Source organism: Serratia silvae, assembly GCF_023282985.1.
In the GTDB taxonomy this organism is placed as follows: Bacteria; Pseudomonadota; Gammaproteobacteria; order Enterobacterales; family Enterobacteriaceae; genus Chania; species Chania silvae.
The window spans coordinates 287757-343347 of sequence record NZ_JAGQDC010000003.1 but is presented as its reverse complement, the minus strand read 5'-3'; the positions used below and the strand labels follow the sequence as shown (position 1 = coordinate 343347).

The window sequence follows — 55591 nt, the reverse complement described above, 5'->3', positions numbered from 1 at the left end:
GCTTCACTGTTGGGTTGTTCCTGGTTAACCAACGGGAAGTATTTATCCGCCAGTAATTGACGCCCGCAGATCACCACCAGTTCGGGATCTTCCTGATACCATTCGGCTAGCAGACAGGTGGCGTCCATCACCAGTGCATCCAGATTGATGTAATCCCCTCCGGCACCGACGCGGATTTTATCGGAAATAATGTCACCACCCTTGCCCGTCACCTTATTCATCACGCGGGCCGGTGAGTTTTCACGGTACTTTTGCAACCAGCCCACGGCGATATCCTGCAACATCGGATTTTTAAAACGGTTAGAGGTCTTGGCGCGGTGGGTGCCGTTAAATCCTATGGTGATACGATCCAGTGCCTGACGCTTGATGATGGCATCACGTAAACGGGCTTGGAAATCCTGATAACGCGCCCACAGGTCGAGGGTGTTATAGCGGATGTGAAAATCGTAGTTCACCTGCTGACAGAAATAGCCATCGGTATCCAGGGAGGCAAAATCAGCGGTTTCACGCTCGTCACCGCCTGCGGTATCGGTGGTGCTGGCAATGGTGCCATTGACCCCTAGGCCCACCTTGTCCGCCTTCATTTCGGCGACGGGTACAATGTTGATCCGGCTCAGGAACGCCGAGGACTCTTGTACGCGGGTCATGATGGTTTGCGTCACGGAGGGTTCAACGCTGAATTTCTTGTTCAGGTCGCCGGTATCGACGCCGTTAAGCTCCGCAACACGGCTTAGAAAGGCATTAAATTTAAAACGAGTCTGCTTACGCATGGTTCTTCCTGTTGTTATTCACGCTGTTCGGGGGTATTAGCAGTCGGTCAAGACGTCTTGTGCACCGCTGCCGCCGGTCGCTGCCGGGCGCGCCGCTTGGCTAAAACTCTCGGTGGCGGAAAGTTGCTGTTTCAGGGCGGTAAATGCCGTTGCGCTGGTGTCCACCTGTTGTTTGAGATCGGCGATCTGTTGGGTCAGCGTGGTTTCAAGCTGGTTAAAGCTCTGCTTGGTGCCCTGTACCTGCTCGGCAACAGTCATCACCGCGCCTTCCATTTCGCTAAATCGAGCATCATCAGTGACCTGCTTGCGGCTAAACATGGCCTTCACACGGGCGGCAAAGGTCTGCTCCGGATCGGCGACCTCTTCAAACTCAATCAGCGCTTCAATGGCAGCGGTGAAAACATTGGCCGGGTCGGCCTTGCGGGCAGCCAGCGGGTTATGTTGCGCGGTACGGCTGAAGGCCAGCATTTCAGTGCCCAGGCTGGCCGGGTCGTCGGTCACCGCCAGGCCGATCAGGTAGCTGCTGCCGGTCTTGGCAAAGTTGCGGCCGATTTCCATTGATGTGTAAACCTTCTGGCTCTTGCCAATCATCGCCACCAGTTCAGCCGTCGGTGACAACTTGGCATACAGCGCCCATTTGCCGTGCAAACGCGGTTCGTCCGGATCGTCAATCTGTTCGGCCTTCAGCTCGATCACGTCGCCATAACGGCGGAAATCACTGTCCGGCAAAATCCCCTTGATGTGCTCCAGGTTGATACGGGCCCCGTACACCTTCGGGTTATAGCTGCTGCCCATCTGCTGAATATCGTTGGCGTCAATTTCGCGACCGTCGCAGGTGTCACCCTCCATGCCGATGCGAAACCACTTTGAAACTTTCTTTGCCATGTGAGCGGCTCTCCGATTGTTAAGTTCGGGGCCAGTGTGCGGATAACAGCGAGCAGGCTCAACGCGTTGCAGTTGGAAGATCGTAGACACAACAGGGACTTAAGGCGGGCTGCAACGGGCTTACGTAGCCTTGGCGGCATGAATACAACACCGACAGCAACTATCATCAGCGATCCACGCCGCCAAGCGGCCTTGCTTTATTGGCAGGGCTTCTCCGTGCGCCAGATTGCGGAAACGCTACACGCCAAGGCACCGACCGTGCAGAGCTGGAAGCTACGCGACAAGTGGGACGCCATCGCGCCCATTTCCCGCGTTGAGCAAAGCATGGAAGCACGGTTGATACAGCTCATCATGAAGACCCACAAGGAGGGGATCGACTTTAAAGAGATTGACCTGTTGGGCCGCCAGATTGAACGGTTAGCACGGGTGAACCGCTACGCCCACAGCGGCAATGAGGCGGATTTAAACCCTAACGTTGCCAACCGCAACAAGGGGGAGCGCAAGCCGGTAGAGCGGAACCTGTTCAGCGAATCGGCCATTGAGAAACTCAGCAGCATCTTTATGGAGACCACCTTCGATTATCAGATGGGGTGGTATCGCGCCGGGCTGCAACACCGTATCCGTAACATCCTCAAGTCACGCCAAATCGGGGCGACGTTCTTCTTTGCCCGTGAAGCGCTGCTGGATGCGTTGACGACAGGGCGTAATCAAATCTTTCTCTCCGCCAGTAAGGCCCAGGCGCATGTCTTCCGCAATTACATCATTGATTTTGCGCGCCTGGTCGAAGTTGACCTGAAGGGTGATCCGATGGTGTTACCGAACGGTGCGCGTCTGATGTTCCTCGGCACCAACGTGCGCACCGCGCAGAGTTACACCGGTAACCTGTACCTGGATGAATACTTTTGGATCCCCAAGTTCCAGGAACTGCGCAAGGTCGCCAGCGGCATGTCGCTGCACAAGAAATGGCGCACCACCTACTTTTCTACGCCGTCCAGTCTGGCGCACTCCGCTTATCCGTTCTGGTCGGGGGAACTGTTCAACAAAGGCCGCCGTAGCAAGAACGATCACATTCAGCTCAACCTTAGCCATAGCCACCTATCGAAAGGCGTGCTGTGTGAGGATGGACAGTGGCGGCAGATTGTTACGGTCGAAGATGCACTGACCGGGGGTTGTAACCTGTTCGACCTCAATCAGCTCACGCTCGAATACAGCCCGTCCGAGTATCAGAACCTGTTGATGTGCGAATTCGTGGACGATAGCGCCTCGGTGTTCCCGTTCGTCGAGTTGCAGAGCTGCATGGTGGATACGCTGGAAGAGTGGGAAGACGTCAACCCGTATGCCGTGCGTCCCTTTGGTTATCGTCCAGTGTGGATTGGTTACGACCCGTCGGAAGCCAATGGCGGCGACAGTGCCGGGTGTGCGGTCATCGCCCCGCCGATGGTGGCCGGGGGCAAGTTCCGCGTATTGGAGCGCCACCAATGGCAGGGCATGAACTTTGCCGACCAGGCGCAGAAGATCAAAAACCTCACCGACAAATACTGCGTGGAATATATCGGTATCGATGCGACCACCGTCGGGCAAGGGGTGTTCCAGTTGGTGCGAGAGTTCTTCCCCGCCGCCCGTGAAATCAAATACACCCCGGAAATCAAGACCGCCATGGTGCTGAAGGCCAAAGACACCATCGGGCGCGGGTGCCTGGAGTACGACACCAGCCACACGGATATCACCGCCTCATTCATGGCGATCCGCAAAACCATGACCGCCAGCGGAGCGCGTTCGACCTACACCGCCAGCCGCAGTGAAGAAGCCAGCCATGCCGATCTGGCCTGGGCAATCATGCACGCCCTGTTAAACGAACCGCTGACCGCCGGTAGCGGCCACAGCAGCCCGAACATTTTGGAGTTTTACTGATGAGCAAGCGCAAAAGCCGTAAGGCAATGACTACCACCACGCAACCCACCGCCCCGCAGAACGTGGAGGCGTTTACCTTTGGGGAGCCGTCGCCGGTGATGGATAAACGGGAAATCCTGGATCACCTGGAATGCTGCGGTAACGGCAAATGGTACGAGCCGCCGATCAGCTTTGACGGACTGGCGCGCAGTATGCGGGCCGCCGTGCATCACAGTTCGCCGATGTTTGTAAAACGCAATATTCTGGCCTCTACCTTTATCCCGCACCCGCTGTTAAGTCAGCAGGAGTTTAGCCGCTATGCGCTGGATTACCTGGTGTTTGGTAATGCGTTCCTGGAACTGCGCAAGAACCAACTCGGTGAACCGCTGCGCCTACAATGTTCACCGGCCAAATACACCCGCCGGGGCGTGGAGCAGGAAACCTACTGGTTTGTGCAGGACTGGAAGGAGGCGCACCAGTTCGCACCGGGCAGCGTGTTTCACCTGATTGAACCGGATGTGAATCAGGAATTGTATGGCCTGCCGGAATACTTGAGCGCGCTCAACTCCGCATGGCTCAACGAAGCAGCCACCCTATTCCGCCGCAAGTATTACCAGAACGGCGCGCACGCCGGTTACATCCTGTATATGACCGATGCAGCACAAAGCACCAGTGACGTAGACCGGATGCGTCAGGCAATGCGCGATACCAAAGGGCTAGGTAACTTCCGTAATCTGTTCATGTACGCTCCGAACGGAAAGCCGGATGGCATCAAGATTTTGCCGTTGAGTGAGGTCGCCACCAAGGATGATTTTTTCAATATCAAGAACTCCAGCCGGGATGACCTGTTGAGTGCACACCGCGTACCGCCGCAGATGATGGGGATTATCCCGAACAATACCGGGGGGTTTGGGGATGTAGAGAAGGCGGCTCAGGTATTTGTTAGGAATGAGCTGATGCCGTTGCAGGAGCGACTCAAGGAAATCAATAACATTATGGGAAGCCATATTATTAAGTTCCAAAAATATGCTTTATGAATTTATTTTTCGCCGCGTCAATGCGGCGAAAAATCAATTATCATGATATGCTTTTTTACTATACAAACTTAAGAGCGTATTCTCAGACACTCCAACCCTTATCAAGTTTTCCAATCCAATTTCCTGCAAAAGAGAATAGCGCTCTATATATTTACAAAAAGACGCTCCCTTTTCCGTAATACAATTAAGCATTAAAATATCAGTTTCCAAAGATGATATTTGAGCTCTCACAATTTTTGCATACTTTATCTTTTCAGATTGCTTTATAGAGAACGACTCATCTATATGTTTATATATTAAATAAAGATTTCTATAATAATGACCGAGACCACTTTTATTTTTTATCTCATTAAAAAAGTCCTCACATGCATGTACCAATCGTTCATTTTCCGACCGTGTATCATCTGTCAATAATTTATACCTAAAACTAATCTCATCTAAATATTCAAGGAAACATTCTCTTCCAACTTTCTTTTCATCTTCATATCGAACTTCTAATGAGAAGAGATTCTCTCTGTGTAATCGAATAAGCTCAAATAAAATAGATTCAAACGTTTGTCGCGCTCCTAATCTAAATGATGCATTCAATGTTACGCATAAAAGTACTATTGAGAAGAAACTTAAAATAGGATTAAGTAGACCGCCGATATAATCCCCAAATTGCCCCCAGGCTTCTGTAGACGAGCTTAATCCATAGAGATTAAAATTATCCCAATATTTCCAGAAGACATATAAACCGGAAGAGAATGAAACAAAAATCACAACAATTAATATTATATTGAAAAAATTAAAGTTCTTCACACTTCTTTTAATTAAATCGACCATCCCTCGTCCTCTTAAACTTTAAAATCCATATGCTTATCATCTAATGATATAGTATATATCCCTGTTTTTGCCTCACAGATAACTTCATTTTTGAACTCTCGGATATTATCTAACTCCCACATAAAGTAGTTATCCTTCCATCGTTTACTTTGTTTGGTTTCATAATTTTGACACTCAAAATCATCTAATGTCCATTTTTTATAACCGACTATATCAACAATGGCAAGGGCTTTTCCAAAAGGATCTACATCATTACCTTTAATAAAATTATAGTTTTCGACTAAAATGACATTCACTAATGGTATTTGTGGCGGTAACCAGGACCTTATTTCAACCTTTTTCAACTTTAGAATTATATTCCTTACAGATGGGAATACAATTGATAACGCCTTATAAGACCTAACCATCCTCTCCTCCTTTAAAAACTCTTGCAATCTTATAATTATAACACTATGTTTTACATACCTACAGCAATAAGGATATTTATCATGCGGATTTTTATTGGCGGTATTCATGCAGTTGGTAAAAGCCACCTCTGCTCTATTTTTTGCTTAAATAACAATTGGTTACACAAAAGCTCAAGTGAATTAATTCGTGACTATAAAGCTCAGACGTGGGCAAATGATAAGCAAGTTACAGATATTTCAGATAATCAAGAGGTTCTAATTACAGCCGTAAACGAAATCAGCAATGATTTACTTCTCGATGGACACTTTGTCTTAATAAACAATAAAGGCACCTTCTCTAGAATAGAAGATGAAGTTTTTCATAGAATGAATATTGACGGGATAATATTAATAGAAAATACAGCAGAGATCATAAAAAAAAGATTTGAGAATAGATCAAAATCAAAGCTTGACGTTAACATTGATGACTTTTTGAAAATTGAAAATGAACATGCAAAACAAGTTTCTTTAAAATACAACATTCCTCTGATCATTCTTCACTCACCAAATGATGAGGACTTTAAAAAAGCGATTGAAATGATAAAATAGCAGGCCACAATAACTTGCAGCCCATTTCAGTCAAAAGTATCTAAATGATTGAGGTGGGATTGCACCCGGTAACAAATCATTTAAATTTATAGGGTTTGCATATCGCTTTGGATTCTCAACGCCGATAGCGAAACCAATGTCTCTCTCCGCAAAATACTCATCAAAAAAATCTCTGGAGATACCCGCATATTTCTGAGTACTTTTCCAGAGTTCATGCGGTTTTGATGAAATTATTTCGCCAATCTTAAACTCACCGATTACTTTCCCGACAGGCATTGTTGCGTAAATCACAACGGTGTCAACATTTTTGTTTTTAAAAATGTTTTTCCTAAACTCAAATTTCTTTTCACCATCAAGAATACGCTCTGCGAATTCTGGTTTAATCGATAATAAGATCTTCATTCACTTCTCCAGCCTGAAGTATCGCTTTATAGTGAGCATCACTTAGGGGCACAAATCCCCAATAAATACTATCATCATACCCAGTGATATTCATCAATTTATCTCTAATGACACGTTTTACCAATGGGAAATTGTAGGTGAACTTTATGATTATAGGATAATTTTTCTTTTTGTACATAAGTTCCAACTCATAATCTTCAAAAACACTATGAGGTGCGCAGTACGCCTTAAAATCACCCAAAGATGAAAATTCTCTAATATTTCTGACTTCTTCGACTACACACGCGGAAGTGGCAACAGACCTGTATCTCGCAGGCCCCTGACCATCACTTGTACGGTAAATAAGCAGATTATCCCCCTCTCTTAAACTCTCAGTCCCTCTCATACTAGTCAAATAAACTTTATGAATGCTGTTTGTATGTGGGACATCTTGAATTTTAGAAGCATCTTCATTATTCAAAATAGACTCAGGGAACAATCGTGTATGCCATGACGGATATATACTCAGTAAAAAATTCCTGCCGTTGAGTTTTATCATCGGATAATTTTTCAAGCTCATATTCAATTTCTCCATACAAACGGTTTAAAGTATACACCTTCTTGACCATTCGCTGTATCTAAATTTTTGTATGCTTTCTTTTCAAAGCCATATCTTTCTAGCAGCGAAATCAATCCTTTATGCTTATCAAATATGGTGACATAAATTAGTTTGACTCGCTCTTTAGATGCGAAATCAAAGACAAGGCGCAAGAACCTTTCACCTAATTTTGTACCATGCGCATCTATTTTAAATGTACCTAATTTTACTCTTCTTTGCTGAGAAAAGGAAGGAGTCATGTTATCTAAAGCCTCATCCTCTACTTTTAAATATAAGAAACCATCAATATTTCCGTCCTCATTAGTCGAAACGTAAGCTAACGCTTCCTTTTTACTTTCAAACCACAATTCAAATTCAGGATAGTCTTGCTTCAAAGTATCAAAAAATGGATCTGATAAATTCACTGAGCTAAATTTCTTATAAACCAGAGGCATAATCTTCCCTTTTTTTATCACTAAAACAAAGTCAAACTGTAGTTACACACTTCAATGTGAAGATAACTTTATCACTTTAAAACAAGAATGTATTGACATCTTAGCGCGCAATGCTATCCCCGCCTCGCCTGCCCGCTTCATGTGTCGCTTTTCATGCAGTTGCGTGATCCGGCGCGATCCGCGCCAGAGCTGACGCTGCGGGGGTAAGAATCGCACCGGATCATCATGCAAATTCATGCACTCAGTGCATGCATAGCCAATTTAGGGAGCCATAAGGTAAAGATTCTGCTGACAACGCCCCTCCTCAATCACCCTGAAGCGGTGCCCAGACCAGTGCAAAATGTAGTAGTTCGCCTCTGCCGGTGTCATATGGATACCGAGCTGTGCGGCCGCATGGATGAAATCCACCGTTTTAACCCGACGACCTTTGTCGGTAAATTTCAGCGCTTCATGCAGTGCCGAAGCCAGGTTCATCTCTCTTTTCATGCTGCTACCTGCTATGGATTACTAAACTGTTGCGAGCTGCTTGATCACTGCCGCTTTCTCCGGGCTGATGCTGCTTTTCATCTCATCCGCCAATTCTGAAATCCATATCAGTGCTATCTCTTTATCTCTTGCCTGGCTCTCATAACAAACCCCAAGGCGGGCGATGAGCTCAATACGTTCCAAAATGACCACGTCTTCCACTGCTGGTAAATGCACCCTACTTTCCTCCGATGCTTACAATTAACTGTATGCATATACAGTATTAACTATTGATTCTCATTGCGCAACTGATTATTCGAAGCTTGCCCAATCCTTAACCGGCTCATATTGCATTGATATATCACCAAATTTGACTTTAGTACCACGCGCTAGCACTTCCAGTTCCCAGCGTTCGGCCTGGATACCCTGTTGCACCAATTCTGAGTTAATCCGAGGGATGCGGGCACGCTCATCAGGGGTTAATCGGGCCGATGGGGCTACCGTTCGCCCTCGATACGCGTTGTTGCTGCGCTGTGCTCTGTTTACCTGTGGTGCATTAGCCCTAATTCGCGCCATAACAGGCCGTGTAACGGTCGTATCATTCCAGTCAATTGGGGTTTCCGGTGGGTGCTCCAGCACCGCCACAGTCTCCACAGGCTCATTATCCTGCTGATCTGTCACCGTACTACTACCGACCAACCCACAGTTATTGACAGGACTCCGAGGCGCGCCAGAGGCGCTTTTTAAGGTCAACCCCTCAAGGTCAACAGCCTTGGCGACGATGCGCCATTGGGTGGTGCGGGTCTCATGAATGCGTGAACTCCCCAGGTGCGGCGCAAAAATGCCGATCACCTTCTGCACTTCTTCATCGTAAGCATTGAGCTCGTCAGCGACACGACGAGCAACTCGCACGGTCTGTTCCTTGCGGGGAACGTTGGCCCCGCCCTGCGCCAGAATGTAAGCGGCAAAATCTCCAGCATCCGCAGCAGCGCGAACAGCCTCAACGCTGGCGTCAAAGTCATCTGCCAGGCTGATAGAGCGGATACGGCGGCATTCGCGGTAAGCGCCCATGGACGGCAAGCCGATGGAGTGGAATTGAGGAATACGCCAGGTTGACGCCCAGGCGGTAACGGCGGCAGCGGTCTCGGTCAGCAGCTCACCGGTTTCATGATCGCGCTCACCGTCCAGGGCATAGCCATCGATATTTTTTGCGATGTACTTCGCAATATAGCCCGCAGCGCCGCCCTTATTCAGGTGCTTGCAGTCAAAACGGTTCTTCGCTGCGCCGCGTTCGTCGCCATCTTCGGCCATGGCATAACGTCGCATGATATCGATCACCCGTTGGCGCTGTTCTTTGGTGGTGAACAGCATCATGTGCCAGTGCGGGGTGGCATCGTGATGGGGCTCAACGACCCGCACACCATAAACCTGCAGATCATTATCTTTAAAAGCGGTACGGATCTTACTCCACAGCTTGACCAGATAACGCTGGCCGTCTTTGGGTGTGTAAGCTTCGTCATCCCAATTGTGGTTAAACTGCACCTTGGGATTGGTTTTGCCGAGGGTGCGCGTCGGATGGTATTTGGATGGCGTGGTGATGGTGATAAACAAGCCCTTATGACCATACTCGGCAGCCGCTTTTTCGACACCGGCAATCATCGCCATTAACTCCATCCGACGGATCTCCGGGTTGGAGATACTCGCCATCACCTTGTCGATAAGACTGATACGTTCGCCGGTGTCGGCGTTCTCCAGTTCACGGCTGTTCAGATAATCCAGATTGGACTGGCGGCGAGCTTTCACTTCGCGGATCGCCTGCTTACTGGCATAGGCGGAAACTCCCCGGTTCACATTACCCACCGCAATCAGCAAGGCTTCACGCCAGCGGGTGCGCTGGGCTTTCAGTTGGCGTTCCCACCACTCGGCATTTACCAACCGTGACAGACTGGCAACCGCTGACGGAGTATCCAGTTTGCCTTTACGGTATTTACGCCAGTGCATCGGGGTAACATTGAAAGCACGGGCCATCCCCGCAACCTGAAAATAAAACGTTGCCTGGATACCATCATCTAACAGGCCTGTATTATCGCCGCCGTTCTCAGCCAGAAACGCTTCGCAATAACGCTCATAGTTCTGCATCAACTGCCCGGCGATCCGGTCAGCAAAACGCTTCAACGCCTTATCATCCATCCCCGGCAAGCTGGCGTAGTTATCCAGTTCCGACATAAAACAGGGTGATGCATGGAGATCCATCGCATTTTTATCGTTAACGGTTTGGATGCGGGGCCAGATACGGCGATCAAATTGCAGCACTAGCCACTTGTTGGCATCGTGCAGCCCTTTGCTTTTCAGCAGGTAGTCATGGCGAGACAAAAAGCCCGCACTGAGAAACTGCGGCAGGGAATGGATATTGCGCAAAACAGCTTGCCCCTGAGCGTGTTCCTCACGGGTAAGCGGTCTTACTGGCCCGGCAATCGCCGGGCGCGGTAGGTTCCAGGAGTAAGCCCACGGATTGCCTTCAGTCATAAGGTTGCACTTCAGGTCTGCGAGCGTATTCCGCATCACTTAAATCAGCGGCGCAAAAAAAGCCCACAGCAATAAGCAGCAGGCCGAAAACGATAAGGAAGCTGGTCATGCCTGCACCGCATAATGGCGGCGTTTGGCTTCACGCAGGTGCTGACAGGTTACGCAGGTTTCTACGCCCAACAGGGCAATGCGACGAGCTTCGGGGATCGGTGCATCGCAGTCTTCACATTTAAAAGCCGAGGGCATAACCGAGGACTTACGGGCATTGGCGATCTGTGCGTCCAGGATCAGCGCTTGACGCTCTTGTGCGATATCCATGAGGTCAGCCATCAGTGCAGCTCCTGCGCTTTGTGTCCGATGGTTTCAGCCTCTTGGCGCAGTAACTCCACGGCCTCGATGGCGTTCAAGCCGTTTTGTGCAATATGCGACGCCAGACGAACCAGGCGAGCGGCGGCCACTTCCGCCTGATTTTTACGTTCATCAAGGCGAGCGGTATTGAGCAGCACGATCACCCTGTCGTGATCCGACTCATTGCCTTTATCAATGCCGATAATGTGTTTATTCATGGAGTTAATTCCTTAATTCAAGCAAAGCGATGCCCGGCGGGTTTACGCCAGAATGTCACCAGGGGGGTTAATTACTGTTTAATTCGCAATCATCATCACTGATGAAACGCGGTAAGGTTTTTGATAAATCAATCAGGTCATTCAGCGCCCAGATGATTTTCTGGCGCTCGGTGTAGCTCATTTCGGCAAACGTCATTAATACATGGCGGGCTTTCAGCTCGGCATGGAAGCAGATTGTCTTGCGGATATGCGGTGGCGATTTATCAAAAGCCTCTTGTGCCACGTTTTTCCTGTAGGCAAACAGTTCCCGCTTAATCTGGGAAATGCGCTTAATGCCGATAGCTTTTTGTGTGTCTGTTGCCAATAACATGTCGATCCCTATCAACGGCCGAAAATGCGACTTAGCAGTGGGTTACCTTTCTTCGCGGACAAGCCACGCAACAAAGAAGACTGATTGTGCGTTGGTCGCCAGCGTTGACCACCCGGCAGTTCAATAAAACCATGCTCAAAATGGCGTGATGGGCTTTGGCGTTTTAGCAATGGAGCAATCGAGATAGGCATAGCTATAACCTCAACTTAAACCGGCAACGGCACCCAGGCCACTAATCACATCAACGGTAGAGGCTAGTGCTGGGGTTGATTGGATGCGGTTTTGAACGGTCAGACCGATCAGTGACAAATGGCGGATCGCGGTGTTGACGCTTTCCAGCAACGCAGACTTGCGGACAGGCGTTTTATGGTCGCCTTGTACCGCAGCGGCAGCGATAGAGCCCATCGCGGCGGTGGCATGAAGGGCATAGGCTGGAATGTTGCCAGCACTAGCCTCATTGACAGGTACTGAAGGCATACAGTTAATCTGTGCCAGCATGGCATCAAGCAGGCTGGAGTCTTCTGTAGCATCGGTGATCGCCAGCAACTCAGCGCAGGTAAGTTGATGCGGTTGCCCTGGACTCAACTTGTTGCGCAGCGTTTGTGCATTCATACCAACCTGTTGCGCTAACTGCGTTACATTATGGCGCGCCGGGAACTGGCGACAGGCTTCTTCGAAGTGCGGATGTTTAGAAACGGCATAATCAAACATGTTTCACCCTCAAAAACTCACATAAAGTGAATTACGCACCAACAATGATCTGAAAACGGGAATGTCCTAGCGCCAGTTTCATCTGTTGCTCTTTCCATTTGGCGTAAAGGATGCGAACACGGCCACCGGCGCGCTTCTTGCCCTTGCTGATGGAACGCGGGACGATTGGTAAACATGGAGAATCGCCGGTAGTCCAGCGATAAACGGTGCGAACAGAAACGCCTTCCATCGCTGCGAACTCCTCCGCAAACACGATTTCACGCGGGATTTTGACGATTGTAATTTCGTTAGCCATATTGCATCATTCCCAGTTAGTCAATAAACGCCACTGATTGCCTAGGATTGCCATCATTTGCCATTAGTGGATTAGATAAATCGCATCATAATGCCCAATTAAGCATTACGTCAATACGTAGGTACGTATTTTATGACTCTTGAAATCAAATCATCTAATGAAGAAGTACTGGATCGCATCTGTCAGATATACGGATATGGTCAAAAGGTTCAACTAGCAAGGCACTTCGGCATCGCAGCAAGCTCACTCCAGAACAGATATACGCGCGGTGCAATTTCCTATGATTTCGCAGCGCATTGCGCACTAGAAACCGGGGCTAATCTACAGTGGATTCTCATGGGCACAGGAGAACGCTTCATCGGAGAAGGTGTAGCTAGCAATGACAGCATCAGTACGGGCCTACTTAAACTATTCACTTTAAGTGAAGGATCATTGGAGGAAGATGGTGTTTTGAGTATTGACCTTAAATTATTTTCAAAAATACCCATCAATGCACAATGCATTCGCTTCGAGGGCAAAACGTATTTTGTAGAGCTCCACACTTCGTTGTCTGACGGGCTTTGGCTAGTAGATATTGAAGGCGCTATCAGCATTCGCGAGCTGACCGTCTTACCCGCGAAAAGACTCCACGTTGCAGGGGGCAAGGTTCCTTTCGAATGCACCGTTGGCGAAATCACCACATTGGGTCGCGTCATTGGGACGTACAGCGAGGCCAGCTAATGGCCGTCCGTAAAAACACTGCCGGTGGCTGGATTTGCGAGCTGTACCCCAACGGAGCGAGCGGTAAGCGTATACGCAAAAAGTTTGCCACCAAAGGCGAGGCACTGGCGTTCGAACAATACGCAATCCAAACCCCATGGACAGAAGAAAAAGAAGACCGTCGGACACTAAAAGAGCTGATTGATTTTTGGTTTACCGCTCACGGCGTAACACTAAGAAATGGCGTGAAGCATCAAAGAACCATGCACCACGCTTATGAATGGATGGGGGAACCGCTGGCGCGTGACTTTGATGCTCAGATGTTTTCGCGTTACCGAGAGAAGCGCCTCAGCGGTGAATATTCACACTCTAACCGGTCAAAAATCGTTTCGCACCGCACGCTAAACATAGAGATGTCATACTTTCGCGCGGTGTTTAACGAACTAAATCGCCTGGGTGAATGGAAGGGAGAGAACCCGCTCAAGAACGTGAGACCGTTTAGAACCGAAGAAATAGAGATGGCATTTCTTACCCAGGAGCAAATCACCCTCCTCCTGGATGAATGCAGCGGCAACGATGATTTGCTCGGCATTGTGAAAGTCTGCCTCTCAACCGGCGCTAGGTGGTCAGAGGCGGAGGAACTGCAGCAAAGACAAGTGACACCCGGCAAGATTACATTCACCAAAACAAAGGGCCGCAAAAACCGAACAGTCCCCATCAGCCAGGAACTATTCGAGTCATTGCCAACAAGCAAGGGCCGTCTTTTTGGTGACTGCTATTGGGCTTTCCGTGCCGCACTAATGCGCACAGAAATCGAGTTGCCAGCAGGTCAGCTTACCCACGTTCTGAGACACACTTTTGCATCTTATTTTATGATGAACGGCGGGAACATCCTGGTGTTACAGCGCATCCTGGGCCATACCGACATCAAAATGACAATGCGTTACGCCCACTTTGCCCCCGACCACCTGGAGCAAGCGGTCATGCTTAATCCATTGGCGATGAGTGGCGATAAAGTGGCGACGGAGATTGCATATTAAGGAAAAACGCGGCAATGGGTGGCAATGTATGTCACTGATAGCTAACGTAAACCATTGTTTTACTTAGACCTATATAGCTATTTAATAGCACCTGTGTTAGCGTGAGGTTTCACCTGACACAGGTACGCGCCATGTCTGAATCCGCCAGCGTTAAAGGTTACAATAACCGCACCACTCAAATTGCCTGCCCAAAGTGTGCTTATGTCACAGATCAGCAATGTTCAAAAATGCGTAAACTCAGCACCCTGATTTGCCCCAACTGCGGTACACAATTCACGCCAAAGCAGGGTTAAGACGCTATTTGAATATCACATGGTTGAGGCCCTTGCCGCTGACCATGTTAAACGATTCGACGCAGTTGCGGCCCTGAGACTTGGCGCGATAAAGTGCAATATCCGCCATATTCATCAGCTGTTCCAGCGACTTATCCTCATTCATTGCCAAACTTGCCACGCCCACACTAATCGTGATCCGCAATGGCGCCTTACCGTTGGGGTTCAATTCGGCGCTTTCTATCCGCCTACGCAGATGTTCCCCCAAGGCCACCGCCTGCGTCCCCAGCGCCCGGGGTAGCATAATGGCAAACTCTTCCCCCCCCAAACGACCAAATAACTGATCGTGGCGCAGTTCTCGCCGCAGAATATGAGCGAATGCCGCCAGAACGTGATCACCGATGGCATGCCCATGGGTATCATTGATCAGTTTAAAGTGATCGATATCGATCAACAGCAGCGACACCGCCTCCTTCAAATGCTGCTTCTGTTCCAGCATTTCCTTGCCTTTGCGTGTTAAAGCACTACGCGCCAGCGTCCCGGTAAGGAAATCGTGGTTAGCACTGTGCTCCAACCGGCGCAGCAGTTTACGGCTAACGGCAATCGAGCTGCATAAAATCAGCGGCCCCATCACCAACATGGCAATACCCAAACGGGCTGACATCAGGCTGTCCATGACCGCCCCTCGCGCTACCGGTGTTTCATACAGCATCAGATTGGCAGCAATGCTGACAATCTCCGCCACGCCGGTGAGAAACGTCAGCAAGGTGACGGTAAATAAATGATAACGCACGGCGCACCATAGCAGAGCGGGGATAGGGAAGGCTATCGCGCCCGGTCCTCCGATGTACACGCTAAGCGTTAACGAAAGCAATAACGCCAGCAAAGGCAGGCTGGCACGCGATTGCCAACCAAACTGCAGGCTCAGCAATTGCTTTAAGCGTGGCGCTGCCAGCACGACCGGCAGGATTAGCAAGTTAGTGGAGAACTGTTCGCTAAACCAGGACATCCAGGCAATGATCAGCGTATTGTTGTATTGACTGTCAGTGCGTAACACCGACAACGTTGCCGACAGCGCGGCCCCAAGCAGGCTGGCGGTAAACATATATAAAATCGCCTGAGGCTTGCCCATACGCCGTTGAGACTTGGGCAACATCGACATCACGGCATAGCCGGTGGCAATCAGCGCCATATTGCAGGCATTTAGCCAAAGTGCCAGTGGCCAGTTTTCGCCGGTGCTCAGATCGGCGGCGATCATGCCAAGGTAAGTTCCCCCCCATCCCAACATCGTCGCATAGCCAGGTTTACGCAACATCAAGCCAAGCAAAATAGCATTCACCGGCCAAAACAGGGAGAGCGCCCCTAACGGGCGGGTAAAAATGCCAAACAAGGAAAGCAGGTATGCCAGTAAAAATACATTGACCAGCAGAACCGTCGCTGGCAAACGCTGTTTTGCCTGTATTTCTTTGCTCATGAAATAACCCGCAAGGCAATAATAACAACACTGACTATAAGCATAATTTTTTTCCCAAAAAAAGTAAAAACGAACCACTACGCCTATCAAAATAGTCAATTAAATCAATCAAAAACCGTATCGCGTCTTATTAGTTTAATTCACTGCTAAAAATTTAAAGCCATGTTCGCTGGACTGATCCCTTTAGCGAAAACGGTTGTTAAAAGAATAGTCTAAATTGTTAATGCCGCCGAAATAGCAAACCATTATAAATTATAAGGGCATAAGATAAGATCATTCTTATTTATGGGCTATTTTCATGCAACGTCAGCAGAAGCGCAATGAAAAAACCCGCAAAGAGCTGCGGGCTGACTGGAGATCGACGGCTAAATGGACAGTTACGTCTCAGGCCCACAGGCCAGAGACCTTAGGCGTAAAAAAGCCCGGCTAGGAACCGGGCATAAGGTTACGAAATACAGTGTCAACCCAAACGGGCTAATAACCGGCTTATCATAATCCTCAATTGTGCAGAAAAAGTGGATCACACCAAGTCCCCTCCCCTTTAACCGGCAAGTCGCCACGGCGTCTAACCGCTGCCAGACGAGCTAACCCATTGAGCCTGTCTGGCACAAAAAAATCCCGCACAAGGCGGGATAAAGTCAAAGGGATGGTAATACACTACAGGAATAACACAACATCATCGGGCTGGAGTTACCTTACCAGCACGAGTGTATAGAATTGTCATACTTGGGTAAGGATGATACGACAGATGTAACGCCTGATAGAATGCACTGACAAACCTGCGATTTTCACTCTGGCAGAACATTAATTGTAACCAATGGCAACCTGGTTTTTTTGTGGAGTGTGTAGTACGCCGAGCGCCGCTTACCTGGTAGATTACTGGCAAAACATTATAAACCGCCTGGCCGCACCATAGCGCCGAGGTTTGTTAATGAGCTATAACTGCAACAATAAAAGTTAATCTGTAACAATAAGATTGTTCTGTGGTCGCTATCTCATGCCTTATTCTGCAGGACAGTGCTATATTTTTTAGGCACAAACCAACTTCATTATGGAAAGTATATGAGAAAAAATCGTTTTAGCGTTGCCGCAGCCATATTGGCTACGGGTATGTTGTTGGCGGGATGTTCCTCCAAGGTCGCAGAAACTACGCAGTATTCTGGGTTCCTGCAGGACTATAGCAAACTGCAACAAACTGAAACCGCCAGCGGGCATCAGGTTTTGCGCTGGATCTCTCCAGACTTTAAAGAGTCTAACTATCGTGGCGTCTATATTACACCATTGGTGTTCTACCCATCGGCAAAACCGAATGCGCGTGTAAGCCAGCAAACGCTGGATCAGATCAGAGAGTACGCCAGCACTTCACTAAGAAATGCCGTTGCGAAGCGTACAACGCTGTTGCCTAGCCCATCAGGCTCACGCGTACTGGTCGCCAAAGTTGCCATTACTGCGGTAACCGCTGAAAACGAAGATGTGCAATTCTATGAAGTTCTTCCTGTTACCGCTGTCATTGCCACCACTATGGCTGCCAGCGGGCACAGAACACAAGACACCACGTTATTCATGGAAATCAAACTGATCGATCAAGATACCGGTAAAACGGTGCTGGCCGTAGTACGTAAAGGCTTAGGTAAAACGGTCAGCAATGAGGATGCCCCAATCACCTTGGCCGAAGTGAAGAAAGCCATCGATGATCTGGTGACGGATATTGTGAACTTCCCAAAACAATAAGTTGTGCTGCAAAAGATGGGCGAACTCGTTTCCCCATCTTTTCCCCTCCCCCTATTTCGTCGTTTAATATGTAAGCGCCATCACATCACCACCTTGCAGATAAACAAGCTGGCGAAGACAGTCTCTATTCATTGCACCAGCGCGTCTGCCATGCGCTGTGGCAAAGCTACCAACACCAGGGAGCCAAAAATGAAGGAGAAATTACCATTAATAAACAACGACTCGGCGAACAGTTTGCCGTGGCCCCACGTGGTATTAACCGCATCCTGTTTGAACTACGCGAGCAGCAAATTAGCTGGTGCAGTCGATCTGCCGCCATGGTGCTGGTGACGCGCAAATACGTCGAGAACTGGCCAGGGGGTTTATGCCATGTCGTTGGAGTATATTTTACTTACGGTGATTGCGCTGATAGGTTCGTTTGCCTGGATCAACAGTGTGCGCCAGAATGGCTCAAAGCCGTTGGAACCAGAGACAGCACTCAAGGCAATGCCTTGAAAATGGCGAGTATCCCCCCCATGTAACCTGTGTTGTCTGCCATATCGGTAGGTCTAGCGAAAGGAAATGAATATGTTAGAGAATTATTTTGGCTCTGGGATCGCTCCAACTGAAGAGCAAAAGCGCAGATTACTGGCAGTGCAGGCAGCACTGGAACTGTTAAAGGCAACGCTGTCTGACACCAACGACGGCAACGGTGTCGAATACCAGTTGAAAACGGCAGAAAAGCACGTCAGCTCTCTGGCAGATGCCATTCAGGCAGCCGTAGAGAAGAAGTGACCCCATTGGTCTGCCGAAACCCTTGCTCAATCCACGTTGTGCAGGGGTTTTTATTTTTTACGATTGCTCTACCCTCTCCCTACGCCCACTTTCCATCTTGGCATAAGGTTGCGCACCACGTTGACCCGCCAGATACCAAAGCACACCAGCACCAACGCCAAGGCATAACGCCACTCCATGATGCTTTCCTGCAAGAAAATGGCCGATAGCACCGCGCCGGAAACCGGGATCAGGAAGTTAAACGGCGCGATCATGCCCACACGATTATATTTCAGCAGCAGACTCCAGAGCGCGAAAGCGACCGATGATAGCAGCGCCAGGTAACTCAGGATCGCCACCGAGGCCCAGCCGTGAAACTCCAAGCGCCCCCCAGCCAGGTAGCCACCCACCGTCAGCATTACGCCGCCGATGGCCAGTTGCCAGCCGGTCATGATGGTCGGATCGACCGTCTGCGAAATACGTTTGCCATACAGCGTGGCGGCGGACAGGATAAACGCGGCGATCACCACAAAACCATCTCCCAACCAGCTAAAACTAAAGCCCATCAGTTGGCTGTTAAAGTTCACCACCATCACCCCACAGAATCCCAGCATGCAGCCGACGATCTTGTTAATGCTCAGGCGGTCATTGTGATAAATGAAATGCGCCAGCAGAACGCTGAAAAATGTGCCAGTCGCATTCATGATCGACCCTTTGACCCCAGTGGTGTAGGCCAGACCAATATAGAAAAACACGTATTGCAGCGCGGTTTGCGTCCCACCTAATACAACCAGCTGTGAATATTGCCGCCGCGTCAATCGACCGATGGCTTTCCCCTGCCACATAGCGAACAACAGCAGTAGCACCCCAGCGATCACGAAACGGTAGCCAGCAAAGACGATCTTGCCGGGGAGATCGTCGGTGGCGATCTGAAAGATTTCATAGCCATTTTTAATGGCCGGATAAGCACTGCCCCATAGCAAACAACAGAAAGCCGCACATAGCCAGACGAACTTTGGCTGGGTAAACAACGACATGTTAGTTTTCACGCCCCTTTCCTTTCTGAAAATTAAAACCACGTTTCACAATTGCGTATTATCCGTTAAAACAAAAAAATAACCCGCTGTTTAATCAAAAATTTGACTGGGCCATTCGTTGTCACAACGCGTTATGATAGGGGCAGGAAAATCAAAACTCAGGAGAACATGGCGTGTCTACCGCAACCTTTAGCCGTTTAACTTCCCTTCTTGACCAACAGCAGGCGCGCTATCGCGTAGTTGAGCATCCTACGGCAGGGAAATCCGAAGAAGTCGCCAAAATACGCGGCACCCAGTTAGGGCAAGGGGCGAAAGCGTTGGTATGTCACGTTAAGGGCAACGGCATCAAGCAGCACGTGCTGGCCATCCTGCCCGCAGACCAACAGGCCGATCTCGGCGCGTTGGCACAGGGGATTGGTGGTACTCGCGCCTCGCTGGCCAGCCCTGCCGAAGTCGACCAACTGACTGACTGCGTATTTGGCGCGATCCCGCCGTTCAGTTTCCATCCGGATTTGCTGCTGGTGGCCGACCCGCTGCTGTTTGAGCGCTTTGACGAGTTGGCCTTTAATGCTGGCACACTGGAGCGTTCGCTGATCCTCAACGCTGGGGATTATCAGCGAATTGCTCAGCCCAGGCTGTTGACGTTTATCCGCGTGGAGTGATTTATTGCTGATGTAACAGCAGCTTGGCCATATTGACAGCCTCAATCAGCTGTGGCCGGTTCACTCGTGGTGACTGGCTGTCCAACAGGCGTTGCCATAAGGTTATCGCCTTGGCATATTCTGTATGCATAAAGGCATCAGCAGCCAGCAACATCAGCGCAGAGACCTCATCCTTATCCAGCGTCAGGGCCTGTTCTATATTGCTCTCCACCTGCGGGGTGATACGCTGCCCCGCCTGGTAATAAAGTACCGTCGCCAGCGCCGAGTACAGTTCGGCATTCGCCCCCCGCAGAGCCAACGCCCGCTGATAGGCCACCTGCGCATCGGCAAAATTATCGTTAAACAGATAATATTCCCCCAGCTGCGCCCACAACACGCTGTCTTGCGGTGACTGCTCGATCTTTTGCTGTAACTGCTGAAACTCGCCTTCTGCCTGTTGTTGAGGCGTAAGCGGTGGTACAGATAGGCTGCGCTTATGTTGTTCGGCCAACACGCTGGCCGGGCGGCCACTAGCCAAGTACCAACCTGCGGTGAGGCTAAACACCACCCCGCTCAAGAGCAGGTAATAAATACGCCGCATCATTCAGCCCTCCGCCGCCATAACACTAGCCCAATCGCCCCTAGCATCAAAGGAGGCAATCCCCAGAGTAGCAACGTCGAGACTTCGAGAGCGGGTTGGTAGCGAACAAAGTTTCCGTAGCGTGCCGTCATGAAATTCATGATTTCCGCCTGCGTTTTGCCTTGTTCGGTCATAGCGAACACCTCATGGCGCATGGCGACCGCCGCTGGAGCATTGGACTCCAACAGGCTCTGATTTTGGCATTGCGGGCAACGGATCTGGCCTGCCACTGCCAACGCTCGCTCCTGCATTTCCGGCGAGGTGAATGCCCAGGTATCGACGATCTGGGCCGCCAGCGGCAACGTGATGATCCCCCATAACAACAGGGCAGTTAACCAACGCATGCTTGCCTTCTTTGCCAACCGGTGGCCAATACGCCAATCATCATCAACGCCCCTCCCCACCAGATCCAACGGATGCCGGTCTGCACATAAAAACGCATGGCATAACGCTGCTCGCCGCTTTTTTCCCCCATCACTACATACCAGTCATGGAAAGCGTTCCAGTCGATGCCGGGCTCAAACATCTGTTGGCGGCGGGCGGTATAAAACCGCCTTTCAGGCGTTAACTGGGCCACGGGCTTGCCTTGCTGGGTAACCTCAATCATCGCCTGTTCACTGGTGAAATTAGCCTGAGCCTGTAGATCTACCGAGCGCAGCGTAAATTGGTATCCCGCCAAACTGACCGTTTCGCCCACGGTGACGTTCAGGCTGATCTCATGGCGTTGCAGCGCCGAACTGGCGATACCTAACGCAGTCAACAGCACCCCGGCGTGAGCGATCCACTGAGCATAGCGCCGCCGCCTAAACCCGCCGTAGCACATCAATACCAACCCCAGCAGCCCAAAGGGCAGCAATACCAGATTGAAATAAGGCGCACCGACCGAGATCTGGCCCCATCCCATCATTCGATAGAACATCGGGTACAAAGTGCCCACCAGCACGATCAGGGCGGCGGAACTGAGAAGTAACAACGCGCCGAGCAATGCAGGTTTCACCGGGGACGTAACGGCTTTTCCCCGGTTGGCGCGTAAGGCATAGATTAAAAATGACGATCCGCTAAGAAAGGTAAACAGGATAAACAGCGGCAATGCACGCTGCTCATCCAGCGCAAAGGCGTGTACTGAAACCAGGATGCCAGAGCGAACAATCAGGGTGCCCAACAGGCTGAGAACAAAGGTGCCCAACGTCAGCAATAGCGACCAATGGCGCAGTCCACCAGTGCGCTGGCCAATCGCCAAACTATGTAACAAGGCAGTCGCGGTCAGCCAAGGGAGCAGCGAGGCATTCTCCACCGGGTCCCAGAACCACCAGCCCCCCCAGCCCAGTTCGCTGTATGCCCACCAGGACCCCAAAATGATCCCCGCGGTGAGGAAACACCAGGCCGGTTTGGCCCAGCGCAGACACTGCCCGGCAATCTCGGCGCTAAACTCTCCTCTCAGCAAGGCGGCCAACATCAAAGCACAGCAGGTGGCAAACCCGGCATAGCCCAAATAAAGCAGCGGAGGATGCAGGATCAGGCCTATATGCTGCAACATCGGATTCAAATCGCGCCCTTGTAGCGCTGCTGGGAAGAGCCGAGCGAAAGGATCGGAGAAGCACAGGATGAAAAGCAGAAAACAGCCGACGATCAGCGCCAGGATGCCCAGCGTGAGCGGCTGTAGTGAGCGTTCCAATTTGGGGCTGAACAAGGCAAAGCAGGCAGACCAACCGGCCAGGCACAGCAGCCAGAGCAGCAGCGAGCCTTCGTGCCCGCCCCACAGCGCCCCGGCCTTCATCAGCGGTGGCAACTGGCTGTGACCATGTTGTGCTACGTACATTACCGAAAAGTCATTGCGCAAAAACAGCTGTAGCAAAATGGCGAAAGACAGTGCGATTAACACAAAAATGCTCAGGCTCCAGCCACGCGTTGGCAACAGCCCACCCCAACGGCGATCCATCAACGTCAACAGCGTGATGCCAGCCAGCAGCAGCGATGCCGTGCAGGCCAGCAATAACGCAATAAATCCCAGCTCGGGTAACCACAACACATCTACCGCCTTATTCTCTTCTATCTGTCCTGCTCTACCCTATGGATTTCAAGTCGCAGCTAGGCGACAAGCTTGTTCATCCCCAGGAGCTTACTTTTCGTAAGTGACTGGAGTGGGCAAGTGCAGGTAACAACGCTGCGGCTTGAAAGACGACGGGTAAGCACTCAGGCAACCGTCATCTGCCCGGCATACAGAATAAAATAACGCAGCAGCAGCACGCCACACAGGCTAGCGCCGCTGATCAACAGGATATGGAAATGCGCTTTCCCCCAGCCCAGGGCTTTCAACAGCAATGGCATAATCAGCCCACAGCCAACGACCCCCAACCAGAACCACCAGGACCAGAACCCACCGCCAAGCGCGGCCGACAAGGCACGGAGCTTGCCGTCATCCCCCAGCCACAAACCGATGAAAAATGCCGCCAGCAGAAAGATCTCCAACCACACCACCGGTGTCTCCAGGCGATGCATGAAATGCACTTCCTGGCTGTGCAGATGGCCTTTAGGCCCGAAGGCCGCCACCAGCAGTGCCACGGCGATCCCGGACGAAATACCCGAGAACAGGAACAACACCGGTAACAACGGGTTATTCAGCATCGGGTACGACTTCAGCGCCGAAAGCAGGAAACCGGTATAAGCCCCCAACAGCACCGCCAACACCAGCATCACCGTTTCTATTGGCCGCAGCAGGGGCAGCAAGCGCTGTAACAGGCGCGGGATCACCGCCAGCTTTGGCAACCAGCGCTGTTGCAGCGCCGCCACGTCGTCACGGAAGATCAGCGCCAGCCAGACTACCAGCACCAACATGTAAACCTGGAACAGCATCACCCCCATCGACATCACCGAGGTAAAGCTATAGTGGAACATCAATTTCCAGAAGGTCCACGGACGGGTCAGGTGAAAGATCAGGATCACCAGCCCAAGCATGACCGAAGTTGGCGCGACAAACAGCGTGGTCAACATCACCCGGCTGTTGGAGGCACCTTCCTCTGGGTGATAGCGCCGCAACAGGATAGCCAGGGTGACCAAACCGGCTGAGATGCCGATCAGGAACAGGTAAATCGCAATGGGCCAGTCCCAGACCAGAGAGTCAAAATGAAATGCAGAAGTCATTGACTTGTCTCCCCATATTTAAACGGCACGCGGTACATTTTTGGCCGGGTCCCCAAGGCTATCTTGTAGCGATAAGTGGTCTTTTGCTGCAACAGACGCGAAATATCACTGTGTGGATCGTCGAGATTGCCAAAGGTTAATGCCTTGGTGGGGCACGACAATACACAGGCTGGTTGCTTGCCCTGACGCAGGTTGGTCTTGCGGCAAAAATCGCATTTATCCGCCGTTTTGCTCACAGGGTGAATAAAACGCACCCGGTAAGGACACGCAGCGATGCAGTATTGGCAGCCGACACAGAGATCCGGATTTACGTCGACAATGCCGCTGGCGGCATCGATAAACGAGGCCCCGGTTGGGCAGACATGTACACAGGGAGCATCATCGCAATGCTGGCACGAATGGCGGAAAAACCGGTACTTCACGTCCGGAAACTGGCCTATCGGCTCGCTACGAATAATCTCCAGGCGCGAAACACCCACCGGCACCTGATTGACTTCGCGGCAGGCATCCATACAGGCGGTACAGCCAATGCAACGCGACTCATCGTGGATCATGCCGTAACGGATGCCATTGACGTTCATGGTGCGCGCCAGCAGTTTTTCCGCCAGGGTCGAGCCAACCGCCAATACGCCAATTCCTACGATAAAACGGCGCCGTGAGCAGCTCATGGCTGCCCCTTATCCAGCCTTACGGACGCTGGATTAAACGCGGGATCATCCTGTTGTTGACGGTGGCAGTCCACACAGAGCTTGATCCGCCCCTTGTCGTTCAGACCTTGTACCTTATCTTGCTGCGGGTGCAAGGTATGGCAACTGGCGCAGCTCACCTTGGCCAAATGCACATCGTGTGGCCAGAAGGCTTTCTGCAACGTCTCTGGCAAATGGCAGGACATGCAGACGCTGTTTTGCTGTTCCACGCCAAACATCGGCTGGTTGAAACGCATCACATCTTTCACGCCCTCACGGTGATGCAGCGAAGGTGAACCGTGACAGTTGGTGCAGGTCACTGGCAATTTGTTATTCGGGTTAATGGCTCCCGTATGTTTACCGTGCATCGCATTCTGCTGCGGCTTGTGGCAGCGCAAACAGGCCTCATCCGGATTGCGTTGCAAGGTGACTTCCGCCGGTTGCTGTTGAACTGTGGGGCTGTCGGTCTGGGCCGATACCGGTAATACTGTCAGCCAAAGGCTACAAGCAAGCACCCCGGTAGTTAATAACGAACGCAGTACGCTCATATTGACTCCATTTGTTTACGCCCCGCACTCGGGGCGGAGGGGTTATTTACCTAACAGCCCGGCTTTATGTGCCTGCTCTTCCCACTGTGGTACCACCGTTTTGAGGAATTCCTGCTTTTCGGCGTTCAGCTGCGGCATATCCATACCCAGCGCCAACTGGGCCTTTTCCTTGGTGGAAATGTCTGGCAGTGGGATTTCATGGGTGATGCCCTTGGTGGCCAACAGGCGCACTAACTGAGTCCGAGCCTGTGCCGCCTGATCGAGCGCGGTACCCAAGATGCGCAACGCAACTTCTGGTGCGTGCATATGAATGCCGTGGGAAGCGATGGCAAAGTCCCAACGCCACTGCGCATGACGGATATGGGTCAGGATCGGTTTCATCTCTGCTTCGGTGGCACCGGCATCCCAGGCCGCTTTCGCTTCAAAGTGCGCGTGGACCAGTTGGTCTTCCACCTTCAGCTTGATCTCGTTGATATCCTGCTTACGTTTTTCGACCACCGCCTGCATGCTGGCTTTATCCTGGGTGTGGCAGTTCTTACAGGTTTGATCGAAGTTGTCGAACGGATTGCCAATTTTGTGATCGGTATAGATTTTGCCTTGGGCGTTTTGCACTTTCGGCATATGGCAGTCGATACAGGTGACGTTGTTCTTGCCGTGGATGCCTTCACGCCAGGTTTCATATTCCGGGTGCTGGGCCTTGAGCAATGGCGTCCTGGACAGCGGGTTGGTCCAGTCGGAGAAGCCGATATTGTCGTAATACACTTCCATGTCATCAACCGTGGTGCCCTTGTCCCAAGGGAATTTCACCGCTTTGTCTTTACCCTCAAAGTAGTACTCAACGTGGCACTGCCCACACACCATCGATTGCTGATCGAAGCGGCCTGCCTTGTCAAACGGCTTACCTATCGTTTCCATGGCACGAGCCGCGTAAGGGCGGGACAGGTGCAGCGCAGGTTTACCGGCAGCAAAATCAGCGGAAGCGGTATTGTGGCAATCCGCACAGCCGAGATTATTAACGATCTCCGGCCCGCCACGCGCCCATTTACCGTGGAAGTAGGCCGCTTCGCCCTGTTCGGCGATCCCCCTGGCAACGTCCGGGCTTTTACAGCTCCAGCAGGCCATTGGCAACGGGCCGTCTTCTGCCGTTTTTGGTGCTCCGGTACGCAAGGATTCACGGATATCCGTTATGGCGTATGCGTGGCCACGTGGCTTATTGTAATCCTTGGCAAATGGATATCCGGCCCAGAGAATGACCAGCCGCGGGTCGCCAGCCAAAGCGTCTACCCGCTCTGACAGCTCGGACGTGGCCTTCCAGGACTGGTATTGGTCAGGGTGAGGTGCAGAGAAGGTTTCATTCTTGGCTTCAACCTTCTGCGGCATGGCGGCAGGTGTCGCATCCGCCTGTGCTGAAAAAGAGAGAAAAACCGCGTACATCCCTGCCAGAACCAGCATCAATAACTTGCTTACCTTATTCATAAGCATCCCATCCATTTAGCCTGCTTGAGAGCAGTGCTTTTATTAGTAGTTAAGTTCCTGTTAGAACAGTTTTTCGACATTACATCGTGCGTAGGGATACCATAGACCACACAAAAAATGTTGTCTTTGGTCAAGTTCTGATGGGTTGCTAAGTTGTTGATTGAATTTTGCGAGGCAGCGCAAACTCGGACTAACTCTATTTAGTTATTGATAGATAACTAATTGGAGGAGTGTAAAAAAGGACGACAAGTGTTCGGTTAAACACCTCAGACTAATCAAAACCCGCCTTGGCAACCGATATTGCCAAGGCTTTTTTACTGTTATAGACCCAAAAACCCCCTGCCATAAGCCACTTTCCTCGCCGACAAGAAAAGCTCACTTTTTAATTGACTGACCGTCAGTCAATTACTACCGTAGCGCTACTCCATACAAAAAAGAGGGATTTAATATGGTACGTACTGTGAAAACGCCAGAGGTGCGCCGGGCTGAAATTTTGCAGGCGGCAAGCGAGTTATTTCAGGAAATCGGCTATGAGTCGACCTCTGTTGACTCCATCGTCCGCAGTGCTGGCATCGCCAAGGGCACGTTTTATTACTACTTCAAATCCAAGGATGAGGTACTGGCGGCGCTAGCACAGCAACTGTGTGCCGAGATGGTTGCCCGCTCACAAATCATTGCCGACGATCCGCAACTGGGGGCGATTGAAAAGTTCTGCGCCATTATCGCCGCTCAAAATCAAACCGTAGAAGCCGGGCAGGCTCTGGTTGAGGACTTACACCGCCCAGAAAACCGTGCGCTACACGAGCGCAGCAATATTGAAACGGTGTTGGCCTTTGGGCCGATCCTGGCGGCAGTGGTGGAACAGGGAAACCAGGAGGGTGTTTTTCAGGTTGAAGATCCGCTATCGACGGTGCAGTTCATTCTCGCCGGTTCGCTGTTCCTGTTCGGCCACCAGATGTTTAGCTGGACGCCTGAAGAGCAAGCCGCACGTATGCAGGCCATGCTGTTGCTGATTGAGCGCGCCTTCGGTGCCGTTACCGGGTCTTTTGCCGCCGTTTTAGGAGCCAGTATTCAAGGGGAAGAATAAAATGGCTCCGGTACAATCTATTATTCTCTGCAACGCTAATGGTGGCGTTGCTTATTTACATTAAACAGGAGGCTGTTAAAAATAAAACGATAACATTTCATTAGCGTATCAATAAAAACCTGAACTTTAGTTATCGGCTCATTAGCAGCTGATGGCAACCTTTTGACCTAAACCTGGAATATCTATCATGATGGAATATAATTTCATATCTGTTCGCAAGCCATTTTTATCAGTTAATACCCTATCACTGGCGGCCATATTATTAACGGGCAATGCCTATGCTGGCGACTGGTCGGTAGGCGTTGGCGTTCTGGCAGAACAGTTACCCTATCGCGACTATGATGCACAATATATACCGCTACCGATTTTGACTTATCAAGGAGAGCAGTTTTTTATTAACAGCCAAGGGATCGGCATTAATCTACTGAGTTCCGAGAAGCATAATCTGCATTTGGCGGTTAACTACTCTCCGCTAAGCTTTAAGCCTGCGGATAGCGACGATCCGGCGATGAAGAAGCTGGATAAGCGGCGAGCCACCGCCATGGCGGGCATCGGGTATCAGTATCATGCCGATTGGGGGAGCCTAAACGCTGATATTGCAACCGACGTGCTGGGCTATAGCGACGGCGTGATTGCCGATGTCGGCTATCAGTACCGCTTCCAGTTTGGCAAGTTGCAGCTGGTACCCGGCTTCGGCATGCGCTGGCAAAACCGCGCCTTCAATAATTACTATTTTGGTATCAGCGAACGGGAGTCACAGCGCAGCGGGATGCAACAATATCGGGCGAAAAGCGGCGTAACATCTTACATTTCTATCGCCAGCTATTATGCCATTAATAACGACTGGCAGCTGTTCCTGATGGGATTTAATGAACAAATGAGCGACACGGTGAAAGATAGCCCGATGACCGACCGTGATTATAGTATCAACGCAGTGGCCGGTGTTTTATATAGTTTCTGATCGGCCCACTATTTTATTTGATAAAACCAGCGATGACTCCCCATACGCATTTATGGGAAGGGGCTGTTTTCGCCATAACCCACTGCACCTTAATTTGTGACGTGCCAGCTTTTAAGGTGCAGTTTACTGTCTGACAGGGACGCACCAAGATCCCCAAGTCACTCCCGGTAAAGCAAATCCCCATAAATCCCAGTTAGCACGCCACCCGGAGCAAACTGCTTTTTGATCCACTGGGTCACTTGCCCGGTTGCCGCATGCTGCGTCGCCAGTAACATGCTGGAATCCTGCCGTGGATTATGAATGGCACGGGTAGCCAACAACCCCTCGGCCACCGGCTCGCGCGCCATATATTCCGGCAAGAAGCCAATCCCCTCCCCCAGAATCTGGCACTGGCACTTGGTGTTGAAATCCGGCACCAGGATCGCTTCCTGCCCATGCAGCAACCACCCCACCTTCTTGTTGATGGTATGCGCAGTGTCTTCCACCATGATATTGGGATAGAGCCGTAGCTGGCTTTCTGAGATCGGCTCTGGCATAAACGCCAGCGGATGATCGGGGGCAATGGCGAACACCCAACGGATGGCGCCGATTTCGGTGTAATCAATGCCGCCGCCGTCCAGCAAGGTATCCGGTGCACCAATGGCGATATTGGCCTGGTTGTTGATGATGGAATCCCAGACGCCGTTATACACCTCGGTGGTCACGGTGATGTGGCAGGTGGGGAATTGCTTCTTCAGCACCTGTAGCAGCCGGGCAGTATGCCGTGGAGTGTAGAGCAACTGATTGATACAGATGCGCACCCGCGCCTCGATCCCTTGAGAGATGGTATCAATGCCGCGCTTGATAGCGTGGAAGTCGTTAAGCAGATCGGTCGCTTTACGGTAGAAGTAAAAGCCGGACTCGGTGAGCTCGATGCTGCGGGTACTGCGGTTAAACAGCACCACGTCCAGCCCGGTTTCCATACGTTTGATGGTATAGCTAATGGCCGAGGTCGTCAGATCCAGCTCCTTGGCCGCCTTGCTGAAGCTGCCAAAACGCGCCGTGGTGGTAAATGCCAACAGGTTTTCTTCGGTAAAAATAGAATTCATGACTCCCCCTCCCCCCCTGGGCGCATTGTTGAATGTATTTGTAAATCCTATGGCACGCAACCAGTATTGAACAAAATTTAACACTGCGATCACAACTGATTTGAAGACAATCACACTTCTGATTATTAGTTTGGAGCCTGATGTGGCGCGAGGTGAAAGCCCATTCCCCGCAGGGACGTTTGCCGTGCTAAAAGGCGCAAAACATAAGAGAAAGATTGCGCCGACGCACAGTTTGTCTTTATTGTTGAATTGTTTTCACCAATTACACCCTTTGCGATGAATGATTCTTAAGCGGATGTTTTTATCCAGCATCTGTTGCTATTCTCAGTAGCAATGAAAGCATCAAATCCCACTAAAAAAACAGGGAGCTAGAATATGTCTGATAAAGCGCTAATCACAGAGTTTCTTTTTGCGGCGGAACAGGGTGACAGCGACGCGCTGAAAAACTGCCTGACTAAAGGTGCGGATATCAATGCCACTAACCGCCAAGGCCGCACCGCAATTACGCTTGCCAGCTTGAATAAACATTACGACTGCGTGGAATTATTAATTGCTGCCGGTGCCGATATTGACAAGCAGGATCAGACCTGTTTTAACCCCTTCCTGCTGAGCTGCCTGAATAACGACTTAACGCTGCTACGCCTGGTATTACCAGCAAACCCGGACTTGGACCGTTTAACACGTTTTGGCGGCGTAGGCATTACCCCAGCCAGTGAAAAAGGCCACGTCGACATTGTGCGTGAATTATTAACGCGTACCGAAATTAACGTCAACCACACCAACTTTGTCGGTTGGACGCCGCTGCTGGAAGCCATAGTGTTAAATGATGGCGGTGCGAAACAGCAAGAGATTGTCAAATTACTGCTCGATCACGGTGCGAATCCTCATATGACCGACAAATATGGTAAATCCCCCCTGACGCTGGCCCGTGAAAAAGGCTATCACGAAATTGCTGAACTGCTGGTTGCCGCCAGCGCTTAACAGAGGAGAAATACCATCGCACAGCCGCAACGGCAGTGCATTACAGCGTTATCGGCGGAGGTGGCGTTCCCCCGCCAGCAGCTAAGTGGGCAGGTCGAACAGGTTTTTTCCCGCGCGGTAAACCTGTTCGTCCCCGAGCAAAACATGCTCTACACGTTATTAAGCGACGAGTGCGATAACGCCCCCAATAGTTGCCGCATAGCGCTCAGGCACTGTGACCAGATATTTAGCCCAGGAGATCGCGTCGAGTTTTCTCAGGGCGGCATTGAAATAGGTCAGCATAGTTGGATTGATTTTTTCCACTGCCAGATATGGCAACAACCTGACCTGTATTTAAACGAAGCAAGCAGAGCATCTATTGCTTGGCACCAATGGGGGGCATGCATTAATCAACAGGCTTCATCTGGTAATTCGCTGTTTAATTACCGTGGTGAGAATATATTTTACCGGGAAATGGCCAGATTATTACAGCTTCATCGTGATGCGTTATTTCTAGCGATACGGCGCAATGAAGCTCCCGACGAGGCCTTACATTCCCTCATTGGTTTGGGAATTGGCCTGACGCCTTCTGGGGATGATTATCTGGTTGGGTTTTGCTCTATTTTATTGTTATCCGGCCATCCAGCACAAAAATATCGCGAAGTTTTTATGGCCGTGCTGGAAAAAGCGCAACATAAAACTACGCTGCTGAGTGCGATTACATTAGAAGCAGCAATAAATCAGCGTTACCGGCAGGCGATCAGTCATCTGTTAGAAAAATTAGTACACGACGATCGTCACCTTATTATCGATACCATTAACAAGATTAAACAGATTGGTTCAAGCTCGGGTTGCGACATGCTGTATGGCATGGCCGATGCCTGCCTCTTGACCTCATATTTTGGAGAAAAATATGCCCATCAGGATCGTGGTAAAAAACAACACCTGGTTTGACTCTGTTTCGCTGATGTCCATTTCCACCAAAGCGAACAAACTTGAAGGCGTTGAACAAGCGTTTGTGGCCATGGCCACGGAGATGAACAAAGGCGTGCTAGAAAACCTGGGCTTGTTAACCCCAGAGCTGGAAGCCGCCAAAAACGGCGATCTGATGATCGTGATTAAGGGCGCCAGCGATGAAGCTAACGAGTCCACCCTACAGGCGATCGAAGCCTTGTTCACCCACAAGGATAAAGGTGGCCGCCACGAGGCGCGCTACGCTACCCTCGCCAGTGCGAAAACTCATATCCCGGAGAGCAACCTCGCGGTGATCTCGGTAAACGGGTTATACGCGGCACGTGAAGCTCGTCAAGCGCTGGAAAACGATCTCAACGTGATGCTGTTCTCCGATAACGTCTCCATCGAGGATGAATTGGCGCTGAAAGAGTTGGCGCATGAAAAAGGCCTGCTGATGATGGGGCCAGACTGCGGCACCGCCATCATTAATGGCACCGCTCTGTGTTTTGGTAACGCGGTTCGCCGTGGCAACATCGGTATTATCGGCGCATCCGGCACCGGTAGCCAGGAACTGAGCGTACGTATCCATGAGTTTGGCGGCGGCATTTCGCAGCTGATTGGCACCGGCGGGCGCGATCTGAGTGAAAAGATCGGCGGCCGGATGATGCTGGATGCGATAAAGATGCTAGAGAACGACAACGGTACAGAGGTGATTGTACTGGTTTCCAAGCCCCCTGCCCCAGCCGTGGCACACAACGTGCTCGAACGCGCCCGTGCCTGCCGTAAACCGGTAGTGGTTTGCTTCCTTGGGCGCAATGAGCCACCAGCCGATGAGCCAGGGTTACAGTTTGCGCGTGCAACCAAGCAGGCAGCGTTAAAGGCCGTGCTGCTTACCGGCATCAAAGAAGAGTCCCTCGACCTGCATCCACTGAACTGGCCGCTGATTGAAGAAGTGCGTGCCAAACTGACGCCACAGCAAAAATACATTCGTGGCCTGTTCTGTGGCGGCACCCTGTGCGACGAAGCGATGTTTGCCGCACTGGAAAAATACGACGACGTCTACAGCAATATTCAACCCGACCCGGCCATGCGCCTGCAAGACCTCAACCGCAGCGTGGCACATACCTTCCTCGACTTTGGCGATGACGACTTCACCAATGGTAAACCGCACCCGATGATCGACCCGACCAACCGCATCCAACGTCTGTTGCAGGAAGCGCGCGATCCCGAAGTTGGCGTGATCGTGATGGACTTCGTGCTCGGCTTTGGCTCTCACGAAGATCCGGTAGGCGTAATGATCGAGGCGATCAAAGAGGCCAAAGCCATTGCGGCCAGCGAAAGCCGACCGTTGGAGATCCTTGGCTATGTGCTGGGCACCGATCTCGATACGCCGTCGCTACAGCAACAGTGCCAGATGCTCACCGATGCGGGCGTGATCTGGGCGAGCAGCAGCACCAATACCGGATTGCTGGCGCGTGAATTTGTCTGTAAAGGAGGGAAAGCCTGATGAGCCACTCGTTATTTAACCAACCGCTGAACGTCATTAACGTCGGTATCGCCATGTTCAGTGATGACCTGAAAAAACAGCATGTGCCAGTGACCCAGCTCGATTGGACTCCGCCGGGCCAAGGTAATATGGCGGTGGTTGAAGCCCTCGATCAAATTGCCTCCCCGGCGCTTGCCGAGAAAGTGGCTGCCGCCAACAAACTGGCGCTGGAGCGCATTATTCAGTCGCATCCAGTATTGGTAGGTTATGACCAGGCGATCAACGTCGTCCCTGGTATGACGCGCAACACCATTTTACATGCAGGCCCACCGATCACCTGGCAGAAGATGTGTGGCGGGATGAAAGGCGCGGTCACCGGGGCGCTGGTGTTTGAAGGGTTGGCGGCCAACCTCGACGAAGCCGCCGAATTGGCAGCATCCGGCAAAATCATTTTCTCGCCGTGCCATGAACACGACTGCGTTGGCTCGATGGCAGGCGTGACTTCTGCATCAATGTTTATGCATATCGTTGAAAACAAAACCTACGGCAACCGCGCTTATACCAATATGAGCGAGCAGATGGCGAAGATCCTACGCATGGGGGCCAATGACCAAAGCGTGATTGACCGCCTGAACTGGATGCGCGATGTGCAAGGCCCGATGCTGCGCGATGCGATGAAGCTGGCCGGTGAGATCGACCTGCGGCTGATGCTGGCACAGGCGCTGCATATGGGTGACGAATGCCACAACCGCAACAATGCGGGCACTACGCTGCTGATCCAGGCGCTGACGCCGTGGATTATCCAGGCGGGCTACCCGGTTGAACAACAGCGCGAGGTCTTCGACTTTGTCGCCAGCAGCGATTACTTCTCCGGTCCAACCTGGATGGCGATGTGTAAAGCGGCCATGGATGCGGCGCACGGTATTGAGTACAGCACCGTAGTTACTACCATGGCACGTAACGGCGTTGAGTTTGGTCTGCGCATCAGCGGGCTACCGGGCCAGTGGTTTACTGGCCCGGCACAGCAGGTTATCGGCCCAATGTTTGCAGGCTATAAACCGGAAGACTCGGGGCTGGATATCGGCGACAGCGCCATCACCGAAACCTACGGCATTGGTGGTTTTGCCATGGCGACCGCTCCGGCCATCGTGGCGCTGGTCGGGGGCACGGTGGATGAAGCGATCGACTTCTCACGCCAGATGCGTGAAATCACCCTGGGCGAAAACCCCAACGTCACCATTCCCCTGCTGTCGTTTATGGGGATCCCGACGGCGATCGATATTACCAAGGTCGGCAGCAGCGGTATCCTGCCGGTGATCAACACCGCCATCGCCCATAAGGATGCGGGGATCGGCATGATCGGTGCCGGGATTGTGCACCCGCCGTTCACCTGTTTTGAGAAAGCAATACTGAGGTATCGCGACCACTACTGCCAATAACTAAAACGGGGCTGACCCAGCGTTAGCCCCAGCTAACACCAGAGAGTTGTTCACCTGCAGGACCAATGGCGATCCCGTTGATCGTCGAGAGTTGTTAAACGACCTGTGAAGGATTTTCCATGAACAAAATGAAATTAGAGTGGAAACGCGGTGACTGGGCAGCCTACTTCGGGCTGATGACCAATAACCTGACCAACCTGCTCACCATGATGGGGCTGCTCATCTTCGTGGTGGGTATTCCCAAAGAGATTGTCTACGGGCGCATAGCCCCGGCCTTTGGCCTGGCCGTGATGATGGCCAGCATCTGTTACACCTGGTTCGGCCTGCAAATGGCTCGCCAGACCGGGCGGAGCGATGTGACCGCGCTGCCTTCCGGCCCGAGCGCACCTTCCATTTTTACCGTGACCTTCCTGGTGCTGATGCCGGTTTATCAGTCCACCGGCGATGCGGACTTTGCTATTTCGATCGGCCTGGTGTGGTGCTTTGTTGAAGCACTGATCCTGGTGGGCGGCTCTTTCCTCGGCGAAACCATTCGTAAGATGATCCCGCGCACCGTGCTGCTCTCCTGCCTTTCCGGCCTGGGGCTGTTGCTGCTGGCGATGAACCCGATGCTGCAAGCGTTCGAAGCGCCGACCGTTTCGTTCATCGTGCTGCTGCTGATCTTTATCAACTGGTTTGGCAAAAAGCCAATATTCGCCCGCATTCCGACCGGTTTGCTGCTGCTGATCGCCGGTACCGCGCTGGCGTGGATCTCCGGCCTGCAAAGCCCAGATGCGATTAAAGCCTCGATGTCTTCCTTTGGCTTTAACCCGCCAGGATTCCATGTCGACAGCTTCATGCAGGGCCTGCCACACGCGCTGCCGTATCTGGCCTCTGCCGTCCCGCTGGGGCTGGCGAACTACATCTTTGACCTGGAAAACATTGAAAGTGCGCACGCCGCCGGGGATGAATACAACACCCGCAAAGTGATGATGGCCAACGGCCTCTCCTCCATGTTCGGCTGCCTGCTGGGCAACCCGTTCCCGGTGACCGTGTATGTAGGCCACGCCGGTTGGAAAGCCATGGGGGCCAGCATTGGTTACACCTTGGCTTCCGGCGTGACGATGTTCCTGGTACCGCTGTTCGGGCTGGGTGCCTTTATGTTGGCGGTGATCCCGATGACGGCGATCGTGCCCATCCTGGTGTTTATCGGCGTGGTCACCGCCAACCAGGTGGTGAGGGAAACGCCGAAAATCGAGGTCCCGGTGATCTTCATCTGCCTGTTCCCGTGGATCGCCAACTGGGGATTAACCGTGGTTAACAGCGTGCTGGGGGCGGCGGGCACCTCGGGAGCCAAGCTGGGCGCAGAGTTGCTGCATAGCAAAGGCGTGTATTACCAGGGGCTGGTGCATTTGGGCAGTGGTGCGCCGCTGGCCAGTATGCTTTGGGGATGTGTCGCGATTTTCGCCATCATCAACAAACCGCTGCGTGGTGCGGTGGCGGCGGCAACCGGCGCACTGCTGGCGCTGTTCGGCGTGATCCATGCACCAGCCGTGGGCTTTGCCGAGGGAAGCTCGTTGCTGTTCACGCTGGCTTACCTGATGATGTCGGCCATGTTTGTGGTGAAGCATTTTCTCGATAGCCGTGAAACGGTTACGGCTCCAGTGCAAGAGCCAACCAAAACAGCCTAATGCATAGCCCCTATTTAAACGGCCTTTTTAATCGGAAAACCCAGATGAAAGAACTCGTCGTCGTCGCCATTGGTGGCAACAGCATTATCAAAGACAACGCCAGCCAGACCGTGGAACATCAGGCCGAGGCGGTGAAAAAGGTCGCAGACTCGGTGCTGGAGATGCTGGCATCGGATTACCACATCGTCCTCACCCACGGCAACGGCCCGCAGGTGGGGCTGGAATTGCGCCGTGCAGAAGTTGCTCACGAACATGAAGGGCTGCCGCTAACTCCGCTGGCCAACTGCGTGGCGGATACCCAGGGCGGCATCGGCTATCTCATTCAGCAGGCACTCAACAATCGCCTGGCGCAACATGGCGGGCAGAAAGCGGTAACCGTCATCACGCAGGTTGAAGTGGATAAACAGGATCCCGGCTTCACTAACCCCACCAAACCGATTGGCGCTTTCTTTAGCGAACAACAGCGCGATGCATTATTACAGCAATACCCCACCTGGCGTTTTGTAGAAGACTCCGGACGCGGCTATCGCCGGGTGGTCGCCTCGCCAGAACCCATCAGGATCGTGGAGGCCGACGCAATCAAGGCACTGACTCAACAAGGGTTTGTGGTGATCGGAGCAGGCGGCGGTGGCATCCCTGTCGCGCGCAATCCACAAGGGGATTACCAAAGCGTCGATGCGGTGATCGATAAAGATCTCTCCACTGCCCTGCTAGCCAGGGAAATCCGCGCCGACGTGCTAGTGATCACCACTGGCGTAGAGAAAGTGTGCATTCACTTTGGCAAGCCGAATCAGCAGGCGTTAGGCCAGGTGAACGTGGCCGAAATGACCCGCTATATGGCAGAGGGCCACTTCCCCGCGGGCAGCATGCTGCCGAAGATCGTCGCCAGCCTGGCGTTCTTACGCGATGGCGGCAAACGCGTCGTCATTACCTCGCCGGATTGCCTCCCCGCCGCACTGCGCGGTGAAACGGGCACCCATATCGTTAACCTCTGAGAGGCAACAACAGATGAATGAGAACAAAAGCCGCCGTGAGTTTTTGAGCCATAGTGGCAAAGTGGCTGCGGCCTGCGCACTATTGGGCGCAACCTCCTCCGTCGGTTATGCTGCTAACCCGGCAACCGCGCACTGTGAGGCAGACCAGCGCATGAAAATTACTGACCAGCACTATTATCTGGATAACGTACTGCTAGAGGCAGGTTTTGAGTTTGACGGAACAACCCCGGTCAGCACTCGCACCGAACTGAAAACGCTGGAAATCAACCAGGGCAAGATCGTTGCGTTGCGCGATAACCGCCAGCATGCAGACAGCGCGCTGCCGGTTTACGACGCTGGCGGCAAACTGATGCTGCCCGCCATGCGTGATATGCACATCCATCTGGACAAAACCTTTTACGGCGGCCCATGGCGGTCACTGAATCGCCCGGCGGGCACCACCATCAAGGATATGATCAGGCTGGAACAGAAGCTGCTGCCGGAACTGCAACCGTATACCCAAGAGCGGGCCGAAAAGCTGATCGATTTAATTCAGTCCTACGGTTCCACCACCGCACGTAGCCATTGCAACGTTGAGCCAACCTCCGGCCTGAAAAACCTTGAGAACCTACAAGAAGTGCTGGCGCGCCGCAAATCTGGCTTTGACTGCGAAATTGTCGCGTTCCCACAGCATGGCTTGCTGTATTCGAAATCAGAGCCGCTGATGCGTGAGGCAATGCAGGCAGGAGCGCACTATGTCGGCGGGCTGGACCCGACCAACGTCGATGGCGCAATGGAAAAGTCACTCGATAGCATGTTCCAGATCGCACTGGATTATAACAAGGGGGTGGACATCCACCTGCACGAAACCAGCCCAGCAGGCATCGCGGCAGTAAATTACATGGTGGAAACGGTTGAGAAAACGCCACAGTTAAAGGGCAAGCTGACCATTAGCCACGCCTTTGCGCTGTCGATGATGAATGAGCAGCAGGTGGATGAGATTGCCACCCGTATGGCAGCACAACAGATCACCATCGCCACCACGGTCCCTATCGGCACTATGCACATGCCGCTCAGCCAGTTGCGTGAGAAAGGCGTGTTTTTGATGACCGGTACCGACAGCGTGATCGACCACTGGTCGCCGTATGGTTTGGGCGACATGTTGGAGAAAGCCAACCTCTACGCTCAGCTTTACGTACGCCCGAATGAGGGAACCCTGTCACGTTCGTTGGCGCTCGCCACCGGTGATGTCTTGCCGCTGAATGACAAAGGAGAACGCGTATGGCCGAAAGCCCAGGACGATGCCAGTTTCGTGCTGGTTGATGCCTCCTGCTCCGCCGAGGCGGTAGCGCGTATTTCCCCAAGAACTGCCACGTTCCATAAGGGCGAGATGGTTTGGGGCCGCGTTGGGCAAGGTAGTAAGGCCTGATAGATGTGGTGTAGGGGCGCAGCACGTTGCGCCCATTTAAACCATCATTGGCTTAACCCGTACTTGCATTAACAATCCACCAGCAGAACAGACCGAGCAATGCCAAAAATACCAATAAGGTGATTAACACCCGTGCTCGCTTATGCCCTTTGGTAAACGAATAAATGAAGTTCACAATTTCGTAGATGGCTTCCAGTATCCCAAAAATAATTCTGAATACCACTCCTACCAAATCGCTGATAATGTCAAACATTCCCTGTTCCTTGCTATCCATAAAGGCAATACCGTAACAGCTAGCCGCATGATAAGCCACTGACCAGCTCATTATCCTACTATTATCAGCGCATTGTTGGCTCGCGCGGCTCAAATGTATTCTGGGTATTTCACTCAGGCAAATCGGTTAAAAACCGTGGATCGGTGGGAAATAACGCCCCTGCTTCCTGGCGTAAACGCCGGTAAGTGGCAGTATCCTGTTGATATTGCGCGATAGCTAACCATGAGGCATAAACATTTTTATCGATCCGCCGTGCAAGATAGTCCTGCGCCCATCGGGTGTAGTTTTCAAGCAGGCGGGGATCGCGAGTCTGGTTATACATTAGCAACGCATGAGTCTGTTGATCGTAATGCCAACGTTCGGTATTAACCCAGGGATCAAACTCCATAGCACGGCGAGCAGGCTGAATATTCGCTAAGTGATTACGTTCAACGGCGGTTAAAGACAAATTGGCATATAACCCAAAACTGGCCATTATGAGCATGGAGGCTGAAGCCATGGGCACGACAACTCGTAAAAATGAGGGAGTTACCGAAGAAAAAGTGGTGCACTCTATGGCCTTATCGGTTTGGCGATCCCACTGTGCCAGCAGCAATAAAAAAATGGCCCAATGTGCGCTAGACAGGATAAAGGGATATTCCGTTTGGCTGTGTAACAGCAAAGGGAGCAGCGTGATGGCCAATGCCAGACTTTCGCCTTTTTTTCGCCAGGATAGCCAGAACAACCTGATACCGGCACACAGTAAGATCACCATGCCTGCCAAGGTAACCATTCCCCCTTCAACCCACCACAGCAAGATTTCATTATGCGGATGGCGCACCACGCCAAAACCCAATGTGGATAATCCGGCAGCCAGACGGTAGTGCTGAAAACCGTATTCGAATCCGCCGTAACCCCAACCCAGCCAGGGCTTTTCGACGATCATCTTTAGGCTGTCCTGTAACATCATCAGCCGAGCCTGGTTTGACGCGGCGTGTTCAACCGTTTCAACCCCTCCATTTATTTGAAAAATCAGGGCGATAGCGATACCAAAAAGCATTAAACCTATTGCGATTCCCGTGAGCTTTTTTGCCTGCCGCCATCCCAACCAGAGCAACAACGCCCCGCTGATACCGCCACCAAGCCAACCTATCCGTGACTGTAACCACACCAATAGCGCGGGGAACAGCACCAGCACCAACCCCAAGGCATATCGTCTGCCTCGTTCTGCTTTTGGCTGAGTTAAGGAAAAATCAGGCAACAATAACAGCATCAATGCCAGAGCCAATCCGCTGGCGATAAAGCTGGCCAGAACATTCACCTGTTGGAAAACGCCATAAGGCCGGCCGTTTTTCATTGGGTAGTCAAACCAGGCCGGTACGGTTCCCGGTAAGGTCAATTGCAACAGAGCGATCAGCGCCTGGAACATAGCTGCCAGCAGAATGGCGTAAAATAGCCAATGGCGGGCAAAGTACGGTGGACGATATTGCATCCATGAGACATAAAAAACCCAACCACCAACCAACCCAAGCCAGCGTGCCAGCCCAGCACTCTGCCAATGGGGGGAGGTATATAATAGGGGAATTGCCAGGATCACCACGGCCAGCAGCAGCCAACGGACTGTTACACTAAGAGAGATTGGGGTGTTAGCCGATAGTGTTAACCATAGGGTAGCAGTAGTGGCAGCCATCACCGCCCAAGTCAGGATATTATGCGGTAGTTTCAGGCCGCTTCCGCCCATATTAGGTAGGGCGAGTGGGCTAAGAAATATCAACCAAATAAGTAACAAGCCTAGAGGCAATAAGGATAACACCATCGGGCTTGCCAATGGTAACGTGTTTTGTGGATGACGCATTTTTCACCTGAAAAAATAAGTCTCAGTGTTGAGAGAGACGGTATTATTCTTTTATGGCTATCACTCTTCAAATTTCGGAGGGGGGCGAGTAATAAATTGCACTTCAATTATTGTAATTGATAAAAAATGATACATTTAATTTTTTATAATAACAAATTAAATGTTTAATGAAAAACCGAGATCGCAAACACAATGGCAATATTGCTGAATTCCTAGGGCTGAATATACACCAAGCACTCACTAACTCATTGATTACTTTGCAGATGCTACATAAAGCGCCCGTTTTAGCGTAGCCGATTGAGGTGTGTCTGGCCCTGCAAACAGGGCCATTTCACGATGAAGTTATTACATCAGCCTAAATCAACATCCTTGCTGCCAAACAGCCAGGTCAAAATAAACCCGGCGGTATAAGAGATCAAAATACCAGCAACATACACCAGCATACCGGCAAAAATACCCTTGGCCGAGGTCATCAGTGGGATCGACACCAGGCCCGGAGGGCCAAACACCGCATTCAGCCCCACCGGCAACCCCATCCAGGCAACCAGGCCGATAAAGAAGCCACCCCAGGCAGGCGGTAACGAATGGCTTCAGGCACAGTAAGGTGACGCCGTAAATCAGCGGTTCACCTATCCCCAGCAGGCCGGGGAAAATGGCACCTTTAATCTGGGTACGCAGCAGAGAGCCCTTAGGAGAGCGAGCAAACAGCGCCAGTGTTACCGCGTGGGTCGATCACCAGCCCAAAAAAGTCACTCATACCTGCGTAGTAGCCAGTAGTCCCTTCTGGTACATAGCGTAAAACAAGTGACGATCTTTTAGCGTCAGACGCAGCCTGGTCATGCAGTTACCGCAGATAATGATATTTTTACTGCCACCCACCAGAAGTAAAATTTGCTCTATCATAGGAACGGTGATTTTCGCCATGGTTATGCCTGTATCCCTTGCAGTGCTTGACGGATAAATCCTTTGTTTTTACTCAAAACCGCACTGGCCTCTGGTGCCGAAAGACCGCCAAGGATCATCACAATCGCGGTTTTGCAGTGGCGCTGACATTGATTAAGTGCCTCTTCCGCCTCTTCTGGGCTGCACTCGGTGGCTTCGACCACGATATTGACCTGCCGCTGTATAAGCTTGGCGTTGGTGGCTTCCACGTCGACCATCAAGTTGCTGTAAACCTTGCCGCTGCGGATCATCGCGCCGGTGGTGATCATATTCAGGATTAACTTCTGCGCCGTTCCCGCTTTCATACGCGATGAACCGGTCACCACTTCTGGCCCCACCACCGGTTCAATAGCGATATCGGCTGCCTGGCTCATTTCGCTATTCGGATTACACGAGATGGCTACAGCAGTCGCACCAATGCTACGAGCGTAAGCCATAGCCCCCAGCACATAAGGGGTACGGCCGCTCGCCGCGATGCCGACCAACACATCACGCGCGTTGAAACCGAGATTACGCAGATCCTGCTCGCCCATTTGCGGATTATCTTCGGCATTTTCCACCGCCTGCAAAATCGCAGCATGCCCCCCGGCAATCAGACCAACTACCTGCTCACGCGGCGTGCCGTATGTTGGTGGGCACTCACTGGCATCCAGGATCCCCAACCGGCCAGAGGTGCCCGCTCCGCAATAAATCAATCGGCCACCGTTGGCAAAAGCCTCTACCACCAGCTCCACCACCCTGGCGATTTCTGGCAAGGTGGCGGCTACCGCCAGCGGTACTTTTTGGTCTTCGCTGTTGATCACAGCGAGCATGTCCAGAGTCGGCAGCGTATCAATTTGCGAACTGACCGGGTTACGGCTTTCCGTCACCATCTGGCTTAAATTTATCTTCATAGGGGCTTCCAATGGGCTAAGATTTTCGACAATGTTAAGGAATTATTTATTCAGCAAATGTGATAATCGTCACGGTAAGTCTATTCTAGACGAGAAGTAAATCAGGAATAAAGCGGAAAAAAACCGCTATTTAAATTTTCAACAACTTCAAATAAATAAGTCAAAGAAATGAAAAGCCCCCTAACAGGCATAATCTATTACACACAATGGAGATATTGTTGATGTCCGTCCTGAACGAAATCACCTGGTTGCAGCCAAGCCTGGCCAAAATGCGAGCATAACAATTAACAATCTGGATGACTGATCGCCAAAAAAAACTGACTATCATTAAAACAACGCCGAGAATGATCTCAACAAATGATGGCCTTCAACAGGCCCCCCTCTCGGCAGTCAGGTGTTTGACCCTTTTCTTGAGTAGGACAATATCTCAGGGGTCGACATGCATTCGATTTGCAACTGCGGGTTTTCCTGACAAACCTCTCCTGTTCGCTATATAGGGGCGCTACTGCGCCCTTCTAATAGGAATCGCTATCAAGCTGGTGTACTGTTCACTGGCAACCCCAACGTTTGCAACTGCATTTGCAGACCGACAAGTTTTTGTTTGTTGTCACGAACTGCTTGTGTTTTCTCGCTTAACTCCGTAATCACTTTCTCTGCTGCAACAATTTGTGGGGCAAAGAAAGAAATTATCTTTTCGTCATCAGCAAGAATAATGCAAATGTCTTTAAATGAGCCTTTAACAATGTCAGACAGTGACTCCTTAATCTCCTTCAGTTCCTGCTCGTGTGCATGAGCCTTCCAGGCAGCATACAAATCTGAGCTCACAGAAATGGCCACCCCGGCTGGCCCCGCCCACTTGGAGATCCCACCTGCAAGTTTGGTCGCCTGCCATGGTTTGAATTTGTACACGTAACCAGTCAGTTTACCCAACGTGTCCCGTGCGGCGAAAATGGTTGCTTTAATCGTCGCAGGGCTAACGTTAGCAATGCCCTTAAATGCTCCACCAAGCGACTTAAAAGCGCCCTCACCCAAATCACTCAAAAAGCTTTCACTCGATTTTAATTGGTTATTTATGTCGTTAGACAACTGCTCCGCAATGGCCGTAGACTGGTCAAAAAATCGATCGACAGTGCGCTTGATGCGCCGTTGGAGCTTGTAACCCACACCGTCTTCGGTATAGCCCAAATCGTCGTCGAGAAATTCGCGGATATCTTCCATCGAAAGAGAGCGTAAGCGCCCCAGCAGCAAACGTTCCATAGATTCCAACTCTTCCGCTAGTTCCCCAGCCAAACGCTTAACGTCACGGCGACTTTGGCGAATATCCTGAGAAGAACGTTCGAATTTCTCATCGCTATCTCTTAACCAAACAGTTAACCCATCAAGCTGTTGCTGCGCCAAAGTGACACGCTGGCCAACAACATCTCGCACTACGTCCATGCCGGTTTTGGCGATCAGCATTTCTGGTACGTTTTCCGCCAGAGTCTTCCCGGCCATTTGCTTCAGGTCGTTAATACGCGAGCGGCTCTCATAATGTTCAGGTTTATTAAACCAGAATTCGAGGCCACGCCCGTTCGGATTGGAGGCGATACAAACGATTTTGAGCAGGTCACATTCGGCAGGCGTCAAGTTAGCCGCACGCTGTAACTTGCCTTTCAGGTTCTCTTTTTTAATCGCCGCCTGTTCGTCAAACAGTACCTGGTTAGTCAGTTCAGTAACTTCGTCCATTTTGTTGATGATGAAAATGGTTGAAGAGAGTTTGTTAAGATCGCGCAGCACCCATTTCGCGATATCGCTGTGACTGTCCTTGAGCGGATTAGTAGCATCAACAACGTAAAAAATGAGGTGCGCCTCTGAGATATAACGCTTAGTGAGCTCCTCATACATCACCCGCTCCCCGTCAATTTCCCGCTCTTTATCCCCAAACAGCCCCGGCGTATCAACGATTTCACATTGCCCAGGTAAACCTTCTGGCTTGTAGATGCTCAGCCGATCAGAAGACTCATCCATTGAAATATTCATGTCTTCCATGACATTACCCAACCAAGCAGCGATGACGCTGGTTTTACCATCCGAAAAAGCACCGAGTAAAGCAATACGTAGGACGTCTGAATTAACTGCATCAATCGCCGAGTAAATCTTTTCCAGATCTCTACCGACTTCAATATCCATTTCGCCGAGGGTTTCCAACATGTCACGCAATACGAGCAGGTTGTCAATTGCGGCCTGTTTTTCAACACTGAACTGGTTGAATTGTTCCATAAGGCATACTCTCTATCTGATTTTTAGCTGTTGTTATACGAGCAATTTGTTCTTCCAGAATGCTCAATGGACGCTGTAGTGATTGCTGCATCTCCTTGACCTTAGGCAGTATTGACTCTTCAATTTCCTTCTGAATAGTGGCCACCAGGCTACGAGCATCCTGCATGACGGTATCGAGAGCCTCACTGTGCACATCTTGCAATTTACTTCGAACCTTATTTTGCGCCTTTCTAATGCGCGAAGCTTTGCTCGTAAAGAGGCCCATGAGTGTCACCAATGCTCCCACAACTGCACCTAATGCAGCACCAATTGCGGTACCAATACCAGGGAAAATGCTGCCAACGGTACCGCCAGAGACAGCGTAGCTACTGATGGTAAACGCCATGGAGCCGAAGTCTGCCAGTTTCAAACCATAATCGAGAGCAACATCGCTGCCAAAGGTAAGATTTGCATAGCTATCAACCCGTAACTGCTGCTGGAACTCAACGTTATTAATATCCTCCATAAGGCGGGTCAGAGCTTGAAACAGGCGCTCCTGTAATTCTTTAACGCTTTGCACAGTTTCTACCTCAATTGCCCGCTCGGTATCTGTCTGGCCTTTTTTAAAAACTCGGTTAATACTGTTAGTGATGCATGCACCATCACCAAAATTGTCTTCCACAATGATTTCACTCTCGTCCATTAACTTATTGAAGAAAGTGTTCCATCGGTTTCGACGGCTGTTCAACACCCCTTGTTCAAACGAGATGATTGCGTTTCTGAAAGAGTCTTGACAATCTCGAAATTTTGGTGCGATCTTTTCGAGGAAATCGCGGTGTGCCAAAAGCTGGCTGTCCAGCAACTTTAGATAATTCCCCAACAGGCTGAGAACTTTCTTCTTATTACTTTCAACAATATCCTCTTTGAAAGTTAATTGTTTTCTCTTGATAACCTGTTCAACAGCGTGGAGCTGACTGAACTCAAGCATCGCCTGCTGCGAAGAAAAAACGGTTAAGAAACTTTGCTGCTGAGCCCCCAGATTATGCTGACGTGCAGGGTGAATGGTTGAAATCCCGGTACTGGCATCGTAAGCCAGCGCCGAGAAGGCCAGCAACCCTTGAACGCAATCGCCCTGAAGTATTACATCTTCACCAAGAACGGGGGTCAATACTTCGACAGTCTGTGACAATGCGGAAGCCGCGCCTCCCTGAGCGGCCAGACTTTCTCGATCCTCCTCAAACTCGTAGGCCTCTGCAAAACCGCGCACGTTTATTAGTGGATAAACCTGCGTGCCATACTGTAGGTATGATTTAATTTTTAGTGCAGTCGCGGTTTCTGGTTTTTTGTTAGTACCGTTGACGTAGATAACCAGATGCGCTTTAGCAACGGCTTCTTTTACCTGATGGGCATATTTTGATTCGTTGCCTTCAATACCCGGCACATCGATCATCTGGAAGGTTTTACTGTTAAGATTCAGGGTATAGCAGGTGTTTCCCTTAGTAAAATCCTCTTCCCCGGTACCAATGATTAAACCGTCGATACGCCGTGCCGAATATTTGCACCTTTCAACCTGAATCAGGGATTGTCGCAAAGCGGGTAGGTTTTTGTTCATCAAACGATCGAGAGTCACATCAACCGGCTGTTTGCTGTTCTGTGGCAGAATATCGGCTGCGTAATCCGCTAGTTGACTTGTCGCATTCATCGTTAATGCCCCGCCAGTTCGCTGATCAGGTACATAGCCCCAGCGCCGATAGCCAGCCCAATAAAGGCGCTAGCGAAAATTTTATTTCGACTCTTCGCAAAAGACGTTTTTTCCAAAATAGCCAAACGGGCGGCACTTTCTTCTAGCTCCAACTGCTGTCTGGATTGACTCTCATCAAGCTCTACTTTTAGACGCAAAGCGCTTTCACTATCGATAATTCTTACGAGCTCCAGAGAGGCACAGTGAATATCAGAAACTCTTTGAGTCATATCCGAGTAAAGTGTCCCAAAATCAGCTCTTACCTGCTCAACACAGGTTGTTAACGCTTGTTCCGCCTTGTTCAGATCGTTCTCATTGCTGGCAAGCAACTGTTGGCGCGATCCTTCGTTAAAAAGAATTCGCAGGGATTCTATTAATGTACTTTTTCCTGCATTAGTTTCACCAAAGAAAGCAAGGGTGAATTTATCCCACTCGGCATTTTGTTCAAGAAACAATAATTCATTACTGAAATTATTATGCAACTCACTTAACTGTTCAGTCATTACATTCAGATGGGCTTTGCCCTCTTTATTATCAACTTTTAACCCAGATATATCCTTCAATGTTTGTTCGATATTGCGCGCCACATCATTATAAAGGCTATTGAATTTTTGTGCGGTATTCATTTTATGACTCACAGTGATTTAATCATTTTCCTGAGCAAAATGCTGTTCCTGAGAAAAACAGATACCCAAAGAACTAGTCGTACCATTTCACCTATCCGAATATACGTTTATCGCCTGCTCACAGGGCAACTTTCGCCATTATAATCAGTAGGATGCTCCTCATATTAGCCAAATCTATCCTTAAACCTCTGTGTACTTTGCCGCCTGGTCATTTTACTATTACAATTTGGACATAGGTGCTGCTTCTTACCTTCGATCTTCCAGGTAAAATATTTTCTCTTGAAGCCAGCACTGCAGACATCACACTGACGCGGTTTAAATACCGCCGTTCCGATTGCAAGTAAAATAAACCCTAAAACTAACCACTCCATTTCTCAGCCACTCCTATCCTTAAGTATACCTTACCAATACCTCATAAATCACAAGGTTTCAACTAAGACGACGGCAAAAACTCGCAGTTAAGTGAGATGGGTCAACATCTGATGAAACAGTCTATGAGGATCTACCGACCAGCGCGAAGCAGCAAATTGAACAGACGCTTGCTGTGATGGTCGTTGATCAATCCTCGATGGTAGACCAAGAATCATCAGTAGCGGGGTTTTGTTGAAGCAGCCAATAGAGCAGGATTTTTGTGGTGCGAATACCTCATACTTCAATAAATAAGCCACCAGTCAGTGCCACCGACCCACCGGAAGAACATCAAACCTGATCTTAACACCCTTGCCCACATGAGGCCTTTCGTCAAAGAGAAAACGCAATGTGCGACATGGCAGGCTAATTCCACGAAAAAAGAAACCACCCACATTACAATCCTGAGTAACACGTCACCAATTATCTCAAACATTCCTTGCCCTTTTTGTCCATAAAAGCAGCACCACACGGAGGTGAGTTGCTTGTCACAACCAATACTTAATGCACACCACTGCCCATACGAAAATATATAGGCCGTACCCCATCAGCCGCCTAGCCCCGCTTTTCCTTCTTTATTATTTGGAATATGCCGATAACAATCAATATCACAGATAGAGATATTACTACATAAACCCAAAAAAGGAATATAAGCAGCGGAGTAGGGTTATGGATCATTTATTAGTCATCATCATTGATAAAAAATTAATGTAACACACGTGATTCTACTGCCGCTTGACTAACCACTCAATGCAGATGCAGACGCACACATACCAAGCTCACCCGGCCTCAATTCAACATAGCCGAGCATTTCGCTGGTAAACGGGGCCTGTTCACGAGGAAAATCATCGGTATAAACATTGATAAATACGACCCATAGTACCTATTTTGCTACCAGCCATTATCTCGCTGTCTAAGCTGGCGCAGCATGCAAAGTAAGGGTTTTATGCTCCCTCTCATGCCCTGCTCACCTCTTCTCAGCGCCAGAACGGACGGCTGTAGTCTCGCTTGATATCATCCCGGCTCAGGCCGATATCCTTTAGCTGATCGCCATTCAGCCTTGCCAGCGTATTGGCGGCTTTGCGCCGCTCATTCCATCGATTTCCCCATCTGTATGCTTTTAACCATAAACGCGCAAAAATATTATGGCGCTTTTTTGTTGCTCGCGCAGCCGATAAATAGCTTTCATCCACTTGATTTTCAATTACATTACTCATCATCAACTCCCCATCAGTAGGTGAGCTATTAGCATGATGCTTGGGTGAAAAACATTACAGATGCAAAGGTCAGCTATTATTTCCATACAGATATGTGCTAAACAGTCTGAATGGTAAAAATCAGCGCCATCTGTACTGGTTCCTCTCTCTTTATCAGGTGATATCAATGACTCGCTACCAACAATTGGCCAATATCCTTAGCCAGCGCATCAAAGAAGGGCTGTATGCTGCCGGAGAGCGGCTGCCTTCAGTTCGGGTATTAAGTGACGAGCATGGGGTCAGTATCAGCACCGTACAGCAGGCCTATCGGCAACTCGAAGAGTGCCTGCTGATCGAAGCACGGCCGAAATCGGGATACTTCGTTCGCTGTAGCTCAAATCTGCCTGCTTTACCCGCGCTATGCAGCCACGCACAACGGCCTGTCGAGATATCTCAGTGGGAAAATACGCTGGAGTTTTTGAAGGCTAGCGCGCAAGAGAATGTGCTACATCTGGGCATCGGTACACCCGACCTTTCTGGCCCTGGCCTGAAAATACTCAGCCGCTTGCTTGCCCGTATCAGCCTGCATCAAAGCCAGGAAGTGCTGGATTACGACAGTATTTACGGCACCATGGCATTGCGTGAGCAGATTGCCCGCCTGATGCTGGACAGTGGCAACCATCAGTCAGCAGAAAATATCATCATTACCTCTGGCTGCCATGGCGCACTGGCTATTGCCCTAGGGGCCGTTTGCCAGCCTGGCGACATTGTAGCGGTGGATTCCCCCAGCTTTCATGGTGCGATGCAGACCCTAAAAGGGATGGGGATGAAGGTGATTGAAATCCCCACTGACCCAGTGGTGGGAATTAGCCTGGAGGCATTGGAAATGGCGTTGGATCAGTGGCCAATTAAAGCCATCCAACTGACACCAACCTGCAATAACCCGTTAGGTTACAACATGCCGGATGAGCGCAAGAAAGCACTGCTGACGTTGGCTCAACGCTATGACGTGGCGATTATTGAAGACGATGTCTATGGCGCGCTCGCTTATCAATACCCACGCCCGCCTACCATTGCTTCATTTGATGATGATGGCCGCGTATTGCTATGCAGTTCTTTCTCTAAAACCGTTGCGCCCGGTCTGCGTATTGGTTGGATTGCACCGGGGCGTTACTTAGAAAAAGCGTTACATATGAAGTATATTTCCGCCGGGCGGGTCCCCACCTTACCGCAGCTGGCCATGGTTGAATTCATCAAACAAGGGCATTACCTACAACATTTACGCCGCATGCGCCGCCAATATCAACGTAATCGCGACATTATGACGGGTTGGATCATGAAGTATTTCCCGCCGAATACCTGCCTAAGTAGGCCGCAAGGGAGCTTTATGTTATGGGTGGAGCTGCCTTACGGATTCGATAGCCTGCGCCTGAACCGCTATTTGTTGCCACAGGGCGTACAGATTGCCGTCGGATTTATTAGTTCCGCAGCAGGAAAATATCGCAACTGCCTTCGGCTCAGTTACAGCAAGCCCATGACTCGTGAGATTGAGCAGGCGATCCAAAAGGTGGGGAAAACGATTTATGAGTTGCTGGAAGTGGAACAGCCCGCTGTGGTGGCAAACCAGCCATAGGCTGCTGATAGCCCTACCGGTTTACAACGCAGAGGCGCAGCATGTCCGCTGTTAGCTTGTTCGGAAAACGCGGGGCTAATGATTGGCCCCATACGTAGATTGATGATCTTATTGGCTTTGTTGAATAAATAGGATTTGGATAACAGATCCTACTGTCAGTCATTTTCTCAGACAATCCGTACATTTTCTGGCATGCCTCCACGCGTCATTTTGTTCAATGCACGGATCATGGCCATAGCCTCACCGACCGCCGGTTGTAAGCCGTATTCCATTTCCAGTAGGCGTTACTTCCCGTAAGCCGCTGCCTCTCTACCGCCTGATTTCGGTCTGCATACTCCGTTGGCCAGTAACCTGCGTGGGTTCGCGGCGGGATCAGTGCCTTGATTTTCTTGCGCCGCTATGAGGCAGGGTCTGCACAACCAACCTTAGACGCCCTGATTAGGTAGGCTAAGGTGTTGCATGTCTCGCTGGATGGATTGGTATTTGATGAACATGAGCGTGGCCCATCTGATGATTTGGCCTTGCAGTTTGAAGCTGTAAGCGGGATGCCGGAAGAAGAATGCCAGATTATCAAGGCATTACTCGATAGGATGATTTTAAGTACCAGGCTAAACAGATTACTGAACGCGGCTAAAGCAGGCGGCAACCTGCCTTAACCGCTAACCACAACAACTAGCGGAGCTAGTTACTATGGCTGATACACATCATAAGTCAGAACCCGCCACACCCCAAGCCCGTCAATGCATTGTGGGTTACCGCCCCAACGGTGGCAGGCCCAACCCGCTACCTCAGCTCACTCTCAAGGGCCGTTGGTTGGAGCCGCTGGGATTTACCACCGGCCAGCGGATCGAAGTGATCACCGAACCGGGTCAGTTGATCATCCGCGTCGTTACGCAGTAACAGGGAGGTTCATCATGGCCAAGACCAACGCACAACGCCAAGCGGAGTACCGCGCACGTCGTCGCCGCGACGGGGTAAGCACTCGCCTGAACATCGAAGTCAGCCTCGTCGCCCATTTTGCGCTTGAACGACTCGCGCACCATCACGGCCTGACCCAGCGCCAGATGCTGGAACAACTGATCACCGGCCCCCATGAGGCCCTGTGCAAGAGCCTCGAGGGCGACGACTTCCGGCGCTACATCGATATGGGGGTTGCATGAACATCACCTTTACACCCCAACCAATCCCGGGACGGTGGCTCTCTAGCCGAGCTGGGTTTTCCCCCGGCACACCGTTACAGCTCACGTTGCGCGCCGATGGCCTGTGGATCACCTCCGTCACCGATGCGGCCACCTGGGAAGCCGTCTGTGAGGCTAGTCAACATAGGCAAGATTTAGGGGCGGACTGGGTACGGCAGAACGGCGAGGTGATCATCGGTGGGGGCTGGATCATAGAGTCCGGGATCACCGATGTGGCACAACTGGAGATCACCGCCGCACCCGGTGTGATCCAGTTACGGCGGCGGGAAGAGGACACTTTTAGGGCTTAGAAGCAAAGATCCCGGCCAGTTGGCCGGGATCTTTGAGCGTTACTAAAAATATACTATTACCTTGATGATTCAATGTCATCAGGGTAAACCGTCAAAACATCTAATGTAACGCCTTCATTATCGACGAATTCAACTTCATAACCTAAAGTAGGTTCTTGATATATCATAACAACTGCTCCCCTACATCCTGTTAGCACAGTGTCAGACAAGTCTTTTTTGGCTTTAACTACATCGTATTCTTTGATCATAAAGTAAATACCAATATATTTATTTCTTAGCTGGAATAGCTTTTACGAGCCTAACCACACCGTCATTATTCTCGATCCAACCAAATTTAACATTAATCGTTCTGCCATTCGTACCAGTTATTGGTATCACCTGATCATATTTTGTACCAAACTGCGTTTCTGCTGTTTTAACGGCTTTACCAGAGTCAAAAACGATTTTTTTCGCAAGCTCGTTTGAGTTTGTTTTGTTAAAACCAAGAGCACTATCGAACCATTCCGCCTTACTTCCTCCGACAGGATGTTGTTTATCTAACAGATAGTTAGCTAATTTCTGATCAACACTAACCCAGCTTACCCTCAAGGGCCGTTGGCTGGGATCGTTGGGATTTACCACCGGCCAGCAGATCGAAGTGATCACCGCGCCGGGTCAGTTGATCATTCGACTGGCAGAAGAAGCATAACCAACTGACTTATAAAGTAAAAACCCGGCACCAAGGCCGGGATTTTTCTAATTATTCAGCGAGTAAGTTTTTGAAAAATCATTGTACGTTTCATGAAGATGATAAAATTTTGCATCAGGATCATCTTTCAGTTCTTCATATCTTTCCATTAGCTTTTTGAATAAACCTTCTGGTACAGGATAAGGAACTGTCTCATTTTTTGCACAGTAAAAATAGAACAGTGCCTTTTCAAGCTCTGCAATAGTTATATTTTCCGCATTGCCAGCCAAATACTCAAAGGCGTAAGACCACTGATCTGATAACAATAAAAAACTTAGTGCCGAACCTTTAATAAAAACACCATCGACATTATTTGAATTAAGTATTTTTTTACAAAACGACAGACAACACCCCAGATCTTTAACTAATAAATCACTGAGGCATTCTAATGCGTCATCCTCTGGATCATTAAAGGAATCAGCCTCTACATAGCCATTAGTCAAGTAACTTTCCAAGCCTTCAATGTTTTTATCAGTACTATTTACCTTTATCATTTGAATGCTCCCGTATTAACAGTTGAAAGTCTTTTTGTGCCATCAGGTAATATTGTCCATGTAGCATAAACCCTTACGTTGCCGTTAGGCCCTGATACCACAACAGATGTTTGTCTATTTGCAGACGTAGCACCCTGTGCTGAGTCCAATAACTTATCCATTATCATGCTGTTATTACTAGCAGTATTCACTATACCTGCTTTATCTAATACGCGAGCCATATCTTGAGAGCGCTCAATATTATGGATTTGTTTTTCTAGCATTTCCATCTTTTTCGCATTATTTGGATTTTTTGCAAATTCTTTTTGGCTGCTAATTTTTGCATCTTTTAAAGAATTATATTCTTTTTGCAAAGACTCAAGATCACCAGAAGCTTTGCCACGCATATATAGTTCAATCTTATCGACAGGTATTTTCGCATCACCTTTTACAGCAGTGATGTGATTTTTCCCATTAGCATCTGGAAGTGAACTAACCTCAAAACTATTAGACAACCGCTGTTTACCAGCCAGAGCTTCTATCTTACTGGCAGCAGCAGAACCTATTACTGGTGCCATCGAAGCCGCTACAATCTTCATCCCATCGTAAGTAGAGACGTATTGTTCTGCCGTCGCCTTATCTACGCCAAGTTGCACCATGGCATAGTTCACCATCGCATCCTTCACCTGTTGCTGATTCTGCGCGTCAATACTGGTGATATTCAGCAGGTTTACTATCTGGCCATAAGCATCAGAGTACATATCACTGACTTTATTATTGTACTGCCCAGTTTCGTACTCACCCTTGGCCGCGATAACCTCCAGTCTCGCCGCACCACAGGCCGCACTGGCTGCCGCACCATTTCCGCAGGCCTCGATCACCTTCTTGTCGCTGGCGATATCCTTTTCACGCAGTTCATTAATCGTCTGCTGGGCCTGCTCACGCTCTGCCGGATCTTTGCTGTTCTGGAGTTTCTGCTTCGCCAGCTCAAGCTTCGTCTTTTCTTCCACACTCAGATAGTTATTCTCCACCGCATTCTTACCCGCCTGAGCCGCGGTCACTGCACCGCCAGTATCGCCCATCGCCAGGCCGCCCGCAAGTCCTGCGGCCAGCTCGCTCAGCGCGCTTACCTGCTGTTTCTCGCTCTCGCTCAGTTGCTCTGCGGTCTTGCCCGGGAACAGCTGGCTGGCAATGTAGCGTGCCGCCAATTCACCGCCGCCGGCCCCAAGCCCACCGGCTACAGCTGACTGGTTATTCAACTGCGCCGTCACCGCACCCAGCACTGCGTGCGCCATCGCATTGGCCGCGACGTTCACCTGACCGTCGGTGGTGGTCAGTTTCTTGATTTCTGTCGCCAGATACGGTGACGCGCCGCTCGCCAGCGCCCCGGCCAGGTTGTTGCCCGCCAGCGCCGTCAGCGCGCCCGTTACCGCCTGCGCCGCCTTCTGCATGTCGCTGCCGGTGCCGTACTGCTGCATCGCATTATCATAGGCCCGCTGCATCACCGCCGCGTCGCTGGCCGGTTTGCCGTCTTTGGTCAGCTGCTCCCGGGCCTGCGACAGTGCGCCTGGGTCTGTCTGGGCCTTCAGCCCGGCGATTTCGCCCTGCGTGCGGATAACGTCCATTGCCTGACCGCCGATTTCCCCGATAAGCTGCGCCTGTTTGAGCCGGCTCTGCTCCTTCTCTTTGTTAAATATCGGGCTAATGCTGCCGTCATTGGCGTGGTCAGTATCCCGGTTTAGCGTGGTGACATCCTGCTGTTGCTTGTCCGTATCCCGGACTGTCAGCGTACCTTCGCTGACGCCGGCCTTCGTCGTGCCCTCTGCATGACCGCTGTTGTTAGCCCCCGACAGCATGCCGCCGGCCATATTGGTCAGCAGGTCCTTGCCCACCGGCCCGCCAGTGCTCAGCGAGCCGCCGCTGTGCTCGGCGGTGTAGTCGGCCTGGTTGTGCATGTCGCTCCAGCCCAGGGTGCCGGTGTCGAGGCGGTTCTTGTCCTTGTCCGCGGTGCTCGCTATCACCGCGCCGTCGAGCTGGGTGTGCTCTTTGACCGTGACGTCATATCCACCTTTGCCCGCAAACAGCCCGGTCTGCTCTTTGACGCTGTCGAAGTTGCTCTTGAGCTTGTCCTGGCTGACGCTCACGTTGGCCGAACCGGTCAT

At 50.8% G+C, this 55591-nt stretch carries 60 protein-coding genes and 5 pseudogenes (2 of these 65 only partly in view); 25 read left to right on the top strand and 40 right to left on the bottom strand.

Features of this window, described 5'->3' with window-relative positions; translation table 11 throughout:
• Positions 1-770: the 5' portion of a phage major capsid protein, P2 family gene (locus KAJ71_RS05935; RefSeq protein WP_248944862.1), read on the bottom strand. Its footprint begins 388 nt before the window's first position; the window shows 770 of its 1158 coding nt (coding positions 1-770); its start codon is at positions 768-770; its stop codon lies off the left edge, out of view.
• Between the two features lie 36 nt (positions 771-806).
• Positions 807-1655, bottom strand: a complete 849-nt coding sequence (locus tag KAJ71_RS05930; protein ID WP_248944860.1) for a GPO family capsid scaffolding protein — start codon at positions 1653-1655, stop codon at positions 807-809.
• 138 nt (positions 1656-1793) lie between these two features.
• Between KAJ71_RS05930 and KAJ71_RS05925 the strand changes: the two genes are divergently transcribed.
• Both KAJ71_RS05925 and KAJ71_RS05920 read left to right on the top strand, forming a co-directional pair.
• On the top strand, positions 1794-3566 hold the full coding sequence (locus KAJ71_RS05925) for a terminase ATPase subunit family protein (protein ID WP_248944859.1): 1773 nt from the start codon (positions 1794-1796) through the stop codon (positions 3564-3566).
• On the top strand, positions 3566-4582 hold the full coding sequence (locus tag KAJ71_RS05920) for a phage portal protein (RefSeq protein WP_248944857.1): 1017 nt from the start codon (positions 3566-3568) through the stop codon (positions 4580-4582). Before KAJ71_RS05925 ends, KAJ71_RS05920 begins: the two co-directional genes overlap by 1 nt.
• A gap of 33 nt (positions 4583-4615) precedes the next feature.
• Here the strand turns inward: KAJ71_RS05920 and KAJ71_RS05915 are convergent, their stop codons facing one another.
• Both KAJ71_RS05915 and KAJ71_RS05910 read right to left on the bottom strand, forming a co-directional pair.
• Positions 4616-5407 (bottom strand): putative phage abortive infection protein, encoded by a 792-nt coding sequence (locus KAJ71_RS05915; RefSeq protein WP_248944855.1) that lies wholly within the window; start codon positions 5405-5407, stop codon positions 4616-4618.
• 11 nt (positions 5408-5418) lie between these two features.
• Positions 5419-5751 carry a hypothetical protein gene (locus tag KAJ71_RS05910; RefSeq protein WP_248944853.1) on the bottom strand — a complete coding sequence of 111 codons (333 nt, stop codon included), beginning with the start codon at positions 5749-5751 and terminating at the stop codon, positions 5419-5421.
• Between the two features lie 144 nt (positions 5752-5895).
• Here KAJ71_RS05910 and KAJ71_RS05905 point away from each other — a divergent pair, with 144 nt between their 5' ends.
• Complete coding sequence (locus KAJ71_RS05905) at positions 5896-6402, top strand: ATP-binding protein (protein WP_248944852.1); 507 nt, start codon at positions 5896-5898, stop codon at positions 6400-6402.
• Positions 6403-6432: 30 nt separating this feature from the next.
• On the opposite strand, the gene KAJ71_RS05900 is transcribed toward KAJ71_RS05905, so the two are convergent.
• The 12 genes from KAJ71_RS05900 to KAJ71_RS05845 form a co-directional block, all read right to left on the bottom strand.
• Positions 6433-6804 carry an ASCH domain-containing protein gene (locus KAJ71_RS05900; protein ID WP_248944851.1) on the bottom strand — a complete coding sequence of 124 codons (372 nt, stop codon included), beginning with the start codon at positions 6802-6804 and terminating at the stop codon, positions 6433-6435.
• Entirely contained in the window at positions 6782-7363 is a 582-nt protein-coding gene (locus KAJ71_RS05895; RefSeq protein ID WP_248944850.1) for a hypothetical protein, read from the bottom strand. The genes KAJ71_RS05900 and KAJ71_RS05895 overlap by 23 nt, the downstream gene beginning before the upstream one ends.
• Positions 7364-7365: 2 nt before the next feature.
• A complete protein-coding gene (locus KAJ71_RS05890) occupies positions 7366-7836 on the bottom strand; it encodes a GNAT family N-acetyltransferase (protein ID WP_248944849.1) in 471 nt (156 codons plus the stop codon).
• A gap of 261 nt (positions 7837-8097) precedes the next feature.
• Entirely contained in the window at positions 8098-8322 is a 225-nt protein-coding gene (locus KAJ71_RS05885) for a hypothetical protein (RefSeq protein ID WP_248944847.1), read from the bottom strand.
• A gap of 21 nt (positions 8323-8343) precedes the next feature.
• Positions 8344-8538 carry a hypothetical protein gene (locus KAJ71_RS05880; protein ID WP_248944845.1) on the bottom strand — a complete coding sequence of 65 codons (195 nt, stop codon included), beginning with the start codon at positions 8536-8538 and terminating at the stop codon, positions 8344-8346.
• 75 nt (positions 8539-8613) lie between these two features.
• Positions 8614-10827: a replication endonuclease gene (locus KAJ71_RS05875; protein ID WP_248944843.1), complete on the bottom strand. Its 2214-nt coding sequence runs from the start codon at positions 10825-10827 to the stop codon at positions 8614-8616.
• Positions 10828-10932: 105 nt separating this feature from the next.
• The gene (locus KAJ71_RS05870; RefSeq protein ID WP_248944841.1) at positions 10933-11157 is read right to left on the bottom strand and encodes a TraR/DksA family transcriptional regulator; all 225 of its coding nucleotides are present in this window, start codon (positions 11155-11157) and stop codon (positions 10933-10935) included.
• Positions 11157-11393 carry a DUF2732 family protein gene (locus KAJ71_RS05865; protein WP_248944840.1) on the bottom strand — a complete coding sequence of 79 codons (237 nt, stop codon included), beginning with the start codon at positions 11391-11393 and terminating at the stop codon, positions 11157-11159. Before KAJ71_RS05865 ends, KAJ71_RS05870 begins: the two co-directional genes overlap by 1 nt.
• Before the next feature lie 67 nt (positions 11394-11460).
• On the bottom strand, positions 11461-11763 hold the full coding sequence (gene repB / locus KAJ71_RS05860) for a phage replication protein B (RefSeq protein ID WP_024528229.1): 303 nt from the start codon (positions 11761-11763) through the stop codon (positions 11461-11463).
• 11 nt (positions 11764-11774) lie between these two features.
• A complete protein-coding gene (locus tag KAJ71_RS05855) occupies positions 11775-11954 on the bottom strand; it encodes a phage filamentation protein Fil family protein (protein WP_202811054.1) in 180 nt (59 codons plus the stop codon).
• A 10-nt stretch (positions 11955-11964) separates the two neighbouring features.
• Positions 11965-12474, bottom strand: coding sequence for a phage regulatory CII family protein (locus tag KAJ71_RS05850; RefSeq protein WP_166733454.1), 510 nt, complete (start codon positions 12472-12474; stop codon positions 11965-11967).
• A 31-nt stretch (positions 12475-12505) separates the two neighbouring features.
• Positions 12506-12769 carry a hypothetical protein gene (locus KAJ71_RS05845; protein ID WP_248944839.1) on the bottom strand — a complete coding sequence of 88 codons (264 nt, stop codon included), beginning with the start codon at positions 12767-12769 and terminating at the stop codon, positions 12506-12508.
• A 132-nt stretch (positions 12770-12901) separates the two neighbouring features.
• Between KAJ71_RS05845 and KAJ71_RS05840 the strand changes: the two genes are divergently transcribed.
• From KAJ71_RS05840 to KAJ71_RS05830, 3 genes are all read left to right on the top strand, one after another.
• On the top strand, positions 12902-13489 hold the full coding sequence (locus KAJ71_RS05840) for a phage repressor protein CI (RefSeq protein ID WP_248944837.1): 588 nt from the start codon (positions 12902-12904) through the stop codon (positions 13487-13489).
• A complete protein-coding gene (locus KAJ71_RS05835) occupies positions 13489-14508 on the top strand; it encodes a phage integrase (RefSeq protein WP_248944836.1) in 1020 nt (339 codons plus the stop codon). The genes KAJ71_RS05840 and KAJ71_RS05835 overlap by 1 nt, the downstream gene beginning before the upstream one ends.
• Positions 14509-14639: 131 nt before the next feature.
• The gene (locus tag KAJ71_RS05830) at positions 14640-14801 is read left to right on the top strand and encodes a YnfU family zinc-binding protein (protein ID WP_248944834.1); all 162 of its coding nucleotides are present in this window, start codon (positions 14640-14642) and stop codon (positions 14799-14801) included.
• Between the two features lie 4 nt (positions 14802-14805).
• On the opposite strand, the gene KAJ71_RS05825 is transcribed toward KAJ71_RS05830, so the two are convergent.
• Positions 14806-16254 carry a GGDEF domain-containing protein gene (locus KAJ71_RS05825; protein ID WP_248944833.1) on the bottom strand — a complete coding sequence of 483 codons (1449 nt, stop codon included), beginning with the start codon at positions 16252-16254 and terminating at the stop codon, positions 14806-14808.
• Between the two features lie 1062 nt (positions 16255-17316).
• On the opposite strand from KAJ71_RS05825, the gene KAJ71_RS05820 reads away from it, so the two are divergent.
• The 3 genes and pseudogenes from KAJ71_RS05820 (at position 17317) to KAJ71_RS05815 (ending at position 18759) form a co-directional block, all read left to right on the top strand.
• Entirely contained in the window at positions 17317-17985 is a 669-nt protein-coding gene (locus tag KAJ71_RS05820) for a DUF3313 domain-containing protein (protein ID WP_248944831.1), read from the top strand.
• Between the two features lie 311 nt (positions 17986-18296).
• Positions 18297-18480 (top strand): annotated as a pseudogene (locus KAJ71_RS23405) (nicotinamide riboside transporter PnuC); the annotation flags it as partial.
• Positions 18481-18552: 72 nt separating this feature from the next.
• Positions 18553-18759: a hypothetical protein gene (locus KAJ71_RS05815; RefSeq protein WP_021180021.1), complete on the top strand. Its 207-nt coding sequence runs from the start codon at positions 18553-18555 to the stop codon at positions 18757-18759.
• 68 nt (positions 18760-18827) lie between these two features.
• On the opposite strand, the gene KAJ71_RS05810 is transcribed toward KAJ71_RS05815, so the two are convergent.
• Complete coding sequence (locus KAJ71_RS05810; RefSeq protein ID WP_248944973.1) at positions 18828-19775, bottom strand: DMT family transporter; 948 nt, start codon at positions 19773-19775, stop codon at positions 18828-18830.
• Between the two features lie 173 nt (positions 19776-19948).
• Here KAJ71_RS05810 and KAJ71_RS05805 point away from each other — a divergent pair, with 173 nt between their 5' ends.
• A complete protein-coding gene (locus KAJ71_RS05805) occupies positions 19949-20437 on the top strand; it encodes a YbaK/prolyl-tRNA synthetase associated domain-containing protein (protein WP_248944830.1) in 489 nt (162 codons plus the stop codon).
• 1 nt (position 20438) lies between these two features.
• Here the strand turns inward: KAJ71_RS05805 and KAJ71_RS05800 are convergent, their stop codons facing one another.
• From KAJ71_RS05800 to nrfA, 7 genes and pseudogenes are all read right to left on the bottom strand, one after another.
• Positions 20439-21020: a TPR domain-containing protein gene (locus KAJ71_RS05800; RefSeq protein ID WP_248944829.1), complete on the bottom strand. Its 582-nt coding sequence runs from the start codon at positions 21018-21020 to the stop codon at positions 20439-20441.
• Positions 21017-21400, bottom strand: a complete 384-nt coding sequence (locus KAJ71_RS05795; RefSeq protein WP_248944828.1) for a cytochrome c-type biogenesis protein CcmH — start codon at positions 21398-21400, stop codon at positions 21017-21019. The genes KAJ71_RS05800 and KAJ71_RS05795 overlap by 4 nt, the downstream gene beginning before the upstream one ends.
• On the bottom strand, positions 21388-23085 hold the full coding sequence (gene nrfE, locus KAJ71_RS05790; RefSeq protein ID WP_248944827.1) for a heme lyase NrfEFG subunit NrfE: 1698 nt from the start codon (positions 23083-23085) through the stop codon (positions 21388-21390). The genes KAJ71_RS05795 and nrfE overlap by 13 nt, the downstream gene beginning before the upstream one ends.
• 164 nt (positions 23086-23249) lie before the next feature.
• Positions 23250-24197, bottom strand: a complete 948-nt coding sequence (nrfD, locus tag KAJ71_RS05785) for a cytochrome c nitrite reductase subunit NrfD (protein ID WP_248944825.1) — start codon at positions 24195-24197, stop codon at positions 23250-23252.
• The gene (nrfC, locus tag KAJ71_RS05780) at positions 24194-24865 is read right to left on the bottom strand and encodes a cytochrome c nitrite reductase Fe-S protein (RefSeq protein ID WP_248944824.1); all 672 of its coding nucleotides are present in this window, start codon (positions 24863-24865) and stop codon (positions 24194-24196) included. Before nrfC ends, nrfD begins: the two co-directional genes overlap by 4 nt.
• Complete coding sequence (gene nrfB / locus KAJ71_RS05775; protein ID WP_248944822.1) at positions 24862-25431, bottom strand: cytochrome c nitrite reductase pentaheme subunit; 570 nt, start codon at positions 25429-25431, stop codon at positions 24862-24864. Before nrfB ends, nrfC begins: the two co-directional genes overlap by 4 nt.
• A 42-nt stretch (positions 25432-25473) precedes the next feature.
• A pseudogene (gene nrfA / locus KAJ71_RS05770) lies at positions 25474-26826 on the bottom strand (ammonia-forming nitrite reductase cytochrome c552 subunit); the annotation flags it as partial.
• Positions 26827-27355: 529 nt separating this feature from the next.
• Between nrfA and KAJ71_RS05765 the strand changes: the two are divergent.
• Positions 27356-27994 carry a TetR/AcrR family transcriptional regulator gene (locus KAJ71_RS05765; RefSeq protein WP_248944820.1) on the top strand — a complete coding sequence of 213 codons (639 nt, stop codon included), beginning with the start codon at positions 27356-27358 and terminating at the stop codon, positions 27992-27994.
• A 187-nt stretch (positions 27995-28181) separates the two neighbouring features.
• Positions 28182-28955, top strand: a complete 774-nt coding sequence (locus tag KAJ71_RS05760) for a MipA/OmpV family protein (RefSeq protein ID WP_248944819.1) — start codon at positions 28182-28184, stop codon at positions 28953-28955.
• Positions 28956-29113: 158 nt separating this feature from the next.
• Here KAJ71_RS05760 and KAJ71_RS05755 read toward each other — a convergent pair whose 3' ends face one another.
• Positions 29114-30043: a LysR substrate-binding domain-containing protein gene (locus tag KAJ71_RS05755; protein ID WP_021180041.1), complete on the bottom strand. Its 930-nt coding sequence runs from the start codon at positions 30041-30043 to the stop codon at positions 29114-29116.
• Between the two features lie 375 nt (positions 30044-30418).
• On the opposite strand from KAJ71_RS05755, the gene KAJ71_RS05750 reads away from it, so the two are divergent.
• From KAJ71_RS05750 to KAJ71_RS05720, 7 genes are all read left to right on the top strand, one after another.
• Positions 30419-31024, top strand: a complete 606-nt coding sequence (locus KAJ71_RS05750) for an ankyrin repeat domain-containing protein (protein ID WP_248944818.1) — start codon at positions 30419-30421, stop codon at positions 31022-31024.
• A 60-nt stretch (positions 31025-31084) separates the two neighbouring features.
• A complete protein-coding gene (locus KAJ71_RS05745; protein ID WP_511268702.1) occupies positions 31085-31957 on the top strand; it encodes an oxamate carbamoyltransferase subunit AllH family protein in 873 nt (290 codons plus the stop codon).
• The gene (gene fdrA, locus KAJ71_RS05740; protein WP_248944814.1) at positions 31917-33464 is read left to right on the top strand and encodes an acyl-CoA synthetase FdrA; all 1548 of its coding nucleotides are present in this window, start codon (positions 31917-31919) and stop codon (positions 33462-33464) included. The genes KAJ71_RS05745 and fdrA overlap by 41 nt, the downstream gene beginning before the upstream one ends.
• The gene (locus tag KAJ71_RS05735) at positions 33464-34882 is read left to right on the top strand and encodes a YlbE family protein (RefSeq protein WP_248944813.1); all 1419 of its coding nucleotides are present in this window, start codon (positions 33464-33466) and stop codon (positions 34880-34882) included. The genes fdrA and KAJ71_RS05735 overlap by 1 nt, the downstream gene beginning before the upstream one ends.
• Before the next feature lie 119 nt (positions 34883-35001).
• Positions 35002-36552, top strand: a complete 1551-nt coding sequence (locus KAJ71_RS05730; RefSeq protein WP_248944812.1) for a xanthine permease — start codon at positions 35002-35004, stop codon at positions 36550-36552.
• Between the two features lie 44 nt (positions 36553-36596).
• On the top strand, positions 36597-37547 hold the full coding sequence (locus tag KAJ71_RS05725) for a carbamate kinase family protein (protein WP_248944811.1): 951 nt from the start codon (positions 36597-36599) through the stop codon (positions 37545-37547).
• Positions 37548-37560: 13 nt separating this feature from the next.
• Entirely contained in the window at positions 37561-38955 is a 1395-nt protein-coding gene (locus KAJ71_RS05720; RefSeq protein WP_248944810.1) for an amidohydrolase family protein, read from the top strand.
• Positions 38956-39007: 52 nt separating this feature from the next.
• Here KAJ71_RS05720 and KAJ71_RS05715 read toward each other — a convergent pair whose 3' ends face one another.
• From KAJ71_RS05715 to KAJ71_RS05680, 9 genes and pseudogenes are all read right to left on the bottom strand, one after another.
• Complete coding sequence (locus KAJ71_RS05715; protein WP_248944809.1) at positions 39008-39208, bottom strand: hypothetical protein; 201 nt, start codon at positions 39206-39208, stop codon at positions 39008-39010.
• A 130-nt stretch (positions 39209-39338) separates the two neighbouring features.
• Positions 39339-40898, bottom strand: coding sequence for a PglL family O-oligosaccharyltransferase (locus KAJ71_RS05710; RefSeq protein ID WP_248944808.1), 1560 nt, complete (start codon positions 40896-40898; stop codon positions 39339-39341).
• A 515-nt stretch (positions 40899-41413) separates the two neighbouring features.
• Positions 41414-41777 (bottom strand): annotated as a pseudogene (murP, locus tag KAJ71_RS05705) (PTS N-acetylmuramic acid transporter subunit IIBC); the annotation flags it as partial.
• 39 nt (positions 41778-41816) lie between these two features.
• Complete coding sequence (locus KAJ71_RS23605) at positions 41817-41966, bottom strand: PTS transporter subunit EIIB (protein WP_375540722.1); 150 nt, start codon at positions 41964-41966, stop codon at positions 41817-41819.
• A gap of 23 nt (positions 41967-41989) precedes the next feature.
• Entirely contained in the window at positions 41990-42898 is a 909-nt protein-coding gene (gene murQ, locus KAJ71_RS05700; protein ID WP_248944807.1) for an N-acetylmuramic acid 6-phosphate etherase, read from the bottom strand.
• Between the two features lie 531 nt (positions 42899-43429).
• Entirely contained in the window at positions 43430-45157 is a 1728-nt protein-coding gene (locus KAJ71_RS05695) for a LeoA/HP0731 family dynamin-like GTPase (RefSeq protein WP_248944805.1), read from the bottom strand.
• Positions 45129-46838, bottom strand: coding sequence for a DUF1269 domain-containing protein (locus KAJ71_RS05690; RefSeq protein ID WP_248944804.1), 1710 nt, complete (start codon positions 46836-46838; stop codon positions 45129-45131). Before KAJ71_RS05690 ends, KAJ71_RS05695 begins: the two co-directional genes overlap by 29 nt.
• 2 nt (positions 46839-46840) lie before the next feature.
• The gene (locus KAJ71_RS05685; protein WP_248944803.1) at positions 46841-47503 is read right to left on the bottom strand and encodes a hypothetical protein; all 663 of its coding nucleotides are present in this window, start codon (positions 47501-47503) and stop codon (positions 46841-46843) included.
• Between the two features lie 1385 nt (positions 47504-48888).
• A complete protein-coding gene (locus KAJ71_RS05680) occupies positions 48889-49131 on the bottom strand; it encodes a DUF1127 domain-containing protein (protein WP_248944802.1) in 243 nt (80 codons plus the stop codon).
• Between the two features lie 163 nt (positions 49132-49294).
• Here KAJ71_RS05680 and KAJ71_RS05675 point away from each other — a divergent pair, with 163 nt between their 5' ends.
• Complete coding sequence (locus KAJ71_RS05675) at positions 49295-50740, top strand: aminotransferase-like domain-containing protein (RefSeq protein ID WP_248944800.1); 1446 nt, start codon at positions 49295-49297, stop codon at positions 50738-50740.
• A 167-nt stretch (positions 50741-50907) separates the two neighbouring features.
• Here the strand turns inward: KAJ71_RS05675 and KAJ71_RS05670 are convergent.
• Positions 50908-51137 (bottom strand): annotated as a pseudogene (locus KAJ71_RS05670) (IS5/IS1182 family transposase); the annotation flags it as partial.
• Between KAJ71_RS05670 and KAJ71_RS05665 the strand changes: the two are divergent.
• The 4 genes and pseudogenes from KAJ71_RS05665 to KAJ71_RS05650 all read left to right on the top strand — a co-directional run.
• Positions 51130-51374, top strand: a pseudogene (locus tag KAJ71_RS05665) (RstR family transcriptional repressor); the annotation flags it as partial. The pseudogenes KAJ71_RS05670 and KAJ71_RS05665 overlap by 8 nt on opposite strands.
• A gap of 56 nt (positions 51375-51430) precedes the next feature.
• Positions 51431-51640, top strand: a complete 210-nt coding sequence (locus KAJ71_RS05660) for a SymE family type I addiction module toxin (RefSeq protein WP_248944798.1) — start codon at positions 51431-51433, stop codon at positions 51638-51640.
• 14 nt (positions 51641-51654) lie between these two features.
• Complete coding sequence (locus tag KAJ71_RS05655; RefSeq protein WP_142016786.1) at positions 51655-51900, top strand: RepB family protein; 246 nt, start codon at positions 51655-51657, stop codon at positions 51898-51900.
• The gene (locus KAJ71_RS05650; RefSeq protein ID WP_248944796.1) at positions 51897-52229 is read left to right on the top strand and encodes a hypothetical protein; all 333 of its coding nucleotides are present in this window, start codon (positions 51897-51899) and stop codon (positions 52227-52229) included. The genes KAJ71_RS05655 and KAJ71_RS05650 overlap by 4 nt, the downstream gene beginning before the upstream one ends.
• A 56-nt stretch (positions 52230-52285) precedes the next feature.
• Here the strand turns inward: KAJ71_RS05650 and KAJ71_RS05645 are convergent, their stop codons facing one another.
• Both KAJ71_RS05645 and KAJ71_RS23600 read right to left on the bottom strand, forming a co-directional pair.
• Entirely contained in the window at positions 52286-52477 is a 192-nt protein-coding gene (locus KAJ71_RS05645) for a DUF4926 domain-containing protein (protein WP_248944794.1), read from the bottom strand.
• Between the two features lie 19 nt (positions 52478-52496).
• Positions 52497-52874 carry a DUF6883 domain-containing protein gene (locus KAJ71_RS23600; protein ID WP_511268703.1) on the bottom strand — a complete coding sequence of 126 codons (378 nt, stop codon included), beginning with the start codon at positions 52872-52874 and terminating at the stop codon, positions 52497-52499.
• Here KAJ71_RS23600 and KAJ71_RS05640 point away from each other — a divergent pair.
• Positions 52837-52917, top strand: a complete 81-nt coding sequence (locus KAJ71_RS05640) for a hypothetical protein (protein WP_511268704.1) — start codon at positions 52837-52839, stop codon at positions 52915-52917. The two genes, KAJ71_RS23600 and KAJ71_RS05640, sit on opposite strands and share 38 nt — an antisense overlap.
• 47 nt (positions 52918-52964) lie before the next feature.
• On the opposite strand, the gene KAJ71_RS05635 is transcribed toward KAJ71_RS05640, so the two are convergent.
• Positions 52965-53450, bottom strand: a complete 486-nt coding sequence (locus tag KAJ71_RS05635) for a hypothetical protein (protein WP_248944793.1) — start codon at positions 53448-53450, stop codon at positions 52965-52967.
• Positions 53447-55591, bottom strand: the 3' portion of a protein-coding gene (locus KAJ71_RS05630) for a hemagglutinin repeat-containing protein (protein ID WP_248944791.1). Its footprint extends 8838 nt past the window's final position; the window shows 2145 of its 10983 coding nt (coding positions 8839-10983); its start codon lies off the right edge, out of view — the gene reads right to left on this strand; the stop codon is at positions 53447-53449. The genes KAJ71_RS05635 and KAJ71_RS05630 overlap by 4 nt, the downstream gene beginning before the upstream one ends.

Excerpts from the sequence above, each read along its gene's own strand:
- KAJ71_RS05930 (WP_248944860.1), bottom strand. The coding sequence starts at position 1,655 with ATGGCAAAGAAAGTTTCAAAGTGGTTTCGCATCGGCATGGAGGGTGAC.
- KAJ71_RS05925 (WP_248944859.1), top strand. The coding sequence starts at position 1,794 with ATGAATACAACACCGACAGCAACTATCATCAGCGATCCACGCCGCCAA.
- KAJ71_RS05920 (WP_248944857.1), top strand. The coding sequence starts at position 3,566 with ATGAGCAAGCGCAAAAGCCGTAAGGCAATGACTACCACCACGCAACCC.
- KAJ71_RS05915 (WP_248944855.1), bottom strand. The coding sequence starts at position 5,407 with ATGGTCGATTTAATTAAAAGAAGTGTGAAGAACTTTAATTTTTTCAAT.
- KAJ71_RS05905 (WP_248944852.1), top strand. The coding sequence starts at position 5,896 with ATGCGGATTTTTATTGGCGGTATTCATGCAGTTGGTAAAAGCCACCTC.
- KAJ71_RS05900 (WP_248944851.1), bottom strand. The coding sequence starts at position 6,804 with ATGAAGATCTTATTATCGATTAAACCAGAATTCGCAGAGCGTATTCTT.
- KAJ71_RS05895 (WP_248944850.1), bottom strand. The coding sequence starts at position 7,363 with ATGAGCTTGAAAAATTATCCGATGATAAAACTCAACGGCAGGAATTTT.
- KAJ71_RS05890 (WP_248944849.1), bottom strand. The coding sequence starts at position 7,836 with ATGCCTCTGGTTTATAAGAAATTTAGCTCAGTGAATTTATCAGATCCA.
- KAJ71_RS05885 (WP_248944847.1), bottom strand. The coding sequence starts at position 8,322 with ATGAAAAGAGAGATGAACCTGGCTTCGGCACTGCATGAAGCGCTGAAA.
- KAJ71_RS05875 (WP_248944843.1), bottom strand. The coding sequence starts at position 10,827 with ATGACTGAAGGCAATCCGTGGGCTTACTCCTGGAACCTACCGCGCCCG.
- KAJ71_RS05870 (WP_248944841.1), bottom strand. The coding sequence starts at position 11,157 with ATGGCTGACCTCATGGATATCGCACAAGAGCGTCAAGCGCTGATCCTG.
- KAJ71_RS05865 (WP_248944840.1), bottom strand. The coding sequence starts at position 11,393 with ATGAATAAACACATTATCGGCATTGATAAAGGCAATGAGTCGGATCAC.
- repB (WP_024528229.1), bottom strand. The coding sequence starts at position 11,763 with ATGTTATTGGCAACAGACACACAAAAAGCTATCGGCATTAAGCGCATT.
- KAJ71_RS05855 (WP_202811054.1), bottom strand. The coding sequence starts at position 11,954 with ATGCCTATCTCGATTGCTCCATTGCTAAAACGCCAAAGCCCATCACGC.
- KAJ71_RS05850 (WP_166733454.1), bottom strand. The coding sequence starts at position 12,474 with ATGTTTGATTATGCCGTTTCTAAACATCCGCACTTCGAAGAAGCCTGT.
- KAJ71_RS05845 (WP_248944839.1), bottom strand. The coding sequence starts at position 12,769 with ATGGCTAACGAAATTACAATCGTCAAAATCCCGCGTGAAATCGTGTTT.
- KAJ71_RS05840 (WP_248944837.1), top strand. The coding sequence starts at position 12,902 with ATGACTCTTGAAATCAAATCATCTAATGAAGAAGTACTGGATCGCATC.
- KAJ71_RS05835 (WP_248944836.1), top strand. The coding sequence starts at position 13,489 with ATGGCCGTCCGTAAAAACACTGCCGGTGGCTGGATTTGCGAGCTGTAC.
- KAJ71_RS05830 (WP_248944834.1), top strand. The coding sequence starts at position 14,640 with ATGTCTGAATCCGCCAGCGTTAAAGGTTACAATAACCGCACCACTCAA.
- KAJ71_RS05825 (WP_248944833.1), bottom strand. The coding sequence starts at position 16,254 with ATGAGCAAAGAAATACAGGCAAAACAGCGTTTGCCAGCGACGGTTCTG.
- KAJ71_RS05820 (WP_248944831.1), top strand. The coding sequence starts at position 17,317 with ATGAGAAAAAATCGTTTTAGCGTTGCCGCAGCCATATTGGCTACGGGT.
- KAJ71_RS05815 (WP_021180021.1), top strand. The coding sequence starts at position 18,553 with ATGTTAGAGAATTATTTTGGCTCTGGGATCGCTCCAACTGAAGAGCAA.
- KAJ71_RS05810 (WP_248944973.1), bottom strand. The coding sequence starts at position 19,775 with ATGTCGTTGTTTACCCAGCCAAAGTTCGTCTGGCTATGTGCGGCTTTC.
- KAJ71_RS05800 (WP_248944829.1), bottom strand. The coding sequence starts at position 21,020 with ATGATGCGGCGTATTTATTACCTGCTCTTGAGCGGGGTGGTGTTTAGC.
- KAJ71_RS05795 (WP_248944828.1), bottom strand. The coding sequence starts at position 21,400 with ATGCGTTGGTTAACTGCCCTGTTGTTATGGGGGATCATCACGTTGCCG.
- nrfD (WP_248944825.1), bottom strand. The coding sequence starts at position 24,197 with ATGACTTCTGCATTTCATTTTGACTCTCTGGTCTGGGACTGGCCCATT.
- nrfC (WP_248944824.1), bottom strand. The coding sequence starts at position 24,865 with ATGAGCTGCTCACGGCGCCGTTTTATCGTAGGAATTGGCGTATTGGCG.
- nrfB (WP_248944822.1), bottom strand. The coding sequence starts at position 25,431 with ATGAGCGTACTGCGTTCGTTATTAACTACCGGGGTGCTTGCTTGTAGC.
- KAJ71_RS05765 (WP_248944820.1), top strand. The coding sequence starts at position 27,356 with ATGGTACGTACTGTGAAAACGCCAGAGGTGCGCCGGGCTGAAATTTTG.
- KAJ71_RS05760 (WP_248944819.1), top strand. The coding sequence starts at position 28,182 with ATGATGGAATATAATTTCATATCTGTTCGCAAGCCATTTTTATCAGTT.
- KAJ71_RS05755 (WP_021180041.1), bottom strand. The coding sequence starts at position 30,043 with ATGAATTCTATTTTTACCGAAGAAAACCTGTTGGCATTTACCACCACG.
- KAJ71_RS05750 (WP_248944818.1), top strand. The coding sequence starts at position 30,419 with ATGTCTGATAAAGCGCTAATCACAGAGTTTCTTTTTGCGGCGGAACAG.
- fdrA (WP_248944814.1), top strand. The coding sequence starts at position 31,917 with ATGCCCATCAGGATCGTGGTAAAAAACAACACCTGGTTTGACTCTGTT.
- KAJ71_RS05735 (WP_248944813.1), top strand. The coding sequence starts at position 33,464 with ATGAGCCACTCGTTATTTAACCAACCGCTGAACGTCATTAACGTCGGT.
- KAJ71_RS05730 (WP_248944812.1), top strand. The coding sequence starts at position 35,002 with ATGAACAAAATGAAATTAGAGTGGAAACGCGGTGACTGGGCAGCCTAC.
- KAJ71_RS05725 (WP_248944811.1), top strand. The coding sequence starts at position 36,597 with ATGAAAGAACTCGTCGTCGTCGCCATTGGTGGCAACAGCATTATCAAA.
- KAJ71_RS05720 (WP_248944810.1), top strand. The coding sequence starts at position 37,561 with ATGAATGAGAACAAAAGCCGCCGTGAGTTTTTGAGCCATAGTGGCAAA.
- KAJ71_RS05715 (WP_248944809.1), bottom strand. The coding sequence starts at position 39,208 with ATGTTTGACATTATCAGCGATTTGGTAGGAGTGGTATTCAGAATTATT.
- KAJ71_RS05710 (WP_248944808.1), bottom strand. The coding sequence starts at position 40,898 with ATGGCTGCCACTACTGCTACCCTATGGTTAACACTATCGGCTAACACC.
- KAJ71_RS23605 (WP_375540722.1), bottom strand. The coding sequence starts at position 41,966 with ATGATAGAGCAAATTTTACTTCTGGTGGGTGGCAGTAAAAATATCATT.
- murQ (WP_248944807.1), bottom strand. The coding sequence starts at position 42,898 with ATGAAGATAAATTTAAGCCAGATGGTGACGGAAAGCCGTAACCCGGTC.
- KAJ71_RS05695 (WP_248944805.1), bottom strand. The coding sequence starts at position 45,157 with ATGGAACAATTCAACCAGTTCAGTGTTGAAAAACAGGCCGCAATTGAC.
- KAJ71_RS05690 (WP_248944804.1), bottom strand. The coding sequence starts at position 46,838 with ATGAATGCGACAAGTCAACTAGCGGATTACGCAGCCGATATTCTGCCA.
- KAJ71_RS05685 (WP_248944803.1), bottom strand. The coding sequence starts at position 47,503 with ATGAATACCGCACAAAAATTCAATAGCCTTTATAATGATGTGGCGCGC.
- KAJ71_RS05680 (WP_248944802.1), bottom strand. The coding sequence starts at position 49,131 with ATGATGAGTAATGTAATTGAAAATCAAGTGGATGAAAGCTATTTATCG.
- KAJ71_RS05675 (WP_248944800.1), top strand. The coding sequence starts at position 49,295 with ATGACTCGCTACCAACAATTGGCCAATATCCTTAGCCAGCGCATCAAA.
- KAJ71_RS05660 (WP_248944798.1), top strand. The coding sequence starts at position 51,431 with ATGGCTGATACACATCATAAGTCAGAACCCGCCACACCCCAAGCCCGT.
- KAJ71_RS05655 (WP_142016786.1), top strand. The coding sequence starts at position 51,655 with ATGGCCAAGACCAACGCACAACGCCAAGCGGAGTACCGCGCACGTCGT.
- KAJ71_RS05650 (WP_248944796.1), top strand. The coding sequence starts at position 51,897 with ATGAACATCACCTTTACACCCCAACCAATCCCGGGACGGTGGCTCTCT.
- KAJ71_RS05645 (WP_248944794.1), bottom strand. The coding sequence starts at position 52,477 with ATGATCAAAGAATACGATGTAGTTAAAGCCAAAAAAGACTTGTCTGAC.
- KAJ71_RS05635 (WP_248944793.1), bottom strand. The coding sequence starts at position 53,450 with ATGATAAAGGTAAATAGTACTGATAAAAACATTGAAGGCTTGGAAAGT.